The 57,671-nt window shown below is 55.3% G+C and carries 54 protein-coding genes and 1 other annotated feature (1 of these 55 running past the window's edge); of the genes, 42 read left to right on the forward strand and 12 right to left on the reverse strand.

Annotated elements, in window-relative coordinates; translation table 11 throughout:
- Window positions 1-493: 493 nt before the first annotated feature.
- Complete coding sequence (locus tag AAC01S_RS20070; protein WP_281178119.1) at window positions 494-628, reverse strand: hypothetical protein; 135 nt, start codon at window positions 626-628, stop codon at window positions 494-496.
- 151 nt (window positions 629-779) lie between these two features.
- Between AAC01S_RS20070 and menC the strand changes: the two genes are divergently transcribed.
- The 10 genes from menC (at window position 780) to AAC01S_RS07970 (ending at window position 14,301) form a co-directional block, all read left to right on the forward strand.
- Window positions 780-1,922 carry an o-succinylbenzoate synthase gene (gene menC / locus AAC01S_RS07925; protein ID WP_067621159.1) on the forward strand — a complete coding sequence of 381 codons (1,143 nt, stop codon included), beginning with the start codon at window positions 780-782 and terminating at the stop codon, window positions 1,920-1,922.
- Between the two features lie 187 nt (window positions 1,923-2,109).
- Window positions 2,110-2,796, forward strand: a complete 687-nt coding sequence (ftsE, locus tag AAC01S_RS07930) for a cell division ATP-binding protein FtsE (protein WP_067621219.1) — start codon at window positions 2,110-2,112, stop codon at window positions 2,794-2,796.
- The gene (gene ftsX, locus AAC01S_RS07935) at window positions 2,786-3,676 is read left to right on the forward strand and encodes a permease-like cell division protein FtsX (RefSeq protein ID WP_067621160.1); all 891 of its coding nucleotides are present in this window, start codon (window positions 2,786-2,788) and stop codon (window positions 3,674-3,676) included. Before ftsE ends, ftsX begins: the two co-directional genes overlap by 11 nt.
- Window positions 3,677-3,709: 33 nt before the next feature.
- Window positions 3,710-4,987: a hypothetical protein gene (locus AAC01S_RS07940; RefSeq protein WP_067621161.1), complete on the forward strand. Its 1,278-nt coding sequence runs from the start codon at window positions 3,710-3,712 to the stop codon at window positions 4,985-4,987.
- A gap of 62 nt (window positions 4,988-5,049) precedes the next feature.
- Window positions 5,050-5,847, forward strand: coding sequence for a flagellar motor protein (locus AAC01S_RS07945; RefSeq protein ID WP_067621162.1), 798 nt, complete (start codon window positions 5,050-5,052; stop codon window positions 5,845-5,847).
- Entirely contained in the window at window positions 5,825-6,658 is an 834-nt protein-coding gene (locus tag AAC01S_RS07950) for a flagellar motor protein MotB (RefSeq protein ID WP_067621163.1), read from the forward strand. Before AAC01S_RS07945 ends, AAC01S_RS07950 begins: the two co-directional genes overlap by 23 nt.
- A gap of 145 nt (window positions 6,659-6,803) precedes the next feature.
- Entirely contained in the window at window positions 6,804-8,792 is a 1,989-nt protein-coding gene (gene uvrB / locus AAC01S_RS07955) for an excinuclease ABC subunit UvrB (protein ID WP_067621164.1), read from the forward strand.
- 88 nt (window positions 8,793-8,880) lie between these two features.
- Window positions 8,881-11,751 (forward strand): excinuclease ABC subunit UvrA, encoded by a 2,871-nt coding sequence (uvrA, locus tag AAC01S_RS07960; protein ID WP_067621165.1) that lies wholly within the window; start codon window positions 8,881-8,883, stop codon window positions 11,749-11,751.
- 70 nt (window positions 11,752-11,821) lie between these two features.
- Window positions 11,822-12,772 carry an HPr(Ser) kinase/phosphatase gene (gene hprK, locus AAC01S_RS07965; RefSeq protein WP_067621166.1) on the forward strand — a complete coding sequence of 317 codons (951 nt, stop codon included), beginning with the start codon at window positions 11,822-11,824 and terminating at the stop codon, window positions 12,770-12,772.
- A 353-nt stretch (window positions 12,773-13,125) separates the two neighbouring features.
- Window positions 13,126-14,301 carry a M23 family metallopeptidase gene (locus AAC01S_RS07970; protein ID WP_157071095.1) on the forward strand — a complete coding sequence of 392 codons (1,176 nt, stop codon included), beginning with the start codon at window positions 13,126-13,128 and terminating at the stop codon, window positions 14,299-14,301.
- Between the two features lie 139 nt (window positions 14,302-14,440).
- Here the strand turns inward: AAC01S_RS07970 and argS are convergent, their stop codons facing one another.
- The gene (gene argS / locus AAC01S_RS07975) at window positions 14,441-16,135 is read right to left on the reverse strand and encodes an arginine--tRNA ligase (RefSeq protein ID WP_067621168.1); all 1,695 of its coding nucleotides are present in this window, start codon (window positions 16,133-16,135) and stop codon (window positions 14,441-14,443) included.
- Window positions 16,136-16,401: 266 nt separating this feature from the next.
- Here argS and AAC01S_RS07980 point away from each other — a divergent pair, with 266 nt between their 5' ends.
- The 8 genes from AAC01S_RS07980 (at window position 16,402) to AAC01S_RS08015 (ending at window position 23,542) form a co-directional block, all read left to right on the forward strand.
- The gene (locus tag AAC01S_RS07980; RefSeq protein ID WP_067621169.1) at window positions 16,402-18,129 is read left to right on the forward strand and encodes a cyclin family protein; all 1,728 of its coding nucleotides are present in this window, start codon (window positions 16,402-16,404) and stop codon (window positions 18,127-18,129) included.
- Window positions 18,130-18,360: 231 nt separating this feature from the next.
- On the forward strand, window positions 18,361-18,864 hold the full coding sequence (locus AAC01S_RS07985; RefSeq protein WP_245630126.1) for an NUDIX domain-containing protein: 504 nt from the start codon (window positions 18,361-18,363) through the stop codon (window positions 18,862-18,864).
- Window positions 18,865-18,892: 28 nt separating this feature from the next.
- Complete coding sequence (gene rapZ / locus AAC01S_RS07990; RefSeq protein WP_281178120.1) at window positions 18,893-19,768, forward strand: RNase adapter RapZ; 876 nt, start codon at window positions 18,893-18,895, stop codon at window positions 19,766-19,768.
- A 3-nt stretch (window positions 19,769-19,771) separates the two neighbouring features.
- Window positions 19,772-20,932 carry a gluconeogenesis morphogenetic factor MgfK gene (mgfK, locus tag AAC01S_RS07995; protein ID WP_067621171.1) on the forward strand — a complete coding sequence of 387 codons (1,161 nt, stop codon included), beginning with the start codon at window positions 19,772-19,774 and terminating at the stop codon, window positions 20,930-20,932.
- A gap of 11 nt (window positions 20,933-20,943) precedes the next feature.
- Window positions 20,944-21,888: a DNA-binding protein WhiA gene (gene whiA / locus AAC01S_RS08000; RefSeq protein WP_067621172.1), complete on the forward strand. Its 945-nt coding sequence runs from the start codon at window positions 20,944-20,946 to the stop codon at window positions 21,886-21,888.
- A gap of 131 nt (window positions 21,889-22,019) precedes the next feature.
- On the forward strand, window positions 22,020-22,283 hold the full coding sequence (locus AAC01S_RS08005; RefSeq protein WP_067621173.1) for an HPr family phosphocarrier protein: 264 nt from the start codon (window positions 22,020-22,022) through the stop codon (window positions 22,281-22,283).
- Between the two features lie 91 nt (window positions 22,284-22,374).
- Window positions 22,375-22,938, forward strand: coding sequence for a hypothetical protein (locus AAC01S_RS08010; protein ID WP_067621174.1), 564 nt, complete (start codon window positions 22,375-22,377; stop codon window positions 22,936-22,938).
- Between the two features lie 88 nt (window positions 22,939-23,026).
- Window positions 23,027-23,542: a DUF402 domain-containing protein gene (locus AAC01S_RS08015; RefSeq protein ID WP_067621175.1), complete on the forward strand. Its 516-nt coding sequence runs from the start codon at window positions 23,027-23,029 to the stop codon at window positions 23,540-23,542.
- 42 nt (window positions 23,543-23,584) lie between these two features.
- Here the strand turns inward: AAC01S_RS08015 and AAC01S_RS08020 are convergent, their stop codons facing one another.
- A complete protein-coding gene (locus AAC01S_RS08020) occupies window positions 23,585-23,809 on the reverse strand; it encodes a hypothetical protein (protein ID WP_067621176.1) in 225 nt (74 codons plus the stop codon).
- A 119-nt stretch (window positions 23,810-23,928) separates the two neighbouring features.
- Between AAC01S_RS08020 and mutY the strand changes: the two genes are divergently transcribed.
- The 8 genes from mutY (at window position 23,929) to AAC01S_RS08060 (ending at window position 31,952) form a co-directional block, all read left to right on the forward strand.
- A complete protein-coding gene (gene mutY / locus AAC01S_RS08025; protein WP_067621177.1) occupies window positions 23,929-25,107 on the forward strand; it encodes an A/G-specific adenine glycosylase in 1,179 nt (392 codons plus the stop codon).
- A 60-nt stretch (window positions 25,108-25,167) separates the two neighbouring features.
- Window positions 25,168-25,818: a Bax inhibitor-1/YccA family protein gene (locus AAC01S_RS08030; protein WP_245630122.1), complete on the forward strand. Its 651-nt coding sequence runs from the start codon at window positions 25,168-25,170 to the stop codon at window positions 25,816-25,818.
- 56 nt (window positions 25,819-25,874) lie between these two features.
- Window positions 25,875-26,108: a binding site (T-box leader), on the forward strand.
- A 99-nt stretch (window positions 26,109-26,207) separates the two neighbouring features.
- On the forward strand, window positions 26,208-28,616 hold the full coding sequence (gene leuS, locus AAC01S_RS08035) for a leucine--tRNA ligase (RefSeq protein WP_083511621.1): 2,409 nt from the start codon (window positions 26,208-26,210) through the stop codon (window positions 28,614-28,616).
- An 83-nt stretch (window positions 28,617-28,699) separates the two neighbouring features.
- Window positions 28,700-29,398 carry a FadR/GntR family transcriptional regulator gene (locus tag AAC01S_RS08040; protein WP_245630123.1) on the forward strand — a complete coding sequence of 233 codons (699 nt, stop codon included), beginning with the start codon at window positions 28,700-28,702 and terminating at the stop codon, window positions 29,396-29,398.
- 90 nt (window positions 29,399-29,488) lie between these two features.
- Window positions 29,489-29,917 (forward strand): hypothetical protein, encoded by a 429-nt coding sequence (locus AAC01S_RS08045; RefSeq protein WP_067621180.1) that lies wholly within the window; start codon window positions 29,489-29,491, stop codon window positions 29,915-29,917.
- A gap of 205 nt (window positions 29,918-30,122) precedes the next feature.
- Window positions 30,123-30,317 carry a hypothetical protein gene (locus AAC01S_RS08050; RefSeq protein WP_067621181.1) on the forward strand — a complete coding sequence of 65 codons (195 nt, stop codon included), beginning with the start codon at window positions 30,123-30,125 and terminating at the stop codon, window positions 30,315-30,317.
- A gap of 81 nt (window positions 30,318-30,398) precedes the next feature.
- The gene (gene ytvI / locus AAC01S_RS08055; protein WP_174520835.1) at window positions 30,399-31,460 is read left to right on the forward strand and encodes a sporulation integral membrane protein YtvI; all 1,062 of its coding nucleotides are present in this window, start codon (window positions 30,399-30,401) and stop codon (window positions 31,458-31,460) included.
- Entirely contained in the window at window positions 31,461-31,952 is a 492-nt protein-coding gene (locus tag AAC01S_RS08060; RefSeq protein ID WP_067621183.1) for a DUF402 domain-containing protein, read from the forward strand.
- Here AAC01S_RS08060 and AAC01S_RS08065 read toward each other — a convergent pair.
- Complete coding sequence (locus AAC01S_RS08065; protein ID WP_067621184.1) at window positions 31,940-32,512, reverse strand: RsfA family transcriptional regulator; 573 nt, start codon at window positions 32,510-32,512, stop codon at window positions 31,940-31,942. The two genes, AAC01S_RS08060 and AAC01S_RS08065, sit on opposite strands and share 13 nt — an antisense overlap.
- A gap of 274 nt (window positions 32,513-32,786) precedes the next feature.
- Between AAC01S_RS08065 and AAC01S_RS08070 the strand changes: the two genes are divergently transcribed.
- From AAC01S_RS08070 to AAC01S_RS20075, 11 genes are all read left to right on the forward strand, one after another.
- On the forward strand, window positions 32,787-35,072 hold the full coding sequence (locus AAC01S_RS08070) for a DEAD/DEAH box helicase (RefSeq protein ID WP_067621185.1): 2,286 nt from the start codon (window positions 32,787-32,789) through the stop codon (window positions 35,070-35,072).
- A gap of 5 nt (window positions 35,073-35,077) precedes the next feature.
- Window positions 35,078-36,331, forward strand: coding sequence for a ribonuclease H-like domain-containing protein (locus AAC01S_RS08075; RefSeq protein WP_067621186.1), 1,254 nt, complete (start codon window positions 35,078-35,080; stop codon window positions 36,329-36,331).
- A 72-nt stretch (window positions 36,332-36,403) separates the two neighbouring features.
- Complete coding sequence (locus AAC01S_RS08080; RefSeq protein ID WP_067621222.1) at window positions 36,404-37,048, forward strand: DUF1054 domain-containing protein; 645 nt, start codon at window positions 36,404-36,406, stop codon at window positions 37,046-37,048.
- A 69-nt stretch (window positions 37,049-37,117) separates the two neighbouring features.
- Entirely contained in the window at window positions 37,118-38,560 is a 1,443-nt protein-coding gene (locus AAC01S_RS08085; protein ID WP_067621187.1) for a bifunctional metallophosphatase/5'-nucleotidase, read from the forward strand.
- Window positions 38,561-38,602: 42 nt separating this feature from the next.
- The gene (nth, locus tag AAC01S_RS08090) at window positions 38,603-39,301 is read left to right on the forward strand and encodes an endonuclease III (protein ID WP_157071098.1); all 699 of its coding nucleotides are present in this window, start codon (window positions 38,603-38,605) and stop codon (window positions 39,299-39,301) included.
- 21 nt (window positions 39,302-39,322) lie between these two features.
- Window positions 39,323-39,922, forward strand: coding sequence for a DUF2140 family protein (locus tag AAC01S_RS08095; protein WP_067621189.1), 600 nt, complete (start codon window positions 39,323-39,325; stop codon window positions 39,920-39,922).
- Window positions 39,923-40,022: 100 nt separating this feature from the next.
- Window positions 40,023-41,834: a spore germination protein gene (locus AAC01S_RS08100; protein ID WP_067621190.1), complete on the forward strand. Its 1,812-nt coding sequence runs from the start codon at window positions 40,023-40,025 to the stop codon at window positions 41,832-41,834.
- Window positions 41,831-42,982 carry a GerAB/ArcD/ProY family transporter gene (locus AAC01S_RS08105; protein ID WP_067621191.1) on the forward strand — a complete coding sequence of 384 codons (1,152 nt, stop codon included), beginning with the start codon at window positions 41,831-41,833 and terminating at the stop codon, window positions 42,980-42,982. The genes AAC01S_RS08100 and AAC01S_RS08105 overlap by 4 nt, the downstream gene beginning before the upstream one ends.
- Before the next feature lie 178 nt (window positions 42,983-43,160).
- A complete protein-coding gene (gene rnhA, locus AAC01S_RS08110; RefSeq protein WP_067621192.1) occupies window positions 43,161-43,601 on the forward strand; it encodes a ribonuclease HI in 441 nt (146 codons plus the stop codon).
- Window positions 43,598-44,785: a tRNA epoxyqueuosine(34) reductase QueG gene (gene queG / locus AAC01S_RS08115; RefSeq protein ID WP_067621193.1), complete on the forward strand. Its 1,188-nt coding sequence runs from the start codon at window positions 43,598-43,600 to the stop codon at window positions 44,783-44,785. Before rnhA ends, queG begins: the two co-directional genes overlap by 4 nt.
- Entirely contained in the window at window positions 44,769-45,287 is a 519-nt protein-coding gene (locus AAC01S_RS20075) for a methylated-DNA--[protein]-cysteine S-methyltransferase (protein WP_067621223.1), read from the forward strand. The genes queG and AAC01S_RS20075 overlap by 17 nt, the downstream gene beginning before the upstream one ends.
- On the opposite strand, the gene AAC01S_RS08125 is transcribed toward AAC01S_RS20075, so the two are convergent.
- From AAC01S_RS08125 to AAC01S_RS08135, 3 genes are all read right to left on the reverse strand, one after another.
- Window positions 45,277-46,584: a YutH/CotS family kinase-like spore coat protein gene (locus tag AAC01S_RS08125; RefSeq protein WP_067621194.1), complete on the reverse strand. Its 1,308-nt coding sequence runs from the start codon at window positions 46,582-46,584 to the stop codon at window positions 45,277-45,279. The genes AAC01S_RS20075 and AAC01S_RS08125 overlap by 11 nt on opposite strands.
- Window positions 46,585-46,696: 112 nt before the next feature.
- Window positions 46,697-47,785 carry an isocitrate/isopropylmalate family dehydrogenase gene (locus tag AAC01S_RS08130; RefSeq protein WP_067621195.1) on the reverse strand — a complete coding sequence of 363 codons (1,089 nt, stop codon included), beginning with the start codon at window positions 47,783-47,785 and terminating at the stop codon, window positions 46,697-46,699.
- A gap of 60 nt (window positions 47,786-47,845) precedes the next feature.
- The gene (locus tag AAC01S_RS08135) at window positions 47,846-48,610 is read right to left on the reverse strand and encodes an IclR family transcriptional regulator (RefSeq protein WP_245630124.1); all 765 of its coding nucleotides are present in this window, start codon (window positions 48,608-48,610) and stop codon (window positions 47,846-47,848) included.
- 152 nt (window positions 48,611-48,762) lie between these two features.
- On the opposite strand from AAC01S_RS08135, the gene AAC01S_RS08140 reads away from it, so the two are divergent.
- From AAC01S_RS08140 to AAC01S_RS08150, 3 genes are all read left to right on the forward strand, one after another.
- The gene (locus AAC01S_RS08140) at window positions 48,763-49,734 is read left to right on the forward strand and encodes an amidase domain-containing protein (protein ID WP_067621197.1); all 972 of its coding nucleotides are present in this window, start codon (window positions 48,763-48,765) and stop codon (window positions 49,732-49,734) included.
- Window positions 49,735-49,831: 97 nt separating this feature from the next.
- Window positions 49,832-50,296 (forward strand): tRNA (uridine(34)/cytosine(34)/5-carboxymethylaminomethyluridine(34)-2'-O)-methyltransferase TrmL, encoded by a 465-nt coding sequence (trmL, locus tag AAC01S_RS08145; RefSeq protein ID WP_067621198.1) that lies wholly within the window; start codon window positions 49,832-49,834, stop codon window positions 50,294-50,296.
- Between the two features lie 10 nt (window positions 50,297-50,306).
- The gene (locus tag AAC01S_RS08150) at window positions 50,307-51,017 is read left to right on the forward strand and encodes an HAD family hydrolase (protein ID WP_067621199.1); all 711 of its coding nucleotides are present in this window, start codon (window positions 50,307-50,309) and stop codon (window positions 51,015-51,017) included.
- A gap of 80 nt (window positions 51,018-51,097) precedes the next feature.
- On the opposite strand, the gene lpdA is transcribed toward AAC01S_RS08150, so the two are convergent.
- Genes lpdA through pdhA form a run of 4 tightly spaced genes read right to left on the reverse strand, consistent with a single transcriptional unit; the run spans window position 51,098 to window position 55,901 of the window.
- Window positions 51,098-52,510 carry a dihydrolipoyl dehydrogenase gene (gene lpdA, locus AAC01S_RS08155; RefSeq protein ID WP_067621200.1) on the reverse strand — a complete coding sequence of 471 codons (1,413 nt, stop codon included), beginning with the start codon at window positions 52,508-52,510 and terminating at the stop codon, window positions 51,098-51,100.
- Window positions 52,511-52,513: 3 nt separating this feature from the next.
- Complete coding sequence (locus AAC01S_RS08160; protein ID WP_067621201.1) at window positions 52,514-53,821, reverse strand: dihydrolipoamide acetyltransferase family protein; 1,308 nt, start codon at window positions 53,819-53,821, stop codon at window positions 52,514-52,516.
- A 17-nt stretch (window positions 53,822-53,838) separates the two neighbouring features.
- Window positions 53,839-54,819, reverse strand: a complete 981-nt coding sequence (locus AAC01S_RS08165) for an alpha-ketoacid dehydrogenase subunit beta (protein ID WP_067621202.1) — start codon at window positions 54,817-54,819, stop codon at window positions 53,839-53,841.
- A 2-nt stretch (window positions 54,820-54,821) separates the two neighbouring features.
- Entirely contained in the window at window positions 54,822-55,901 is a 1,080-nt protein-coding gene (pdhA, locus tag AAC01S_RS08170) for a pyruvate dehydrogenase (acetyl-transferring) E1 component subunit alpha (RefSeq protein ID WP_067621224.1), read from the reverse strand.
- Between the two features lie 225 nt (window positions 55,902-56,126).
- Between pdhA and AAC01S_RS08175 the strand changes: the two genes are divergently transcribed.
- Window positions 56,127-56,864 carry an alpha/beta hydrolase gene (locus tag AAC01S_RS08175; protein ID WP_067621203.1) on the forward strand — a complete coding sequence of 246 codons (738 nt, stop codon included), beginning with the start codon at window positions 56,127-56,129 and terminating at the stop codon, window positions 56,862-56,864.
- A 3-nt stretch (window positions 56,865-56,867) separates the two neighbouring features.
- On the opposite strand, the gene AAC01S_RS19230 is transcribed toward AAC01S_RS08175, so the two are convergent.
- Window positions 56,868-57,029 carry a hypothetical protein gene (locus tag AAC01S_RS19230; protein WP_157071097.1) on the reverse strand — a complete coding sequence of 54 codons (162 nt, stop codon included), beginning with the start codon at window positions 57,027-57,029 and terminating at the stop codon, window positions 56,868-56,870.
- A gap of 246 nt (window positions 57,030-57,275) precedes the next feature.
- On the opposite strand from AAC01S_RS19230, the gene AAC01S_RS08180 reads away from it, so the two are divergent.
- Window positions 57,276-57,671, forward strand: partial view of a PrkA family serine protein kinase gene (locus AAC01S_RS08180; RefSeq protein WP_067621204.1) — the 5' portion only. It continues 1,503 nt past the right edge of the window; the window shows 396 of its 1,899 coding nt (coding positions 1-396); the start codon lies at window positions 57,276-57,278; its stop codon lies off the right edge, out of view.

Raw genomic sequence — 57,671 nt, forward strand, 5'->3', positions numbered from 1 at the left:
GGCCCGAATCGCGCCATTCCGTGGGAAGGAAGGCAAATAAGCGGCTGAGGGCCGCCTATTTGCCTATTGCCCGGCCCTGTCACCGAAATAAGCGGGTGAGGGCCGTCTATTTGGCCCATCCCTTCGCCCTCGCCTTCGCCCTCGCCTTCGCCCGCCGTCGCGATCGCGCCACATCGCCGTCGCGATCGCGTCATCTCGCGCCACCGCGAAAGGGACTTTCGTCCCTTTTCGCCAAGTCCACGATATCGACAAGGTACTTTTTCACCTTTATGAGGGGCTATGAGCGTGGACAAATGGCTTCGCGGCAACATGGTACACTCGCACATGTAGAAGCTGGATCCGGATATAGAGGGGTATCATGGTAAAAGTGGATCGCGGTCGAGACCTGTCCAATACTACAGATCTCGACTGTGAGATACGGGACCACGCAATGCGCCCTATCTGTATAGTGGAACATATCCTACTTGCGACTGTGTATATTGCCGCATCCGCATTAGGACACCTTGTTCTGTACATTCTTTCGATGGCGAATCCATGCACGACTTACCAAGCGCATAGCCAGTTGCTCATCGTGAACCGTATCGACGATGACTCTCCCAAACACCTTGAAGAATTCTAATTGAGTCATAGCAGGCACCACCCTGATCGAAGTCTGTGAGGCAACTATAACAGAACGTACGTTCGCTTTGCAACTCATACGTGGCCGGTTGCACATTTTCATATGGGAGTGTAACGTCCGTATGTGATGACAGAACGGCTACGGGAACTGGGGGATTCGAATGCGCGTGGACAGTTGCATACTTCGGCGGATCGAGCTGCCTCTGCGGGAGCCTATGCGTACCGCATACGGGATGGTGGATGCGAAGAGCGCAATCATCGTCGAGGTTCGGACAAGCACGGGTGCAGTCGGTGTGGCTGAATGTGTTGCTATGGCCGAGCCGGGGTACACCGAAGAAACCGTTGAGACGGCTTGGGTGGTGATCGTCAGGCATATTCTTCCCCTTCTGAACCAGATACAACGCAGCAAATCCGAGCTTGATCCAAAGGGTTTGATCCGCGAGTTGGACCGGATTCGGGGAAATCGCATGGCCAAAGCTGGGGTGGAAATGGCGGTTTGGGACGCGTGGGCGGCGGAGACGCGGCGGCCGTTGCATGAACTGATCGGTGGCAGCGAGCGAGATGTTGAGGTCGGCATCAGTTTGGGAATGTACGCCGATCCCGGCGCGCTGCGGGAACGGGTAGAGGCGGCGAAGGAACAAGGCTACCGCAGAATCAAACTGAAGATCGCACCGGGTCAGGATCTCGTCCCAATCCGGACCATTCGGGAAATGTTTCCCGAACTGCCGCTGATGGCGGATGCCAATAGTGCGTATCAGATGGCGCAGATCGAGAGAATTCGGCAAATGGACGAATGGAGACTGATGATGATCGAACAGCCGTTAGCGTATGACGATCTTGTCGATCACGCCGCCCTTCAATCGATCATCGACACGCCCATCTGCCTGGACGAGAGTATTCGTTCTGCTGAGGACGTAAGGCGTGTCGCTGATATCGGTGCCTGTCGCATCGTGAACGTGAAGCCAGGACGCCTGGGTGGTTTCTCAGAGACAATCCAGTTGCATGAGACGGCCGTGTCCAACGGGATAGGTCTCTGGTGCGGTGGGATGTACGAAACTGGCGTTGGACGTTTGCACAATCTGGCGGTGTGCAGTTTGCCAGGATTCTTGTTGCCGACCGACAATGGCCCGAGCGATCGCTATTTTGCAAGAGACATTCTCACTGAACCCGTGCGTTTCTCCCGGCCTGGGTATTTGACAGTTGAACCGATGTGCGGCGTTGCGACCAAGGTCGATTGGGAGATGCTCGATTTCATCACGGCGGATCGGCACGTCTATCGATTCGACACATCAAATCGAGCTTAGTCTCCTCTTGGGCATGACAGCCCCCTAAGCCCCTCTCCGAATTATGGTAAATGCATTTGTGAACAGGAATTTTGGCGAATGGGGTCGAATCTATGAATTCAGCCACTCGACGCATGGCACGAAGTGTCTGATTGTGCTGAACAGCCAACCCATCGAGCCATATGGTGTAGAGGAGTCGAATTCAACAGTGATAGAAATGCAGGATGTCTGGAAGGAATACCCTAATGGGACGCAAGCCCTCAACGGCATCTCTGTACATATTCAAAAGGGTGAGTTTGTTTACGTTGTGGGTCCCAGCGGTGCAGGCAAATCCACGTTTATCAAGTTGATGTACAGGGAAGTTCGGCCGACGAAGGGACACATTTTCGTCAACGGTTTCAATATCGAACGGTTAAAGGATCGCAAGATTCCATTGCTGCGTCGGAGCATCGGCGTCGTCTTTCAAGATTTCAAACTGCTTCCAAAACTCACTGCGGCAGAAAATGTCGCCTTCGCTCTTGAAGTGATTGGATTATCCCCCCGGCAAATTCGCAAGCGTGTCGCTGACGTGCTTGCCCAGGTCGGGCTGGAGGACAAAATGAACATGTTGCCTTCGCAATTGTCCGGCGGCGAGCAGCAGCGTGTTGCGGTTGCCCGTTCACTTGCGAACAATCCGGCTGTGATCATCGCGGACGAGCCGACTGGAAACCTCGATCCCGACACTTCGTGGGGCATTATGCGCTTGTTCCAGCGAATCAACGATCGGGGAACGACTATCGTGATGGCCACACACAACCGCGAGATTGTCAATTCGATGCGGCGGCGGGTGATTGCCATCGAACAGGGAACCATTGTTCGGGACGAGCAGAGAGGGAACTACGGATATGATGACTAAATGGGTCAGGCACCTTAGAGAAGGCATCAGGAATGTCATCCGGAATGGCTGGATGTCCTTTGCAGCGTTGAGCGCCGTGATCGTGACCCTGGCAGTGTTGGGATTTTCGCTGATCCTCACGTTCAACGTCCAACAAATGTCCACCAGCGTCGCGAACCAGTTGGAGTTCAGCGCGTTTCTCGATGTGAACGCTTCGAATCAAATCGGGCAGCAGGTGGCGGATCAGATTCGCCAGATGCCCGACGTCTCGTCCGTGCAGGTGATTAGCAAGAACGAAGGCATGGCCGAGATGAAGAAGGAACTCGGGTCGGAGATGAGCGATGTTCTCAATGCGTTCAAGCAAAATCCGTTACCGATTCAGCTTGTCGTCAAGCCGAAGGATCCGCATGAGATCACTGCTGTCGCTGATCAAGTGAAATTGATTCACGGCATCGCGGCCGTGCGAGACCCGCATCAACTCGCGAGCGCCATTTTCCGCACGCTGGATGTGATTCGGGATGTTGGGGTTGTCTTCGTGGTTGCCTTGTTAATCACGTCGATGTTCTTGATTTCCAATACGATTCGCATCACAATCTTTTCACGGCGCAGAGAAATTGAGATTATGAAACTCGTAGGGGCGACCAATTGGTTCATTCGATGGCCGTTTATCGTCGAAGGCATGCTGATTGGATTCTTTGGCTCCATCATCCCGGTTGCACTTTTGGCTGTCGGGTATCGATCACTCTATGCCCACGCCAAAGGCCAATTTTCCGGACTCGCGTTTCCACTCGTTCCGGCGGGCACGCTTACCATCAAGTTGGCGGTCATACTCGTCGCGATTGGATTGGTCATCGGCCTTTGGGGCGGCACCATGTCCGTTCGCAAGTTCTTGCGCGTCTAATTACTGGATTCATGGAGAGAAGGGACACGTCGGATGCATCTCACAACTGCAGGAGATTGGTGGACAATCGCTTGGATCGCCATCTTGACGTTTCTCCTGAACCCGCTTCATTACGTGGTGACAGGTCTCGTCATTTGGGATTTAACGCGTAACGTCAAGCTGGAGCGCGATTGGTTTGGCGTAAGAGTCACGCGAATTGGCAAGACGCTCTTGGTCCGCTATGCCAAATCCTGCTTGGTTGGGCTGCTTGCGTCCGTTGCTCTTTTGGCCATTGGTGTCGAAGTCAGTTGGCAAAGTATGCTCTACGTCACGCTCATGGCATTGGTTCTGGGATTGATTCGATCGCGCTTTGCCGCGACACCGTTTGCCATTTCCGCGTCGCTTATCCTGAGTGAACTGACAAAGGTGCTGCCACTGCCGAAGACGGGCGCGTGGCACGGCGTTGTGCAAGTGATACAGTCGGTTCAAGCAGGTCCGTGGCTCGCCATTGGCGCTGTCTGCAGTCTGGCGGAACTGGTCATGACGATGTGGAACGCCCATGACGCTGTTCTGCCAACCCTGGTGACTTCGAGACGCGGGCGACGCATCGGGGCACTCAAACTGCAACTTGGATTTGTGGTGCCGGTTGTCACGTGGATGACACCTATTCACCATCATGCCGTTGTGATCGATTGGTCCGTACATCCCTGGCTGTTTGCCAATTGGCCGCCCATCTCATTCGGAGCGCTGCCATTGGTGTTTGGTATACACGCGTTGCTGACATCGCTCGATCCCGCGCGCGTGCTTCGCCAGTTGAGTTACCTTCAGTTGATCGTGGTGCTCGTCTTTATTGCGGGATTCACAGCAGGCCATTGGCTGTGGCCTGCGTACCAATGGTACACGGCCGTTGTGGTCATTGTGCTGTTCGAAGTGTTTCGATTTCTTTGGCGACGCACCGACGCTGGCATGGAACCGATGTGTGCCCCCGACACTCGCGGACTGAGGGTGTTGTACACCATCCGTAATTCACTCAGTGCCAAATTAGGTGTCAGGCCCGGGGAAATTGTGACACATGTGAACCAGATTCCGGTTCACACCGAGTATGATCTGCACTTTGCCATGGAACAGAATCCGGCGTACGCCAAATTCCAGGTGATTGATACTCGGGGCGAGCTGCGCCTCGTCAGCAGTCCGGTATTCGAAGGCGAACGCCATCAGTTGGGGCTGTTGCTGGTGGTGCCGAGTGACGAACCTGCAATGCGGCTGAGGCGGCCGTTTGGACTGTTGGAGACGCTCTACCTGCGGCGAGCGAAACGGCACGATAGTGAATGACCGTGAGGAATGCATGACATGATTCACGAAATAGCAGTCGTTCGTGTTTGGGAGGCCCTGATATGGATTTAGCGACGATACTAGGCTTGGTTATCGCATTAGTCGGACTGCTCGGCGGTTTTATCATGGACAAAGGCTCTCTTGCGTCGCTTATCCAGCCATCTGCGGCCCTCATCGTCTTTGGCGGAACCATTGGCGCTACGTTGCTGTCCAATCGGATGAAATCTTTTACGTCCATCGTGCGGTACCTGATGATTGCCTTCTTTGACAAGACGAAACCGCCGCACGGCACCATCGATTTGCTGGTGGAAATGGCGATGATCGCTCGACGGGAAGGCATTCTCGCGCTTGAGGACAAGGTTGACGAATTTGACGATCCCTTTCTGAAGAACGGCGTTCGGCTCATCGTGGACGGAGTCGATCCGGAGTTGGTCAAGCAGATGCTCGAGATTGAGGTGTCATTCATCGAGCAACGGCACGAGATCGGCGTGACGTTGTTTGAATCCGCCGCAGGTTTCGCTCCGACGATGGGAATCATCGGTACGGTCATGGGGCTCGTTCACGTCCTCGGGAGTCTCGACGATGTGAGTACCTTGGGGCCGGAAATCGCTACTGCTTTTATCGCAACCTTGTACGGCGTTGCGAGCGCAAACGTGTTTTGGATGCCTATCGCCAACAAGCTGCGCGTGCGCTCGCAGGACGAACTGCTTGAACGAGAAATGACCATCGAAGGTATCCTGTCGATCCAAGCAGGTGAAAATCCAACCGTGCTTCGTCAGAAGTTGCTGTCGTTCCTGGCTGAATCCAATCGCGAAGGAAAAGGAGTGGGGACTCCGGATGGAGAGACGGCAAAGGCGTAGCCGCAATGGGACGGGACGTCGTCAAAACCACGAGCGCTGGCTGGTCACATATTCTGACCTGATCACGCTGCTCCTTGTCTTTTTCGTCGTGATGTTCGCCATGTCTTCCATCGACAAAGTCCGTTTTGCGACATTGGCTGAATCATTGTACCAAGCGACACACCCTGGGCAGCAAATTCCGCTTCAGGGTCTTGGCACGACATCGTTGCTCGACAGCGGGGATCAGAACTCGGGCGAGGATTTCCCTAGTAATTTAAACAATCCGTCAGGTAAGTCGAATACACTACAACAACAGCAAAATCCAACGTCGGATCAAATTCAATTGGACGACTTGATGAAGGAGATCCAATCTTACATTGCGCTGCACAATTTGAGCAATGAAGTCAAGGTAGCCGACCAAGCGCGCGGTATTCAAATTACAATGAAAGACGTCGCGCTGTTCAATACGGGACAGGCCGTATTACTGCCGCAAGCGAAGCACATTATTTCGGGATTCGTGCCGTTCTTCAAAAAGGTGCCTAACAATATCGTCGTGGAAGGATTTACGGACAATCAACCGATTCATACGGCGATTTACCCGTCGAACTGGGAGTTGTCCGCCGCGCGCGCAATGAGCGTCGTCCATTTTCTGAGCAACGCCGGGGTAACTCCGTCTAGGCTCTCTGGCACGGGGTACGGACAGTACCAAAGCGCCGCTCCGAATACCACTGCGGCAGGACGTCAGGAAAACCGCAGAGTCAACATCGTCGTTCTGCGCCGCAATCTATCGCCGGATACGTCTGCGGCCCAGCCAACCTCTGCCAAACATTGAACGCCTCCCCGATCTTCTCTATAATGCGAGAGGTACGAATTAAATTGTTGGATCCAAAGGGAACAAGTGTTCCCTTTTTGTCGTTTGCATGCTATGTTCTACGTACAGCGATTTTCGGGACTTCCACCAGACGGGAGTGAGCATGATGTCGATGCAAGACGGAAAGTTTGAACTCGTGTCGGATTACAAGCCGCAGGGAGATCAACCCGCGGCTATTGAAGCCCTGGTCGACGGCGTCGATTCCGGACTCCGGCACCAAACGCTGCTCGGCGTTACAGGCTCCGGTAAGACGTTCACCATGGCGAATATCATAGCGGAGTTGAACAGACCCACACTGGTGATTGCTCACAACAAAACACTGGCCGCCCAATTGGCGGCTGAGTTTCGGGCGTTCTTCCCGAACAACGCAGTGGAATACTTCGTGAGTTACTATGACTACTACCAGCCGGAAGCGTACATTCCGTCGACGGATACGTATATCGAGAAAGACGCCAAGATCAACGACGAAATCGACAAGATGAGGCACTCTGCCACCGCGGCAATCCTCGAGCGAAACGACGTGCTTGTCGTGGCGAGTGTATCCGCGATCTACGGTTTAGGCAGCCCAAAAGAATATGCTGAACACGTATTGTCTTTGCGAGTTGGGTCGATCATGGACAGGAACCAGATTCTTCGCCGACTCGTCGACATGCAATACGAGCGAAACGATATCAACTTCGTTCGGGGCACGTTTCGCGTTCGGGGCGACGTGATCGAAATTTTCCCGGCGTCGCGCGACGAGAACGCGATTCGGGTGGAACTATTCGGCGATGAGATCGATCGGATCGCGGAAATTCACGTAGTGACCGGTGAAGTGGTCGCCAAACGGAATCACGTCAGCATCTTTCCAGCATCCCACTTCGTGACTTCGCGCCCGCGTTTGGAGGCTGCCATTGCCAGGATTAAAGACGAACTGCGGGAGCGTCTGCAGGAATTGCGCGCGAACGGGAAGCTGTTGGAGGCGCAGCGTCTCGAACAGCGAACGATGTACGATATTGAAATGATGATGGAGATTGGTTTTTGTTCGGGCATCGAGAACTATTCGAGACACCTGGAAGGAAGAGCGGCTGGAGAACCGCCCAACACGCTCCTTGACTATTTCCCGCCGGGATTTCTGACGTTGATTGACGAGTCGCACGTCACGCTGCCGCAGATCCGAGGGATGTACGGTGGTGACAGGACGCGGAAACTGACCTTGATCGATCACGGTTTCCGGCTGCCCTCCGCAGCCGACAACCGCCCGCTGACGTTTGAGGAATTTGAGCGCACCGTCGGTCAGTGCATCTACGTCAGCGCCACGCCGGGACCATACGAGGAAGAGCATCAGCAGCGGATCGTCGAACAGATCATTCGGCCCACGGGCCTGCTTGATCCGATTATTCACGTTCGCCCAATCAAGGGCCAAATTGATGATTTGGTGAGCGAGATTCGCGAACGGGTTCGCAAGGACGAACGTGTCTTGGTGACGACCTTGACGAAGAAGATGGCTGAAGATTTGACAGATTACATGAAGGAAATTGGGATCAAGGTTCGTTACCTTCATTCGGACATCAAGACGATTGAACGAATGGTGATTCTGCGCGACTTGCGGCGGGGCGTGTTCGACGTGCTTGTGGGCATCAACCTGCTGCGGGAAGGGCTCGACTTGCCAGAAGTCTCGCTCGTTGCGATTCTCGACGCGGACAAGGAAGGATTCCTGCGGGCCCATCGGTCACTGATCCAGACCATCGGGCGCGCAGCGCGGAACGCGAATGGAACGGTCATTATGTATGCGGATAAAATCACGGACTCGATGCGGATCGCTATCGAGGAGACGGAGCGGCGCCGCGCCAAGCAGGAAGCCTACAACAAGGAGCACGGCATTACCCCTGAAACGATTCACAAAGCGGTTCGGGATGTTGTCGAGTCCACGAAGGTAGCGGAGACCGAGGAAGAATACGTCGCAGTCGCAGAGCAGGCACAAAGGTTGGGAAAGAGAGAACGCCAAGATCTCATCAAGAAACTCGAACAAGAGATGCGGGCGGCAGCGAAGGAATTGCAGTTTGAACGCGCCGCGCAGCTTCGCGATATGATTGCGGAACTGGACGCGTCGTAGGGGAGAGGCAACGTCAGTACAGGCAGCGGCTTTCGAAATTCTCTTCGCGATTACCATTGAATGAAATGAAATGAGGGACAAGGTCGAGATGCCTCAGGAGTACATTCACGTTCGGGGCGCACGCGCTCACAATTTAAAAAACGTTGACGTGCGAATTCCTCGGGATAAATTTGTCGTCGTCACTGGGCTGAGCGGGTCAGGCAAGTCGTCGCTCGCGTTCGATACCATCTACGCGGAAGGACAGCGCAGGTATGTCGAATCCCTGTCTGCCTATGCCAGACAATTCCTCGGCCAGATGGACAAGCCGGATGTCGATGGGATCGATGGTCTCTCGCCTGCTATCTCTATTGATCAGAAGACGACCAGCAGAAATCCGCGATCGACCGTAGGAACGGTCACGGAGATCTACGATTACTTGCGGCTGTTGTTCGCACGAGTGGGCCACCCGTTCTGCCCGAACTGTGATATTCCCATCACTTCGCAAACGGTTGAACAAATGGTGGATCGGATTTTACAGCTCCCTGAGCGCACCCGCTTGCAAATTCTGGCTCCGATCGTGCGGGGTCGCAAGGGTGAGCATCAGAAAGTGCTTGAATCGATGCGGAAAGCGGGCTATGTCCGCATGCGCATCGACGGCGAGATTCGCGAATTGGAAGAAGATATTTCGCTCGAGAAGAACAAGAAGCACACGCTCGAAGTGGTCGTCGACAGGCTCGTTGTGAAAGATGACATCGGAAGCCGTTTGGCGGACTCGTTGGAGTCGGCTCTCGGTCTTGGCGGCGGAATCGTGATTGTCGACGTGATCGACGGCGAGGAATTGATGTTCAGCCAGAACGCCGCCTGCCCAAATTGCGGTTTTAGCGTGGAGGAATTGGCGCCGCGCATGTTTTCGTTCAACAGTCCGTTTGGCGCGTGTGAAACGTGTCTCGGACTTGGTGTGAATATGGAAGTCGACGAGATGTTGGTCGTGCCGAATCCTTCGCTGAGCATTTCGGAGGGGGGCATTGTTCCGTGGGCAGGATCGACCTCGACGTATTATCCGCAATTGCTGAAGTCCGCGTGCCGGACGTTTGGTATCGACACGGAAGTGCCTATCTCCGAATTGCCCGCGGAAGCGTTGCAAACCTTGTTCTATGGTTCTGGGCAGCCGATTCAGTTTGAATACGAAAACGACTTCGGTCAGCGTAAAGTCGCGCAAGTGCAGTTTGAGGGTGTGATCCCCAATCTTGAGCGGCGTTATCGCGACACGAGCTCAGACTCGATTCGGGAATTTATCGAAGGTTTTATGAGCGCGAAACCCTGTCCTGCTTGTAAGGGAAAGCGGCTTAAGCCGCAAAGTCTGTCGGTTCGCATAGCGGATCGGAACATCGCCGACGTCACCGCCCTTTCGGTGGGAGACGCCTTGGCTTTCTTCGAATCGTTGACGCTCTCTGAAAAGGAGATGCAGATTGCTCGCCAGATCCTTAAAGAAATCTCCAGCCGACTTGGATTTCTGCGAGACGTGGGTCTGGATTATTTGACTTTGTCCAGATCGGCAGGGACGCTGTCAGGGGGCGAAGCGCAGCGCATTCGATTGGCGACGCAGTTGGGCTCATCGCTCATGGGTGTTCTGTATATCCTGGACGAGCCTAGCATTGGCCTGCATCAACGCGACAACGAGCGACTCATTCGTACGTTGGAGAACATGCGCGATTTAGGCAATACACTCATTGTGGTGGAGCACGACGAAGACACGATGCTCGCGTCAGACTATATCATCGATATGGGCAAGGGCGCAGGGGTGCACGGCGGCGAGGTTATCAGCCAGGGCACGCCGCGTCAAGTCATGGAGGATCCCGAGTCTATCACTGGCCAGTATTTGTCTGGCCGCAAATTCATTCCTGTCCCATCGAAGCGTCGCAAGCCTGATCATCGATGGATTGAAGTTCGTCGGGCTCGGGAAAACAATTTGAAAGGGATCAACGTAAAGATTCCAATCGGGGTATTCACATGCGTTACAGGTGTATCTGGCTCTGGCAAGTCGACGTTGGTCAACGAGATTCTGCACAAGGCCTTGGCCAGGGACTTGAATCGGGCTCGCGTTCGTCCGGGACTTCACGACAGCATCACCGGGATAGAGCATTTGGATAAGGTCGTTGACATCGACCAATCTCCGATTGGCCGCACGCCGAGGTCGAATCCTGCGACGTATACGGGCGTCTTCGACGACATCCGAGATTTGTTTGCGACGACCAACGAGGCGAAGATGCGCGGCTACAAAAAGGGGAGATTCTCATTCAACGTTCGCGGTGGGCGTTGCGAGGCATGTCGGGGAGACGGCATCATCAAGATTGAGATGCACTTTCTACCGGATGTCTACGTACCTTGCGAAGTTTGCAAAGGGAAACGATACAACCGCGAGACGCTTGAGGTCCGATTTAAGGGGAAAAACATCGCCGAGGTATTGGAGATGACTGTCGAGGATGCCTTGGAATTTTTCGAGAACATCCCGCGCATTCACCGGAAACTGCAGACGTTGATGGACGTTGGTCTTGGTTACATGCAGCTTGGGCAGCCTGCGACCACGTTGTCGGGCGGCGAGGCGCAGCGGGTGAAGCTTGCTTCCGAACTGCACCGCCGGAGCACGGGTCGAACACTGTACATCCTGGACGAACCGACGACGGGCCTGCACGTGGCTGATATCGAACGGCTCTTGACCGTCTTGCATCGGCTCGTTGACAATGGAGATACCGTGTTGATTATCGAGCACAATCTGGATGTTATCAAAACTGCCGACTATCTTGTGGACCTGGGGCCAGAAGGCGGAGATAAGGGCGGAGAGTTAGTGGCTCAGGGCACGCCTGAAGAAGTGTGCCAAGTCAAGGCGTCCTATACGGGACGATTCTTGAAACCTATCTTGGAGCGGGACATCGCTCGGGCAAATGGGCTGATGTTGCAGGCGGCACAGAGGTCTGTGTGACGATTGCACAGTTTGACGACTGCATATAGATGTTGACTCGAACGTCGAAATTTCGTCGGGGGCGAGGCAGATGAGTACACCGCGCGGAGTGAGTGTCGGACAATTGGTGAAGGACTTGGACTTGCGAGTGTTTAACGCTTCTTCCGACTTGGACAGGATGATTCACACTCGAGACATCAATCGACCCGGCTTGGCTCTGGCCGGGTATCTTCGGTATCATCCAGCGGAGCGAGTTCAGATCTTGGGGCGAACGGAGCTCTCATTCTTGCGCGGCATGAACGAGAAAGAGAAAGCCTTGCGTGTATTTGCGTTCTGCTCCTATCAGCAGACTCCCTGCATCCTGATCACGCGCGGTGATACTCCGCCACCCGTACTGCTGCAAGAAGCTACCTCAAAACGGATTCCGGTGTTGGGTACCAATATGGTGACGACACGTCTGACCGCCGCCATCTCGAATTATCTCGAAGAACGGCTGGCGCCGGAGACGCTTCAGCACGGAGTCCTCGTCGATGTCTATGGTATCGGTATTCTGATCACTGGCTCGAGCGGAATTGGGAAGAGCGAGACCGGATTGGAACTGATTAAACGCGGCCATCGATTGGTAGCGGACGATGCCGTGGTCATCCGGCAGATTTCTGATGAAAGCCTGATCGGCAGCGCCCCGCCGTTGCTTCAGCATTTATTGGAAATTCGAGGACTTGGGGTATTGAACGCGATGACGTTGTTTGGAGCAGGCGCAGTCCGTACGCACAAGCGAATCTCTCTGGTCATTCACTTGGAAGCGTGGAGGGAGAACCACGCTTATGATCGTCTGGGTATTGATCAGGAGACGATGAAGATTCTCGATTTGGAAGTGCCTATGGTCACGGTCCCGGTCCGCCCCGGTCGAAACCTTGCGGTGATTGTGGAAGTGGCGGCCATGAACTTCCGACTGAAGGGCATGGGATTGGACGCTGCTCGTGCGTTTACGGCGGAACTCGAAAACGTGATCGCGGCCCAAGGAGAAGGAAATACCACGTAACGGCACCCAGTCTACGATACGCCGCCTACGATTGCCTCAACGTTCTTAGAATTGGGACAAGGCCCCTCTGAATACAATCGATAGAGAATGGGGGTGGATGTGAATAAACTGCAAACTCACTAGGATTTCGCAATTCCGTGTCGAATCGAGTCTAAAATAGTTTTACACGGATTGGGGGCTCCATAAGGGTGAATTGGTCTGTACCCCGGTTGATTGTCAAACAGGGGTGGGCAGTACTCAACCATTTGAAGACACTTGTCGTTTCTCGTGACGCTCTTCATATTCGTGCTTCTCATAAGCAGGTTCAGACACGACGATTTCGAACTTCGAGCGCGGTTGGCGGAAGCCTTCTCGTGCTAGTGCTCGGTGGCTATCCCATCTATCAGCAGATCTCTCAGTCCGAACAATGGTTGCAGGTTTACCGACACGGCAGGTTGATTGGTGTCGTACCTGACCGCTCCGACATTGAAAACAGCATGGAGAGATTGGCGGAAGGCTTTCACGTTTCGCTTCAAATGTCTCCAGTTCACACAGTAGTCCCGAAGACGTACAATTGGCGACCTGTCCAACAACTGCCGACGAAAGCTTCGGCTATTTTGGTCAATGGAAAGCCGATTGTTTACACCCCAAGTTCCAAAACATCCAACAGTGTGTTGAAGAGAATAATGCAATCGCTTACATTGGGCCTTCCTCACGCGATCGCGCAGAACAGCCACTTTATGGGGCGCGTTCAAGTCGTGGAAACGACCGTTCCAGTTGCAAGTATTCTTCAACCCACTGCCGCAGAGCGGTATCTGCTCGACGTGTCGGATGGCACGAACATCTCGTCGAGAGGCTCTTTGCCATCCATGGGCCGAACAATGGCCGCGTTTAAGGTGAACTGGCACCCGCGCATCTCGGTCGAGTCCGATATTCAAGAAAAGCGGGTCGTATCGGTTCCATATCCGGTTGTTTACAAAAAGAACCCCGATATGCCAGTTGGTCAAACAAAGGTGCTGACGAGCGGACAGGACGGAACGATCCGGGAGAATGTTCGTATCACCTATGTCAACGGCTCGCAACAAGATGAGCACGTCTTGCGCAAGTCTATCCTGACCAAGCCGAAAACCGAGGTGGTAGAGGAAGGGACCAATTCAGGTGTTGCGACTGGGCAGTGGATATGGCCCACTGTTGGGGATGTCATTACGTCGCCGTTCGGTTGGCGAGATCTCGATGGGAAACACGAATTTCACCCTGGAATCGACATTGGGGTGCCGATCGGAACGCCGATTTACGCCACCAACAACGGCACGGTGCTGTCCGCTGGATGGAACGACGGCGGGTACGGAAATTGGGTTGAGATTGACAATGGAGGGGGGATTACGACCGTTTTCGGCCATATGTCAAAGGTCGTGGCGACAACTGGAGAGATTGTGTACAAGGGCGAACTGATTGGCTATTCCGGGGACACGGGCGACGCCACTGGACCGCATCTGCACTATGAGGTGCGCGTCAACGGAACGCCGGTTCCACCGTTGAAGTACACGTAACCTTACGGGCCGTGATGGGAAACGGCGGCGTTCGCAGAAAAGTGGGGTTGCCCTTTGTATCTGTGCAAAGGGCAACCCCACTTTTGATGACCGATGATCTATAGCCGATGATCTACCACCGATGATCCTGTTGCGGGCGTTACATCTCTTCCGGCGCGTCGAGGCCGATCAGATAGAGCGCCTTGGCGAGCACCTTGCGTGTTGCGTCCGTCAGGGCCAATCGAGCGCTGCGAGTCGGTTCATCGGATTGCAGTATGGGATTGTTGTGATAAAAACGATTGAACGCGTGGCACACTTGCAGGATAAAGCGAGCCATGACGGACGGATCGTATTCGTCAACCGCGCGTTCAAGTGTCTCGTCCGCTTGGCTGAGTTGAACAATCAATCCCCATTCGATCTCGTTCGGTACATATCCAGCTGGCCAGGCTGTCTCACGCGTTTCGGCCTTGCGCAGTACGCTGCATGCGCGTGCGTGCGTGTACTGCACGTATGGCCCCGTCTCACCGTCAAAGTTGAGGACGTCCTCGTAGCGGAAATCGACTTCATGAATCCTGTACGTCTTCAGGTCGTTGAAGATGACTGCGCCGACGCCGACTGAGCGTGCTACTTCCTGTTTGTTGGCGAGATTGGGATTCTTGTCCTCGATAATTTTGGCGGCTTCTTCGATCGCTTTGGTCAGAACATCCTCGAGATACACAACGTGACCGCGACGGGTCGAGAGTCGCTCACCGTTGAACTTCATCAGACCGAACGCAACATGCGTGCAATTTTTTGCATAGTCGCGACCCATCAGTTCAAGCACTTTAAATACCTGCTGAAAATGCAGCTTCTGCTCGGCGCCTACGACGTACACAAGTGTGTCCGCTCCCAGCACGCGATGGCGATATTCCGCCGAGGCCAAGTCGCGAGTGGGGTAGATGGATGTTCCGTCCGATTTTAAGATGAGGCACGGCGGCATGCCGTACTCGGACAAATCGACGACTTCCGCACCGTCGTCTTCAACGAGCAGTCCTTTTTCGCGGAGTTCGTTGACCACGGCGTCCATCTTGTCCGTGTAGAAGCTCTCGCCTAAATAGTGGTCAAATTCCACGCCAAGGAGTTGATACGTCTCCTTGAATGCCTTGAGGCTCTCCTCAATAAACCACTTCCAAAGGCGGATTGCCTCTTCGTTTCCTTCTTCGAGCTGCTTGAACCAATACCGTCCTTCGTCTTCCAACGCGGGATCTTTTTCGGCCTCCTCGTGGAATCGAACATACAGTTTGAACAACTCGCGGATGGGGTTGGCACGAACTTTCTCTTCGTCGCCCCAGCGCATGTACGCGGCGATATTTTTGCCAAACTGTGTGCCCCAGTCTCCGAGGTGGTTCAGGCCCTCGACGTGAAAACCATCCTCGCGCATCATTCGGACGATGGATTGTCCAATGATGGTGGAACGCAAGTGGCCCACGCCAAACGGCTTCGCGATGTTCGGCGCCGAGTAGTCGACCACCGCGGTTCGGCCCTTCCCGCGTTCCGAAGAAAACAGCCCGTGCACATCGTTGATGCTCTTGGTCACCACATGTTCCGCAAATGCGCCTTTGGCCAAACGGATATTCAAAAAGCCGCCGGAAGGCGCCGCTTCTTCAATTTCGTTCAATTTTGCCAATGAGGCGGCTAGTTCTTCGGCAATTTGCGCAGGGCTCTTGCGCAGCGACTTGGCCAATTTGAAGCAGGGCAACGCGAGATCGCCCATGTCCGCATTGGGTGGGTATTCCAACATGCCGATCACGACGGATTCGTCGAGACCGCTCACTTTTGCCACTTCTGCGGCGATAACGCCTTTGATTTCCTTCACGTATGATCCTCCCGCACTGAATCCCCGGACGGACGTTGTCTCGGAGTCGCTCTTGTCCGCTCATTTGGGGTGACTTTTTCTAAATTACTATGATTGTCGCACAAATTCCATGGATGCCAAACCTGTCTTACAATATATCACGACAGAATCCGCGCAGACACTTCGCCTGGATTCGGGGATGTGGTATACTTTTTTCACCAGTTCACATAACGTCTTCATTTAAGATATGTCCACCGCATGCGAACCGGGGTTGTAGGAGGTGCCTGATGGACAATCGTCGTCATCGCTCAAAGTCGACTGGCAACCGTGGAAACGTGATCGCAATCAACCTGGACGCTTCTTACTTTTTTGAACGAGGCGTTCGCTTCTTGCAGCGAAATGAATTGACGAAAGCTCTGAAGGCATTTCGCAAGACTGTCGAGTACGAGCCGAACAATCCGGTCAACTATTGTAATCTTGCTGGCGTTCTGTCTGAGATGGGGGACTTTGAGGCATCGAACGAACTGTTGGAACACGTTCTTAGCAATTTGGATCCCAACATGACGGAATGTCAGTTCTATCTTGCGAACAATTACGCCAACATGGGCGAGTACGATACGGCCGAAGAGTATGTGCTTCGGTATCTGGACGCGGATCCGAATGGCGAATACGCCGACGACGCCGAAGAGATGCTCGACATCTTGCTCGACGAGTTTGGCGGCGGTCGGGCCTTGCAGAAGTGGGAAGAGGAAAAGCGCAAAATCGAAACCGTTGCGGCCACCAAGGACGGGCGGTACTTCCTTGAAAATGGACAGTTTGAGGCTGCTGTGGAATGGCTTGAGCAAGTCATCCGCGACGAGCCCGACAACTACGCGGCCTGCAACAATCTCTGTCTCGCGTACTACTACACGGGGCAGCACGACAAGGCGCTTGCCCTGGCTGACGAGGTTTTGTACAGGCAGCCGGACAACATTCATGCGCTTTGCAATCGGGCGATTCTGCTGAATCATTTTGGCTGGCGCGACATGTTGGAAGCCGCAGTGGAACCGTTGACCAAGGTCTTTCCACTGCACTATGACCTCGCGATGAAAGTCGGTACGACCTTGGGTCTCATCGGCTATCACCACGAGGCCTTGTTGACCTTCCGTCGCTTGATGAAGGTGCTGTTGCCGGTTGAACCCGTTCTGTTGCACGCGGCGGCCGCGGCGGCCGCGAACAGCGGCGAATGGCAGCTTGCCGAACGGTACTGGCAGTCGTTGCGCCGAGATCCCGACTATAAGCACGTGGCCGAGTATTACTTGCAGCGGCTTGAGGCCGCAAGGCGAGATCGCACGGCTATGAAAGTCAGTTATCAGTTGGATTTGCCGGTCGAAGCTCAGCTTGCCGAAGTGAAGGATAAACTGAAGCAGCATGGGCTGGACGAATGGCGGAGAGATCCGCTGTTGCGCGCGTCTTTGTACTGGGGACTGCGGCATGGCAACCATGAAACGCGCCGCCGCGTCATTCGGGCTCTCGCCGTCGTTGCGGATGACGATGCGGAGAAGGCGCTTAGGCTCTTTTTGGCGCGCAAGGACATCGACGAAACTTTGCGGTTGTTCGCCATCGTGGCGTTGAAGCGAATTTCCGCCAAAGGGAATGTGCGCGTGTGGATCGGGAATGAGTTCCAAGACCTCAATTTGGATGAAGTCGATCACGACATTATTTTCGAGCTCAATCCGAATTGGCGGCGAGTTTGGGAATCTGCCGAGCAGTGGTTGCAGAGGAATCGCCTGACCCGCCTCGTCCCGGAAGCGAAACGCCTTTGGATAACTTATCTTTACGATATGTTTCTGCATGTTCATCGCAGGATTGGCAAGACCGACATTTGGGTGGCTGGTTTGCTGTATATTTCTCTGCGGTATTTCGGCGTCAACATCGTACAAAAAGAACTTGCGGATGAGTTCCACGTGTCGCCGTCGTCTATCCGGAAGTGCTCGTCGAGGTTGGAGGAGATCCTGCTCACAGCGGGGGTTTAACCTCTTGCCGACTGATTCAGCAGATTTTTTAATGAAATGTAACACGATTGAAACATGGGGTGGTTAGGATAAGGTTGTAGCACATTTGACCCCCTTTTATATAATCCATTTTGGCGTCCGATGAGGGCGCCGCTTTTTTTCGTCTTTTTATTGGATGAAACAAATCTCAGCTTCAGGTTGTCCCTAACTGGTCTAGAGACAATCGAAAATGCTATGCTCTAGATGAGTGAGGTGGACACCTTGCAGATCATTGTCAATTGTTTCGTCGCTTGGGAAGATGGCTTTGTCATGCTGCAAAAACCGCGTCGCGGGTGGTGGTATCTTCCTGGCGGCAAAGTGGAGGATGACGAATTGTGGCGCCAGGCGGCGATTCGTGAATTTCATGAAGAGTCCGGTCTGACCATCCAGGATGCTGAATTGCGAGGCGTGTACCGAGTTCACATCGACGCGAGCGAGGACAGTCCGGCGAAAGAGAGAATGATTGCTCAATTTGTCGGTCGAAATCCGAGCGGCACGTTGCTTGCGGAACACCGCGAAGGTCGACTTGCCGTCATCCGTGAGAGGGAACTTGAGCAATTGCCCATGGACGAGGGTGATCGTATGATGCTGAAACAGACCCTCGCCGCAGAGGCTAAAGGGATTTCATGTGTTTCGTTCGGGAGATTCCGATACGATGCCGAGCATCGGCTGCTGGCTTGGGAGATGGATTCCGCAGTTGGATTCGAGTCGATTTGATGCAGAATCGAAGGAGGGGTGATGGGCGGTGACGACTACTTCTCTCCAGACGCTTGTGCTTACCGGAATGTCGGGCGCGGGAAAATCAGTCGCTATGCAGGCGCTTGAAGACTTGGGCTTCTTTTGTGTGGACAACATGCCACCCGCGTTGATTCCTCGTTTGTTGGATATGGCGGATCGGACCTCGGGAAAATTGGCGAAAATGGCTTTTGCATGCGACTTGCGCGGTGGTGAACTGTTCGAACCGTTGCTCTTGACATTGAAGGAACTGCGGGATCGCTTGGACGGGGAAGTCACGCTCATCTTTCTCGACGCGGACGACGCCGCGCTTGTTCGCCGCTACAAAGAATCTCGCCGCCGTCATCCACTCGCTGCGGAACACGGCGCCCGCCTGTTGGAGAGCATCCAACAGGAGCGGCAGGTGCTGTCGGCGATTCGGGCGGCGGCAGACGTCGTGATCGATACGAGCAACACGTCGGTGAGCCAGTTGAAGCAGGAACTGAGCCGGCGTTTTCTGCACAACGCGGTTGGCATGCCTGTTCACATCGTTTCATTTGGATTCAAGTACGGCGTTCCGCTTGACGCGGACATGGTGTTTGACGTGCGTTTTCTGCCGAATCCGCATTACATCGACGATCTGCGGCCGTTTACAGGCGAAGAGAAGCCTGTGTTTGACTACGTGATGCAGTGGCCCGCCACCCAAACGTTTTTGAAAAAGACGGAAGACATTTTGGATTTTTTGATTCCGGAATATCAGCGGGAGGGGAAGAGCCAGTTGGTTGTGGCGATTGGCTGCACGGGGGGAAGACACCGTTCCGTCGCCGTGGCTCGGGAGATCGCCAGACACTTAAAGTCAACCACGGATGTCGAGTTGACGCACCGCGATTATAGGCGGGAGGGCTGATTTATGCGTCAATGGTGGTTGTTGGCTTGGACCATCGCTTGCTTTGGCATCGGTATCTTGGCGGGTGTCGTGCGTCTGTCAAAGTGGCCGCACGCCACATTCCTTGGGCTTGCTGTTCTGCTTGCGGCCGTCGTCCTGCTGGCATTCGGCTGGTGGTCAGACATGCGGCAGATCAGACGTCGGGCCAAGTGGCAGGAGCGGCGATTGAAGATTGTCGCAATGGGCGGAGGTACCGGCCTTTCGACGATACTTCGCGGATTGAAAGAGTTTCAAGTCGACTTGACGGCCGTGGTCACGGTTGCCGACGACGGAGGAAGTTCTGGACGGCTTCGCAACGACTTCGCCATGCCGCCGCCGGGCGACATTCGGAACTGTCTCGTGGCGTTGGCGGATACGGAACCGCTCCTGGAACGGCTCCTCCAATATCGATTCCACGCTGGCGAAGGATTGGAAGGACACAGTTTCGGCAACCTTTTCCTAGCAGCCATGACACATATCATGGGCGACTTTGAGTCTGCCGTACGCGAAACCAGCCGTGTTCTCGCGGTTCGGGGCAAAGTGCTTCCGGCAGTGAAGGAGGATGTCAGGCTGCGGGCCCACTTGACCGATGGCAAGGTCGTCGAAGGCGAATCCAACATCCCGCTCGCGGGCGGGCAGATTGAAAAGTTGGAATTGGTGCCGCAAAATCTCGAGCCGCTGCCGGATGTACTGAAGGCGATTGAACATGCGGACGCAATCGTCGTCGGTCCGGGCAGTTTGTACACGAGTGTCCTCCCCAATCTTCTTGTGCCGGGGATGGTCGACGCCATCGAGAAGAGCAAGGCGCGCAAGATCTACGTGTGCAACGTCATGACACAGCCTGGCGAGACGGACAACTTGTCCGCTTCCAGTCACGTCAAGGCCATTCAACGCCATATTGGCAAAAAGCTGTTCGACTACGTGTTGGTCAATGCTGCGCCGTTGCCCGACGAGGCTTTGGCGAAATATCAGTCGCAGCAAAGTTATCCGGTGCGCGTCGATATCGAGGAATTGAATCGCCTTGGCCTGAAGGTAATTGCGAGGGATTTTGTTCACTATGCCACGTATGCGCATCACGACAGTCGGAAAGTGGCGGAACAAATCGTCAGCTTGTTGGGGTATGAGCGGGAAAAGAGCCGGAGTTAGGGGGGAAGTCGATGTCGTTCGCCGCAGAGACCAAAAAAGAACTGACACAGTTGTCATCCGATCCGGCGGAGTCCAGACACGAGCTCATGGCTATCGTCGCGCTCGCTTCCACCGTCACGACGATCGACGGCCGACAGCAACTGGCGATCGAGACAGAGAATGTTGCGACCGCGCGACGAATATATACATTACTGAAAACGTTTTTTCAAGTTCAACCCGAGGTCGTTGTTCGCAAGAAGATGCGGTTGAAGAAGAATCATGTGTACGCAGTTCGTTTGACTGGCTCGCAGGCGGAAACCGTTCTCGAGGATCTGGGTTACAAGGGAGCGTGGGCTGACGGCCCGTTGGCGCCGAACTGGGTCGTTTCCGCCGAGGATGCTTTGCAGCGGGCTTTTCTACGAGGTTCCTTTCTTGCCAGCGGATCCGTGAATTCCCCAGGAAGTCCGTCCTATCATCTCGAGATTTACTCACCCAATCAGGAACTGGGACGTATTTTGGTTGATTTGATGAATTCTTACGATCTCCACGCGAGAATGACGCCTCGCAAGAAAGGTTTTATCGTTTATCTCAAAGAAGGCGAGAAAATCGTCGATTTTTTGAACCTGATTGGTGCTGTCCGAGCTTTGCTGAAATTTGAAGACACTCGCATCATCAAAGGAATGAGAAATCAGGTCAATCGGTTGGTCAACTGTGAAACGGCCAATATGAACAAGACCATTTCAGCGGCGGTTCGTCAAATGGAACACATTCGGGTGATTCAAAATCGCGGCGGCCTCGAAAGCTTGCCGGAGCATCTGAGAGAAGTTGCGGAGGCGAGAATCCGCCATCCGGAGGCGAACCTGCAAGAGCTGAGCAAACGGCTCGGCGGCAGGGTGTCCAAATCGGGGTTGAATCATCGATTCAAACGGATTGAGGACATCGCCAACGGACTTCGAATGAATCCGCCCAAGCACTAAAAGGCTTCGAACGCGCAAGACTGTCAGGGATTCGTCAAATTCTTGCGGCAGATTAGCTTACAATGGCCTATGGGTGAGGGATCCCGGCGTGATATACTTGTGACAATACATTCAGGAATTTGGTGATGCGTATGGTGCAGAAGGAAGCGACCGTCCGTTTGCAAGGTGGTTTATTTGCACGCGCGGCTGCCAAGTTTGTGCAAGCGGCGACGCACTTTAAGTCGGAAATATTCATTGAGAAGGACGGCCGATCCGTCAACGCCAAGAGCATCATGGGCGTCATGTCGCTGGCGATTGCATCGGGACAGCGCGTGACCATCCAAGCCTCCGGGCCGGACGAAAGTCATGCGGTCGACGAACTCGTCACGTTCATTGAGTCGGATCAACTTCCGTAAATCCTCCTCGGTCTAACGCTGCCATCCTTTGTTCTGTCCTATGGGACTGGGTCATAAACTGGTCACAGGGGCTTACAAAGGAGGTGCGTTCATGCGTTCCTCAAGAATGCGCCTTGGTCGTCGTCATCGGTTCCCAACTTGGGTGCTGATCATCCTGGGCGTTTGTGTAGTTCTTTTCATGTTCGAGGCATATCGGCTGGTTATGCCGTTTGTTGCTCGTAATCCTCTGTACCACGAAGTGAATTTTGGTCAAAAAATCATTGATGATTGGGAATACGAAGGAGAGGATCCGGAAGGATACCTCCAATTTTACAACGAGAAGACTGGTGAACCTGCCATTCTCCCGCCCAATTCCAAACTCTTCGGTGCAGATGGCAAATGGGTCGTGATTGAACGAGCGGACGCGGCATCTCTGACGTATGCGGAACCTCTGGAAAGCGCGCCGCCGTACTGGTATCTGGTGATGCTCGGCATTGTCGGCGGGTTTCTCTGGTTCATGATTCATCGCCGCAAAGTGGCGAAACGGGGCAGAATGAATTTGGCCAAGTCGGCCAACCGTTCCCTCAACGCCATGTTTGGTGGCGGGGATCCCGTTCACGTGAAGACGAAGCGTTTTCGACCCGCCAGGACGCAAAAGCGCCGCCGTTACCCATAGGTGAAGACGCTGGTTTGACTTTGTGTTTTCCGCAACTCATGGTAGTCTATAGGGAAAAGCGGATTTCGCGGAGTCAGGAGGGGCGTGTGTGGCGCTTCGAACAGGCCGCGTTCAGCAAATCCACAAGCGGGAAGAGCGCGGAATCGACCGATCGAATGAGCCGTTCACCATCGACAAGTTTTTTCGGCGACCTGGACTGGTCGTCGTGGAACGCCCCGCCTTTGAGCATGGCTATAGCAATCACATGCGTGAAATTTACCCACAATGGGGCATTGCGGTTAGTACTTGCATGAACCAAGGGGTGCCTGTGAAGCATCCGAGGCTCCGTTTTGACCATTACGTCGATTTGGTGAAGGTTTGGGAAGATCAAGAATACATCTACGTCGAAGATATGTATGTGGACGTGCTGCTCTATGAGCGGTCATACTATCACGTGATTGATCTCGAGGAATTCGGGGAAGCTTTATTTACGCGGCAGGTGAGTATGGCTGAAGCTCGGCGAGTTTTGGATAACACGCAGCGCTTCGTCGACAGTATGAAGCGCAGTAAGCTGTCGTATCAGGTTTGGAAACACAAGTATGGCATACATCGGAAGTATCCATAATGCGCCCCAGAAGCGGTTCGCCTCTGGGGACGCCACACCAGCTTATTCCTGAATTTCACTCATCACGTCCTGTGCGATTTTCATGGCGTCTGTGCCCTCGCCTATTGCTTTAGACGCTTTCCCTTGCATCTGCCGAACGGCTTCCCACGCGGCAATCCCTACACTTGCCCCAATAAACAACGCGGTCATCGTTCCCATCCCACTGCGACGCTGTGGCATCATTCGATGGCGTGCGGCACCTGCGACCGTGTTCAACATATTCCACATGGACAGCACCTCCCGGATCGTATTGTGCCCTGCTTTACGTCAGGTATGTCGGACTGGCTGCCGTTGCGCCATCGATATATGATGGAGCCAGAGCGTGACGCCAGGAGGTTTTACATTTATTGAACTCAGAAGAAAGCTTGGACCTTTTATCTCATACATTAGTAACGTGGTATCGGAATCACGCGAGGGACTTGCCGTGGCGGCGCACATCGTCGCCGTACGCGATTCTCGTAAGTGAAACGATGTTGCAGCAGACTCGGGTCGAGACGGTCATTCCATATTATCATCGATTCTTGGACGCGTTTCCCACGCCGAAGGCCTTGGCCGACGCCGACGAGCAGCACGTGCTCAAGCTCTGGGAGGGGCTCGGATATTACCGGCGGGCTCGCAATCTGCAACGCGCGATGCAGATCATACGCGATCACCATGCCGGCTCGATTCCAGAGGATATCGAGGCGATCCGAAGTTTACCTGGCGTCGGGGCATACACCGCGGGCGCTGTGATGAGCATCGCGTTCAACCGGCCTTACGCCGCTGTCGACGGCAATGTCCTGCGGGTCATGGCGCGCTACCTCGGCATCGTCGATCCGGTGGATCAAACGCCTACCAAGCGGGCTATCGAAGCGAGTGTTCAGTCCGCCATCGAACATTCAGAGCCGCGACTGTTCACGCAAGCGTTGATGGAACTCGGAGCCATGATCTGTGTGCCGCGCAAGCCGCAATGTCTCGTGTGTCCTGTCGCCAGTGGATGCGCGGCGTTTGCTTCGGGCCAAGCCGCCGAACTGCCGGTCAAGACACCGAAGAAGGCAAGACGGGTGGTCACTGTGGTGGCGCTGTGGATCGAGCGAAATGGTGAGCTTCTCGTGGAACAGCGAGCTGCTGACGGGCTGCTGGCGAACATGTGGCAGCTGCCAGCTATCGAATCGACGGCGCCGATCGCGATGGAGCAAACAAGCGAGGTGTTACGGCTCGCGCGCGCGCGATTGAATCAGTACCGAACCGTGGACGGAGGGGTGGATGCAGGCCTTCCTATGTCGGACGAATGGGCTGGCGAGGGTGGCACGATGATCCATGAATCGCCCACGGATTTTGTGTTGATGACCTCCGAGCGGCACGTCTTCACGCATTTGGAGTGGAACGTGATTGTCGTTCGGCCAGTCGGCTATCACAATCTCCCCATCGAGGACCTGCCTCCGAACGCCAGGATGGTGCCAGTCGAAGATCTGCGTTCATTGGTTTGGCCGAAGGTGTATTCGACAATACTGCAAAGGTTGGCCCGGTTTGAAACGGGCAACTAAATTTGACATTATCATTGCGTGATCACGCATTTTGGCTGTGCAAACCGAAGGAGGATGCTCATGCAAAGTTACAGCTTGTCGCAAAACAAGGTGCTTAGCCGCGTCTTTTTGGGACTGTGCGGAACATTGCTTGCTTCCATGTGCGGGGTGATTTTTGCGACGCAGTTGCCGTATAGCTTGATCCGGTGGCTCGTGGTGCTTGAAATTTGCATGTTCTTTGTCGCTATGTTTATGCAGACCAGGCGATCCATTGGTTTCGGGTTCGTCTACGCGTTCACGTTTGTGTCAGGTATGACGCTCTGGCCCGTGATCAGCTACTATGCGACCACGCTCGGCGCGGGGCTCGTCATTCAGGCCATCGCGGTCACGGCGGGTTCCTTCCTGGCTACCGCCGTCATTGCATCGAGATCGTCGATGGATTTTTCGTTTTTGCGGGGTTTTTTGTTGGTAGGATCGATCGCGTTGCTCTTGATGATGATCGTTTCGTTGTTCACGGGCTTTTCATCGACGATGGAACTGACGTATTCGCTGCTTGGTATCGCCATTTTCGTCGGGTATATCCTGTTCGACGTCAACCGCATCGCCCGTTATGGAGTCTCAGAACAGTATGTGCCGTGGATCGTGCTGTCGCTCTATCTCGACTTCGTCAACCTGTTCCTCTTCATCCTGCGGTTGATGGGCGTGCTGGGCGGATCGTCCAACCGCCGATGAAGGCAAAGTGCTGATTGCAAATGGGCGGACTTTGCGTATACTTTGAATAAACGCATAGATGTCCGTTGATGCGCAACACGGCCTGTAAAGCACTTTCAGAGACCCGGTGGCTGGTGCAAATCGGGAGTGCCTAGGCTTCGCTCGGCGCGGAGGATCTCGTCTGAAACGGCGGCGGGCCGTCTAGGTGCCGTCATCGAAGTAGGGTGGGACGCGACCTGGCGTTACAGGTGAGTGGGAGCTGTAATCGGGCTTCAAGATAGGTGGTACCACGGGGAACTCTCGTCCTATAATACGGGCGGGAGTTTTTCTTTTGACGGCGTCGCATGGTGCAAGGTGGGACCAGCCAATCATCCGAAGGAGATAGAGATTAGGGGGAACGGAAGATGGACTTGGAATATCGTCCACAGGAGATTGAACGAAAATGGAAGGAAGTATGGCGAACAACCGGGGTTCACAAGGCGCACGGCCATACGAACAAACCGAAGTACTACTGTCTGGACATGTTCCCGTACCCTTCCGGCAATGGATTGCATGTCGGCCACTGGCGAGGGTACACGATCTCGGACGTGTGGAGCCGTTACAAACGTCTGCTGGGCTATGAGATTTTGCATCCGATGGGTTGGGACGCGTTCGGGCTGCCGGCTGAAAACTACGCGATTCAAAACGGCATCCATCCGCGAGTCGCCACAGAGAAAAATATCGCGAACTTCAAACGCCAGTTGGAAGAGATCGGGGCGATGTACGATTGGGATCGCGAAGTGAACACCACCGATCCCGACTACTACCGCTGGACTCAATACTTCTTCGTCAAGATGTTTGAGCGGGGACTGGCGTATCGCAAGAAGATGCCGATTAACTGGTGTCCGAGCTGCAAAACGGGGCTCGCCAACGAGGAAGTTGTCGACGGGCGTTGTGATCGATGCGGCGCCGAGGTCACCAAGCGCGAGATGTACCAGTGGATGCTTAAGATCACAGCGTATGCGGATCGTCTGCTGGACGATCTCGACAAACTGGACTGGCCCGAGCATGTCAAACGGATGCAGCGAGCCTGGATTGGCCGCAGTGAAGGCGCGCGCATTCGCTTCAAAGTCGACGGCTCCACGGACGAGATCGAAGTGTTTTCGACGCGTCCGGATACGATTTACGGAGCTACATATATGGTGTTGGCTCCTGAACACCCGTTGGTTCAGTCGATCACGACGGAAGATCGGCAGGCCGACGTCGAACGATACGTCGAGGAGTCGCTTCGCAAGTCGAATATCGAACGCCAGGTCGTCGACAAGACGAAAACTGGGGTATTCACGGGGGCGTATGTGAAGCATCCGCTCGTCGACAGAAAGCTTCCAGTGTGGGTCGCCGACTACGTGCTGATGGATTACGGCACCGGCGCGATTATGGCGGTGCCTGCCCACGACGAACGAGATTTTGAATTCGCCAAGCAGTTTGGTCTCGACATCATTCCAGTGGTTCAGCCAGAGGATGGCGAAGCTGAAGAACTGTATACGGGCGATGGCCGAATGATCAATTCCGAGTCGCTCAACGGTCTTGGCGTCGAAGAAGCGAAACGCGAGGCCGTCAAGTTGCTGAGCGCGACGGGGCAGGCGGAAGCGACCGTAAACTACCGTTTGCGCGACTGGGTATTCGCAAGGCAGCGCTATTGGGGCGAACCGATTCCTATCGTTCACTGCGACATGTGCGGCCCAGTCGCTGTGCCGGAGGACCAGTTGCCCGTCACATTGCCGGAAGTCGAGCGATATGAGCCGACAGGCACAGGGGAGTCGCCGCTCGCCGCGATCGAATCGTTCGTCAACACGACTTGCCCGAAGTGCGGGGGCCCGGCGAAGCGGGAAACCGACACGATGCCGCAATGGGCGGGATCCTGCTGGTACTTCCTTCGCTACGCGGATCCGCACAACCACGAAGCGCCGTTCTCGCAAGAGGCGATCCACTACTGGCTGCCGGTCGACATGTATATTGGCGGCGTCGAACACGCGGTGCTGCACTTGCTCTACTCGCGCTTTTACGTGAAGTTCATCCACGATCTGGGGCTGATCCAGTTCGACGAACCGTTCCAACGGCTGTTCACGCAAGGAATGATCACGTTGAATGGCGCGAAGATGAGCAAATCCAAAGGCAACGTCGTCAACCCGGATGATATTATCGCGACTTATGGGGTCGACGCGCTGCGGATGTACGAAATGTTTGTGGGACCGCCGGAAGACGAAGCCGAGTGGAATACAAACGGACTCGAAGGCGTGGCGAGATTCTTGGGGAGGACCTTCCGGCTCGTCGCGGGGCACGCGGCACATCCAGTTCCGGGACGCGATTCCTTGCACAAGCTGCGGCATCGCTTTGTGGCAACGCTGACCGAGCGGATGGAGAGTTTTCGCTTCAACACGTCCGTGAGTGCGTTTATGGAATACGTCAACGCGTTGTCGAACGAAGCCAAACAAGGTCTCGATCCGGACACCTTGGAGACGCTGACCATCGCCATCAGCCCGTTTGCGCCGCACCTCGGCGAAGAGTTGTGGTCGCTGCTCGGGCACAAGGAGTCCGTCTTTGAAGCTGCGTGGCCGACGTACGACGAAACATGGCTCAAGGACGACGAAGTGGAAATTGCCATTCAGATTAACGGCCGCGTCAGGGGAAAGTTGGTCGTCGCCGCCGATATTTCCGAAGCCGACGCGATCGCGCTGGCCAAACGCGCACCTGACATCCAGGAATGGGTGCAAGGCAAGGAGATTGTCAAAGAGCTCTACGTGAAAGGACGACTGGTCAACATCGTCGTCAAGGGCTGAGCAGGGAAACGGATTGCGATTTGCGAATGATCTGGAGGACGGCAGAATTCGGTAAAAGCTATCGGGATCGAGAGGAGCTGAGCATGATGGATGGGTATTCCGTCGATGGGCGAAAGTTGTACATGCGAATTGCCGACGAAATACGGAACCTGATTGAACTTGGCAAATTTCGTCCCGGGGAGAAACTGCCGACCCTCCAATCGCTCGCGGATCAATTTTCCTGCAGTCGGGCCACGATTCGCGAAGCTTTGGGCGCTTTGCGCGGCCAGGGTTTGGTGGAAATTCGCCATGGCGACGGCACCTACGTGAGGACGGCGTCGGTCGAAATGTGGATGCAGCCGTTGGACGCCGCCATTTTGCTGGGGACGAACCAGGTTGTCCAACTGATTGAACTGCAGACGGCCATTCTCGCCGGCATCGCCCACGCTGCTGCGAAGCGGCGAGCGACACAGGATTATTCGGCCTTGTCGCGGGCGTTGTTCGAATTGGAGGCTTCAGGTCGGCACAGTGAACACCGCATTGCGAGCGAATTGCACTTTTACGCGGTGCTGGCCGAATGCGCCCAAAATCAGGTTTTGGAAAATACCTTTCGCGTCTTGCAGGAAGCCTTGCGGAGCAGCCTTCGCCTGTTAAACCCAAAGCGGGATCTTGGTTTGCACACTTGTCGTGCGCTGTACGATGCAGTCCAGATGGAGCGGGCGGACGTCGCCCGTGAGGTTGTCTACGCGTATGGGGAAGAACTGATCCGGGCTGTACGGCCCCAAAAATTTCGCATGGACTGATGCGATAGCCGTTCTCTAAATCAGGAATTCGTGATATACTGATTCATGAAAGCGCTATCAAAACATTGTGCCTGCGAAAGGTTGATTTACATGGTGCAGAAGGTGCTTGTCGCTGCTTGTTCTGAAGAGGATCGGCAGTTGGTTGAACAAGCGATGCGCGAAGGTCTCTACGTGAAGGTATTAGATTGCTTCGAGGAACTCCATAATAAAGTGAAGACGTGGTATCCACAATCGACGATACAGGTGCCAGCACATAAAACTTCTGTACGGACTGCTGTAGAAGCAGAAGGTTTTGACGTTGCTATCGTACGTGAGACGGCTCACGACTTTATTCGTTCGGCATTGTTGGTTCAGGCGCTCCGTGAATCTGGTGTTGGTCAGGTCATTCTGTTCTGCAGGGACGCTGCTCGTACTCAACTCTATCGCCGCTGCGGCGCGCATCGGGTATTGGTCATCAGTCCTGGGGAAGATGTTTGGAATCGGTTGACCCCGTTTCTGTCCACACATATCACCGCCTAACTGCAGCCAGCTCCTCGCCGGGCGCCTTCGGCGAGGAGCTGGACTCGCATCAAAAGGCTCCACAAGCTCGTCTGTCCAATCCACGTATCCAACTTGCATGTTCGGTGTGCTATCATAAGTGTGCATCGATGTAGTGCGTCGATATGGTTCAACATGGTTCAAGATCTCGAACGATGGCCAGTTCGACTACCTGGAGGCGAGGGCAGTGTCGGCTTCAATTCGTTTTATGTTCTTTTGTGTCGCGTTGTTTACGATGGCATTTCTAGCGGCAGGATCCATGTTGATGGCGGTTGGCCATCATGATCTGCTTGTAACCCTAAGCTTTGTGTTAGGCATAGCGCTTGCTGGGCTGGGTTTTGCGATGCGCAGGCGTTTTGTCAAGCCACCAACTGCTGATTGAGAAGGGGCGCTTTGTTTGCGAGCGGGCGAACGTGAAGTTCGAATTCGCAGGTATTTGTGGCGAGTCCTCGAGGTCACTATCATGCTGGCGTTCATTGCGCTGGTGGTTGTAACTCTCACCTATCTCATGAAGTACATTATGCCGTTCGTCATTGGTTGGGTTTTCGCAATTCTACTGATCCCGATTGAGCGATGGGTCGAACGGCGGGGCATTCGACGAATGCCTGCGGTATTAATCGTGATGATTTTTGCGGTCTTGTTGGCTTTGGCGATCTCGATAGGTTTGATCATCGGCACGCTTCGCGAAGCCTCTTCGTTCGTGACGCACAGCGAGTCGTTTTTCCGCGATGAAATGCGAGATTTTCGCAGGAGCCTTGCGAGCGGGCAGGCCTTGTTTGGACAGTTGCCGCCGCAGATTGCCAATTCCGTGCAATCGGCCGCCGTACAGTTCTCTCACAGTGTCGAAGCTAGTATCCACAAAGTCGTTACTTCCATCGTATCGATTGTGGCCCATCTCCCTGACACGTTGTTCATTTTCGTGATTTCCGTGATCACGGCCTTCTTCATTCTACTCCGCCGCGAACAAATGCTGGCATTCGTGTATCGGCTTATGCCGCCGGGTTGGGCGCCCAAGCTGGATATCGTATTTGCCGACATGGAACGGGCGTTCCTCGGCACCATTCGGGTTCAGTTTATCCTGATGTGCATGTCAGCCGTACTTGGCGTGACAGGGATGCTCATCTTGCATTTTCCGTACGCGGTGCTGCTTGGCATTTTGTTTGCGCTGACAGGGCTCGTTCCGATTCTCGGGTCGGCGTTGTTGACTGTGCCATGGGCCATCGGCGCCTTATTGGTCGGGGATACTTCAACCGCCGTCAAGGTGCTGGCGCTTCAAGTCGTGATTTCTTTGATCCGACACGCGATCGAACCGAAGATCCTTGCGGACAGTGTGGGTTTGAATACATTGACCACGCTTTTTGGCCTCTACGTCGGGTTGAAGGCGCTCGGCATTCTCGGACTGTTTCTGGGGCCGATTATGCTGATTGGGGCCAGAGGATTATTGAGTACCCGGCTGTTCGTGGATTTCCTGCCGCAGGAGAAGATCATCATCGCGCGGGACGGCGATGATCCAGGAGGGGAGTAAATGCGTCTCGTGAGCATTCATGCGGACGGGACCGCCCACCGAATCTGGTCCGAAGCGATTTCCACGCACACATTTGGGGCGTACTGGATTCGCCCGAACACGTCCGTGTATGACGCGAACGGAAGGGTGTGGAGCAGTGATTTCCCTGTCGTTGGCCTGTTTTGGCCGAATCAGTTCTATCAGGTGTTCCTCCTGCTCAAATCCGACAGAACGGACTATTACGCCAATGTGATCGCCCCGCCGCTGTTCGGCGAACAGGTGACCTTTATCGATCTCGATCTCGACGTGATCGTCGAAAATGGCCTGGTCCAACTGGCGGATATCGAAGAATTTGAGGCTCGCAAGGACAGGTATCCAGTTGCATGGATTCAACAGGCGGAACAGGCAGCGCGGACGTTGCAGACGTTGGCGGAGGCGTCTGCGGGGCCGTTTCGGCCCGCCTTGGCGGAATCTTGGCGGGCCTATGTGAATCGGCACGGTCAACTGCTTTGACGGGCGGGATCGCCAAGTAGTTTCCGGGCGCGTTCCATAATGGCAAAGAGCGTGCGAGAGTCCTCTTCCAACTGTTCGGGGCTGAACGGCTGCTCAGCCGGTTGCTGCACCGAGTTGAGCTGCTCTTCCAAAGCCTCGACTCGCTGACTGAGGAGGGCCTTCTCGTTTTCGATTTGTTGCACATATGCCCGAAGTTTTTGATACTGCGCATCGTACGTTTGAAGGAACTCGATGACGTCGCTCATCGACTCGCTTACTGGTTCTCGGGACGAGTTCGGCTGAGACGTGGTTGAAGATACCGCATTCACCGAGGGCTGGGTGGTTTGTTTGCGGGCTCGTTTCGCGTCTTCGATCTCGCTCCGATAATGTTTTCTGACGACGCCATTCCAGCGATAGCCACACGCGGCCGGGGTTCGACCCAAGAGACTCGCCGCTTCTTCGAACGCTTTGAGTTGCGTACTTCCCGTCCGAATGTGAGTAAGCACGAGTTCGGCCAAACGTGTATCATCGTCTGGTGTCCACGCATCGGAACGTGTCGCCCATTTCTCAACCGTTTGCAAGGCAATTCCTCCCTCTAGTCGGTACTATAGCTTTATTGCCATGGTGTACAAGATTTATACCCTTCCTACTGGGCTGTTTACTTACATGCTATGTTTGGTTTTTGAATTCGTGACAGAGTTCCAGTCAAAATTTCGTAGAAGCCTGAAATGGACTCTTTTAGTTCGGGTTGACGTAGGGTGAAACAGAACAGGAGTTCGCATCGTCGGCGTCGAATGTTGTCAGGATAGTGATACGTCGTCGCACTGTCGAAGGACACTTGGGGGACGGTTTTTTATGAATTTGGATCAGCTGTTGCACGAATGGAAGCGAGACGAACAATTCGTCGAGCAGGTCGCCGCGTGGCGCGTAACGCCGGCTCGTTTGGGCCAATATCGGGAGATCCCAGGCTCGGTGCACCAAGAGGTGCGGTTCGCGCTCGAACAGCGCGGCATTCAGTCCTTGTACAGCCATCAGGCAGAGGCCTGGGAAGTTGCCGCACGCGGACAGGATCTCGTGGTGGTCACGCCCACGGCAAGCGGCAAGACCCTCTGTTACAACCTTCCGATATTAGATCAAATTTGCAAAAATCCTGCCACAAGGGCGCTCTATATTTTTCCAACCAAAGCGCTCGCGCAGGATCAAGTCGCCGAATTACACGGACTGCTAGGCCACGTCAAGACGCAGATTCAGTCCTTTACATACGATGGCGACACGCCTGTCAACGCCAGGCAAAAGATTCGCGAGGCGGGGCAAATTGTCGTGACCAATCCCGACATGCTGCACTCGGCCATTTTGCCGCATCACACCAAATGGCTGAAGCTGTTCGAGAATCTGCGCTACATCGTGATCGACGAAACCCACATGTATCGGGGGGTATTCGGGAGCCACTTCGCGAACGTCATCCGCCGCTTGCTGCGAATATGCGAGTTCTACGGCGCGCGTCCGCAGTTCATCATGAGTTCGGCAACCATCGCCAATCCAGGAGAGCTGGCGCACTGGTTGACGGGCCGGGAGATTCACGTGATTGGCGAGTCAGGGGCGCCGCAGGGGGAAAGGCACACCATCTTGTACAATCCGCCCATCGTGCAGCCTCAACTGGGGCTTCGCGCTTCGTCGCTGCAGACAGCCAGACGGCTTGGCGGGCGCTTGTTGCGCGAGGGCATCGCGACAATTGCTTTCGTAAAGACCAGAACCCAGGTCGAAGTGCTTGCGTCTTACCTGAAGAGCGACGCGCGCGAGCGTCAACGCGGCGAAATTGTGGGGTATCGCGGCGGGTATCTGCCGCATGAACGCAGGCGGATTGAGCGAGGATTGCGCGCCGGCGAGATCACAGGTGTCGTCAGTACAAACGCCCTGGAGTTAGGCGTCGACATCGGATCGCTCGACGCGGCCATCACCGTCGGTTACCCCGGCTCCATCGCTTCGATTCTGCAGCAGAGCGGTCGTGCGGGTCGAAGGAAAGGCGTGTCGCTCTCGTTGGTGATTGCCAATGCCTCCGCCTTGGATCAATACCTGATGGCGCATCCAGAGGCGCTCTTGGAATCGTCCCCGGAATCGGCCAGAATTTACCCCGACAATTTGCTGATCTTGATGGATCACTTGAAATGCGCGGCGTACGAACTGCCGTTTGCCGCAGACGAGCAGTTTGCGGTGGAGACCACCGCGGAACTCTTGGAGTATTTGGCGGATGCGCGCGTACTTCATCGCGGTCGGGACGCGAAATTCTACTGGATGTCCGACGCCTTGCCTTCCCAAGGCGTCTCGCTGCGCAGCGCGTCGCAGGAAAATGTCGTGATCATCGATCAGACAGATACTGCACATCCCGTGGTCATCGGCGAAACGGACCGTTTCGGCGCCCTGACCACACTGCACGAGGAGGCCATTTACCTCCATCAGTCGAAATCGTATCAGGTGGAACGACTCGATCTCGACAACGGCAAGGCGTTCGTTCGCCGCGTCGACTGCGACTACTACACCGATGCGGAGTTGGCGGTACGGCTGCAGGTCTTGGACGAGCTCGAAGTCGTAGAGCAGGATACCGCGGTTCATCGTTTCGGAGAAGTGGCTGTAAACGCCACGCCGACGCTGTTCAAGAAGATCAAGTTCGATACGCACGAGAACCTCGGTTGGGGAAGGATCTATTTGCCGGAAGCGGAATTGCACACGACCGCGTATTGGTGTTCGTTCGCCGAGTCGTCGTTCGATTTTAGCCAAGACGATTGGGAATCGGCTTTGAAAGGCTTTGGCCATGTGCTGAAACACGCTGGCGCTCTGCACTGCATGTGTGCGCCGAGCGATCTGCATGCGACGGTACAGGTCAAAGATCCGTTGCACGGCCGCCCCAGCGCGTACGTGTACGACGCGTACCCCGGGGGGATTGGTCTCGCCGAACGAATGTTCCGAGACAGAGATCTGATCCTACGTTCTTCTTTCGACATGATTCGAGCTTGCGCCTGTGAGAGTGGCTGCCCCAGTTGCGTAGGACCAGGACAGGTGGATGAAGGGCTGAAGGATCGCGTTCTGCAGTTACTCCACTCGCTTGTGGTCGACGGTTTGTCTCTTGCAGAGCGAGGAGTGTGAGCAACGTGGCGCGAAGCCTATTGGACAAGGTCCGGGCGCTCCAGGAGAGCGTCTCTGGCAGAGAGACAAGCCCATTGCCGACAGATGATCGGGATCTGCTTGGCGAGCGCTTGGATGGGCATGTGCACGATCCATCCACAGAGCTGCTGGCGGCGGGATTTTCCCGGATCGAGACGCCGTTTGGCCATTGTTGGTGCCGTACGACCCCGTTCGATGTCTGCACGCGCCACGGTGACGCGCTGTTTCGCGACTTTCTGGAACTCGAGGCGGGGGGACTGTCGCGGCTCTTAGGGAGCAGACTGGACATCGGTTCCGTTCGGTTTTACGACACCGAGACAAATGGTCTCGGAACAGGCGCGGGAACACTTCCGTTTTTGCACAGTGTAGGGTATTTCGCCGAGGACGAATTTTGCGTGGCGCAGTATTTCGTCGACGATTACGACGCCGAAGCGGCCGTCCTGTACGCCATGGAGAGCAATCATTTCACGGACGGAGACGCGATTTTGGTAAGTTACAACGGCAAGTCGTTCGACTGGCCGTTGCTGCAAAGCCGCCGAGTGATGAGGCAGTTGGCGAAACTATCGGTCAAACATCTGGATCTCCTGCATCCGAGTCGGCGCCTGTGGAAACATGAATTGCCGTCGGTGAAACTGGCGGAGATCGAGCGGCATGTACTGAACGTCGAGCGCGAACACGACTTGCCTGGCAGTGAGGCTCCGGCCCGCTATTTCGAGTACTTGGAAAGCCGTTCGTTTGACGTAATGGAAGATGTCTTTCGGCACAATCTGCTCGACGTGTGTTCGCTTGTCGCCCTGTGCGTCAAGATCAGCCACTTGATTGACGGTGTCGCGGAAGCCAGCGGGGGGCGGACACATCTTGCTTTGGCGACTTGGTTTGACGCGTGGCACGATATCCAAGCGGCCGGAATCGCGTATCGCAACGCCGTCAACGCGCGGGACGCGGACTGGCGGAGTTTCTGGCTCTACAGCTTGTTTCTCAAAAGGCAAGGGGCTTTGGAAGAAGCTGCTTCCATCTGGACCACACTGGCTGACCAGGCTCCCGGGCAGCCTGAGCCGGCCATCGAACTGGCCAAGTACTATGAACATCACGTGCGAGATTTTGCCGCAGCCTTGGCGATTGTAGAGAAGACGCTGAACCAGCATGGCGTGTCGCCGCCGTTGGCTGCGGCCCTGGAATATCGGTTGGCGCGTATTCAGAGGAAACTTGCGCAACAGTGCAAGGGCGCAGGCTGGAGTTGACGAACCTTGCGCTGGAACAGCGCGTTGTCTAGATTAAGTTTAAGATGTTGTCTGATGTTTTATCAGGGAGGTATGTCCGTGTTTTCAGGGTTTGACGAAGCGGATTTCGAAGTGTTTTCCATACCTGGTCTTGATTCGAGAATGAACGCCTTGAAAGCGCGGACCCGTCCTAAGTTGGAAGAGTTGGGACGCCACTTCTCGGCTTTTCTGTCTCCCCGCGTCCAGGAGCAGATGTACGCGCACGTGGCAAAGCACGCCCGCAGAACGGTGAATCCTCCGGATGACACGTGGGTCGCGTTCAGCGCCAACGCGCGGGGATATAAGCAGCATCCGCATTTTCAGATTGGACTTTGGAGTACACACGTCTTCATCACGTTCGGCTATATTTACGAAGCGACGGGAAAGGCCGCGTACGGCGCGTATCTCGAGCGTTTGGCCGAGGACATCGTCAAGTGGATGCCAGACGATTTCGTCTACATTCCAGATCACACCAGTCGTGAATGTGTGCCGTCGAGTGAAGTGTCCGCAGGCGAACTTAGAACGTTCGGCCAGCGTTTGCAGACGTATAAAGGTGCGGAGTTGCTCGTTGGGCGGAGGATCGAGCGGGACGACGCCGTTCGGATGTCTGGTCAGGCGTTGATCGACACGGCTGAGCAAACGTTCGAGGCGTTGATTCCGCTCTACCGCGAGGCGACTGTCTCCGGCCAGGTTCGGTAAGCTCGGCCTACCGTCGCGAGGAAACGCATACTATACACTGTCGTCTCGCCAACCTGAAGAGGTGACCGCGTGCGCATACATTTCTTACACATGAACGACGTTCATAGTCAGATAGAGAGTTACATGAGGCTCGGCCACGAGCTTCGTCGGCTGCGATCACGACTCCTGAACGACAGTGACGCCGTCTTTACGTTTGACATCGGCGACGTGCTGGATCGGGTGCGGCCAGAAACGGAAGCCACGATGGGGCTGCTCAACGCGGAGATGATGGCCGCGATTGAGGTGGACGGTTGGGTCTTCGGCAACAACGAAGGCCTGACCATTCCTGTGGCAGACTGGAGCGTTCTGGCGGAACGGTCGAAAGCGAATGTGTTTGGGACCAATTTGAGGGACGACAGCGGCCAGCCGTTCCCCTGCTTCGTGGATTATAAGACGTACGCCGTCGGCGGTATCGCGATTGGGATATTCGGTCTGACACCGGCTTACACGCTGCCCTATCGGATGTTGGGCGTTCAGCCAGCCGATCCGTTCCAGCGCGCGCAAGAAGCCGCCCGTCAGTTGCGGGCTGCAGGTGTCGATGTCGTCGTGTGTCTCTCGCACCTGGGCCTTCATGATGATCGGAAGTTGGCTTCGCAAGTTCCCGGCATCGACGTGATCCTCGGCGGTCATACGCACCAATTCATGCCGGAGGCCGAACGGGTCGGCAGCACGTACATCTTTCAACCAGGCAAGCACGCGAGGGCATTCGGCCATACCATCGTCGAGATCGATCCGGTGTCCCGCGACATCCAGGTCGTCAGTCGTCCGATGCTCGTCCATCACGACACGCCGTTCGATCCGGCAATGGAGCAGGTGTATCGTCGATATCGCCGCCACATCGAGGAAGTCCTGCATCGGCGCGTCGCCTCTCTGCCGAGTCGCCTGCCCGTGCTGTACGACGACGAGTCGAGCTTTGCGAATCTGCTCGCCGACGTGCTGTACGACGAATTCCATGGCGATCTCGCCGTGATGATGACCGGCGCCTTGAACGCGAGTCTGCTGCCAGGCGACGTGTCGCTCGACGCGTTGCTCGGAGCTTGTCCGACGCCGACCAGGCCCATTGTGGTCAGTCTGACGGGCCAGGAGATCTGGGACGCAATCGAACAAGCGATTCAGCCAGAGACATTCGACAAGCACGGTCTGGGGTTTGGTTTTCGGGGTGGCAAAATTGGCTATTTGGTCGTGTCCGGGGCGGTGATCGAATATGCGGAATCGATCGACGGCCGTCACCACGTGAGCCGAATTGTCATTGGCGACGAGACGCTCCACCCCGACAGTATGTATCGAGTGATTACATGCGAATACTTATGGCTCTCCCCGGTGTTCGCCAGCTTTCACAACGCCAGGGCAATCGATTACCAAGAGCCGTTGGTCCGCGAGGTTTTGTTGGCACGTTTAGGCGACGAGGGGCGGATCGCTCGAGCCATGACCCGTCGGTATGTACCTGCGGCGTCGGTTGCGAACACGCTGTGATCCATCGCTCATGTCGCGGAAGGAGATCATCAAGTGGCTTTGTTGACCAAACGTGAAACGGCGGTCGTGATCGAGCGGCTGGCTGAAATCTACCCTGACGCCAAATGCGCGTTGAACTTCACGACGCCGTTCGAACTGTTGATTGCGACGATGCTTTCCGCGCAATGCACCGATGTGCGCGTCAATATGGTGACGGAAAAGCTGTTCAAGAAATATCGCGGCCCGGAAGCGTACGCTGGGTTGGCGCCTGCCGAACTGGAGGAGGACATTCGGGAGGTCGGGTTGTTTCGGACCAAGGCGCAAAATATTGTGGCAACGTCCAATCTCCTGCTTGAGCGCTACGGCGGGGAGGTTCCGGCGGATCGGGAGGCCCTGGTCGAATTGCCAGGCGTGGGCAGGAAGACGGCGAATGTCGTACTGTCCAACGCGTTTGGACTGCCGGCTTTTGCCGTGGATACCCATGTGCTGCGAGTGACCAATCGCATTGGAATTGCGGACAGTTCTGATCCACTCAAGACCGAAGAGCAAGCTTGCTGGCGCATTCCAAGGGAAGATTGGTCGCGCGCGCATCATCTGTTCATCCACCACGGTCGAAACATCTGCGTGGCGAGAACGCCCAAGTGTCAGGTGTGCCCGATTACAGATGTTTGTCAATACTACGCGAAGTCCCTGCGGGAGGCGGCTCGCGCGGAGAAGGCGAAACCAAAGCGGACCGCCGCACTGCGGTCAAGCGGCAATTAGATTGAACCAGGAGGTCGTGTCATGTGGTGGAAACGGGCATTCATCATCCTTTTCGGCATCAATTTGCTGATCTGCGCAGCTGGTTTGATCGCTTGGAACGCCCTTCCTAATCATGCCCCAAGCCAAACGGTTTCGCCTGCGAAAACACCGGCGGGTGCGCCTTCCGTCGATGTCGTGATCGGGCAAGACGCAGTGAACGCTTACCTGGCGTACGCGATCCAGCAAGAAGCCGATCTACGGCAGATCGTCGAGGGAGCTCACGTTCAATTTGCGACAAACTGGGATTGCGATTTCTACATCGACGTCCTCGGCAAAGCGATGCCGTTCCATCTGACGATCACGCCGCTGATCGAAAATGGAAACATGCTCCTGCACGTCGAGAAGGCGTCCATGGCATCGATTCCGATTCCGAATCCAATCTTGTTCTCCCTTCTCGGACGCGCGCGTTGGCCGAACTGGATTCAAACGGATGCCGGTCACGACAATCTCGATATCAACTTCACGTCCCGACCCCAACAGCCATTCGGCGTGCGAGCCGTACAATATTCACCTGAGACTCAACAATTGACGATGCAAATCACGATCTCACCCAATACGCTCATGAAATCGACGAATTCCTGACCTCTTTGCCTCAAACGGCCTTCTCATTGGATAACTTGGGCACTCCTTTCACACTCTACAGGGTGACGACATGCTATTGAAAGTGTGGAGGGTGGCACTTGTGAATCGAATATTCGGAGGTGCCGTGAAGCGGCTGCTGACCGTCGACGACAGCGTATTGGACGAACAATTCTCGCTGGAGAACGACAATCTGGACTCGAGCTATCAATTCGGCCCGAGTGAAGCGCCGCCTGAGGAAGTCAACTTTACCACAGCGGAAAACATGAATTACCGCACCAACAAACGGGTGTCCATGAAGAAATTCTTACAGCGCGGCGAGCAGGAATACCACGCTGCCGTCGACAAGGCGAGGATTGGACACGACGTCGAAATACCAACACACTTGGAGGACATGCGCGCCAAGTTGGAGCGGGCGTTTCACATGCCCCAGAACAAGGACATTGTGGTTCGGGAATTCCAAGTGGGCGTGGAAGGCAATTCAAAATGGTCCGGCATGGTCGTGTTTGTCGACGGGCTGGCGGATAAGAACGTCATCAATCTGTCCATTCTCGAACCCCTGATGATTCTCACGCACCTGACCGATGCGCAACCGGAGCGCACCATGAAGTACGTCGCCGACAAAATGGTGCCAGGAAACCAGTCGGTGTTCGTCGACTCGTGGGCTGATTTGGTCAACAACGTATTGACAGGTTCCACAATCCTGTGGCTCGAGCACTGTTCCTCGGCTCTCGTCATTGAGACGAAAGGTTGGGAGCACCGAAGCGTATCATCCCCGCAAACGGAGGCGGTTGTGCGAGGTTCGCACGACGCGTTTACGGAGAGTTTCCGAACCAACACAGGCCTCGTTCGATCCCGGTTACGCACCGAGCACCTGGTCACGGAGATCATCAGTGTCGGCAACCTGGCTCGGACAGACATCGGCATCATGTATGTCCATGGATTGACCAATCCCAGTCTCGTGCGCGAAGTTCGAAAGCGAATTTCTGAGATCGACGTCGATTTCTTGATGGACAGCGGCATGTTGGAGCAGTTCATCGAGGACAAACCGAGCATGTTGATCCCGCAGGTGATGGCTACAGAACGGCCGGATCGGGTTGCCGCCTCGCTCGCAGAGGGGTACGTCGCGATTTTCGTTGGCAACACGCCGTTTTGCCTCATCGTTCCCGTCGTTCTATGGTCGCTGATTCATACGTCGGAAGACACGAATATTCGTTACCTGCCTGGCACGTTTATGCGCGTGCTGCGGATGATTGCTCTGTTCACGGCTCTATTGCTGCCATCGCTGTACGTCGCCGTCACGAATTATCATTCCGAGATGCTGCCGACCGACCTGATGTTGGCCATTGCCGGAAGCCGCGAGCAGGTACCGTTTCCTGTGGTGGTCGAAGTGTTGCTGATGGAATTCGCCATCGAGCTGATCCGCGAAGCTGGGATACGCATTCCCAGCGTGATCGGTCCGACCATCGGCATTGTCGGCGCGTTGATTATCGGGCAGGCGGCCGTGCAAGCAGGGATCGTGAGTCCGCTGCTCGTCATCGTGATCGCCACAACCGCGCTCGCTTCGTTTGCACTTCCGAACTACGAGCTGAGTATGGGCGTGCGCGTATTGCGTTTCGCATTTTTGGTGGCTGGTGCCATCCTGGGGTTTTATGGGATTTGCATCCTGCTTTGTGTGTACGTGGTTCGGCTCTCAATGCAAAAGTCGTTTGGCGTGCCCATCCTGTCGCCTGTCGCTCCCAACAGTGGATCGGCTCGCGACGTGATCGTGCGAGGACCGCTGTGGGGAATGAACAAGCGTCCGACATTCCTGCATCCGTTGCGCAGTTGGAGGCAGAATCCCATCACGAGACCGTGGAGCCAAACCACGGAGAAGCGAGCTGGCATCGGTTTTGGAAGGAGGAGATCGGATTGACGCAGAGTGCGCGGAGAAACGCCAAAGTTCCTTCGAATGAGATGACGGCGATGCTGATTATCTTCGTCGCCACCAACGCGTTCCTGACGTATCCACGGTACATCAGCCGGAACGCGTATGAAGCCGCCTGGATGGAACCCGTGCTGTCCGGTGCGCTCACGTTGATCCTGTTCCTGATTGTTGAATTCTTGCTTCGAAAGTATTTTCGCAACCTGGACATCGTCGAAGTGTCCAAAGAGGTGTTCGGACGTTTTGGGGCAGGCTGCGTCGCATTGCTGTTCTCTCTGTATTTCCTCTGCTCCACTGCAGCGGTCATGCGCGAGTTCACCGAGAATGTCGTGAGTACCGTCCTACCCGCGACGCCGCTCATCTTCGTCGGAGCGGTCTTTATGTTTGCTGTTGGCTACATCGCTTACGCTGGCATTGAAGGCATCTGTCGCGCTTCGTTTATCTTTCTTCCGCTTCTGCTCGTCGGCTTGGTGGCTGTTTGCCTGATGACGATGAATTGGTGGCACCCCTATTTTCTGCTTCCGCTTTGGGGAACTGGCGTTGACCGGGTGTTTGTCGGTTCGTTCCAGTACGCGTCGATCTTTGCCAACGTCCTCCTTCTGACCATCATCTATCCCCATGTCCACGACACGCGGGCGACGCGCCGCATGGGGGTTGTCAGCATCTCTGTGTCAACCTGTCTCTTAGTGGCGCTCATGCTCACGTATCACATGGTGTTTCCTCCGGAGGAGACTGGCAAAACGACATTCGCTCTGTATCGATTGGCGCGGATCATCCATATGGGACCATTCTTTCAGCGTTTGGAGAGCATTTTCGTCTTCCTTTGGGTGACCGCAGCGACCATCCGCATGTCGGTCACGTTGTGGGGTGCTGCCTACCTCTTGAGCAAGGCTTTCAACTGGTCGTCCTATCGGCCGGCAATTCCGTCGTTGGTGCTGATTTCGTTTTCGATGGGCATGTGGGCAGACAGTTGGGTCCAAGTGATCGATCTCGACGGCAAGTACCTGTTGCGCTGGGGATGGACGGTCGTCTTCGCGCTGCCGCTCGTCATCCTCTTGCTGGGATCGACGGTGCGTGCGATCCGGCGCGATCGCGCGGACGAACACGATGACAACGGAGGGCGGATGAGACGTGCTTAAATTCTGTTCGTTGATGGTCATACCTGTCCTTGTGTTTTTTTATACGATGTCGTTTTCGCGCTGGCTCGCGAAACGGGCCGGCACAGGCGCATATGTCTCAGCCGCCATGCTAGGTGTGATATCCTTAGGTGTAAGTGCAGTCACCATCTGGCGTTTGGTGATGTAAGGGGGATAGCCCATGGAAGAGCTGCAAGAAGTGACCATCTATACGGATGGCGCCTGTTCGCGCAACCCGGGACCGGGCGGATGGGCGGCCGTCCTTAAGTATAACGAACATGTTCGAGAGATATCGGGCGGCGAAAAGCATACAACGAATCAGCGCATGGAAATTCAGGCGGTCGTCGCGGCGCTCGAGTCGTTAAAGAAGCCATGCCGGGTCACCATTCATTCGGATTCCGCCTACGTTGTCAATTGTTTAACGCAAAAGTGGTACGTGAAGTGGCAGAAGAACGGTTGGACCAACAGCAAAGGCGAACCCGTTCAGAATCGGGACCTGTGGGAAGCTTTGCTCGCGGCGATCCAACCTCATCAGGTGTCGTTCAAAAAGGTTAAAGGTCACGCCGGTGTCGCGTGGAACGAGCGCTGTGACCAGTTGGCGAGGGCGGCCGTGCCGCGATGACGGATCGGACGCATGCCATCGCGTATGAAACCATCGTGCAACTGGCTGAGGAAGCAGGTCTCCCTGAAATCGGCGTCACCGACGCCTCCGCGTTTGCCGAACTCGTACCAGTGCTGCAAGCATACGAAGCTCGGGGCAGGACAGGCTTCGAGTCCGGGACCATTGAAGAGCGTGTGTCTCCACATCTTCTCCTGGACGGGGCAAGGTCGATCATCGTCGCGACGCTGCCGTATTTGACACCGGAATCGCGGTCTGCGATGCGCCAACATCCCGTGGGCAGGACATATGGAAGCGTCTCGGTCTACGCCTATGGCGTCGACTATCACACCGTTCTTCATGAACGCCTGGATGCCTTGCGCAAGCGTATCGAGGAGACAACGGGTCGGCGACTTCGTGTGAAGTTCGCCATTGACACCTCGCCGCTGGTGGATCGGCGCGTCGCAGAGCGGGCGGGCATTGGCTGGATCGGCAAGAACGGACTGTTGTACAGCCGCCGCTATGGTTCATACGTGTTCATCGGATCGATGATCACGGACCTCGAGATTTCCGGCGCGGCATCGAAACCGATGGATGTAGGCGCACACTGTGATTCGTGCCAACGGTGTATCCTGGCATGTCCTACTGGAGCAATTCTCGCACCGGGCGTCATTGATGCCACGCGCTGTTTGTCGTATGTTACACAAATGAAGGGCATGATTCCGCTCGAGTTTCGGAAGTTGATGGGACGGCGCATTTGGGGCTGCGACGTCTGTCAGACGTCCTGTCCGGAGAACAGACGTGCGGAACTGTCCATGGTTGACTTGTTTCGTCCCGAAGACGAACTCGCGTACCCGGAGCTGATTGGAATTTTGGCGTTGTCAGGTCGCCAATTTGAGCGAACATATGGTCATACCGCCTTAGCCTGGCGAGGGCTGCGGACACTGCAGCGGAACGCGCTGATCATTCTCGGCAATATCGGCAAAGCTGAATCGCTTCCGCACATCGCGCCCTTTTTGGGACATGCTCGCCCGGAATTACGTGCGAGCGCCGCGTGGGCCTGTGGTGAAATCGGTGGCAATGAAGCACGGACGCTGTTGCGGAACAGCTTGGAGACGGAGCAGGAGCAGTGGGTCCGCGACGAAATGGAACGGGGGCTGATGCGTTGTGAGGAACGTCGTGATCGACAGAATGGCTCGGATTGCTGAGGACGATTTGGCATCGGGAGAATTGAGCACGCCCTTTGGTCCATTCTATGTAGTGGCCAGTCGCGATGGCGTCATTCATGCGGATTGGAATGGCTTTCTGGCCAAGGGGGCTGGGGAGCTGTCCACTCGACAAACGAATGGTGGACAAGCGCGGGCCATGATCGAATGGGCCTTCGCTGAGCTGGAGGAGTATTTCGTTGGCAAACGAGTTTCCTTTACTGTACCAGTCCGTGTCTCGGGAACGCCGTTTCAAGAGGCGGTGTGGGCGGCTTTGATGGAAATTCCGTATGGTGAAACGAGATCGTACCGCGACATCGCGCTCGCCGTTGGATCGCCCAAGGCGGTGCGCGCGGTCGGACAGGCGAACCGCGCGAATCGGGTCGCTGTGATTATCCCTTGTCACAGAGTGATTGGGCAAAGCGGCAAACTGGTTGGTTACGCCGGCTCAGCGGTTCACCTGAAGGCAGGCCTGCTCGAAATTGAGCGAACGGTCAAGATTTAGCTTCCACGCTTAAATCGCGGATTTGTTCTGCGAGCGACGAGAGAAACGCCTTTCGCCGATCCGCTTGCAGCGCGTATTGTTGCAAATCGTCGAGCTGCTCCTGGCTCGCGTAGTAGTTGTAGCGCGTATGCGCAAGCCGCCACGGGAGATAGGGAAACCGCAGCAACGCTTCCACCAGTTTGTACTCCGCTTTTGGTATGGAACGGACAGAGTCAAAGTGCAGGAAGCATGCGTAGGCAAAATGTCCGTCCCAATCGGTCGTCTGGAAGCTTCGCCGCAGTAAATGGGCGATATCCAGGGCTCTTGGCGCGAACGTCGACAAGTCGAAGTCGATCAGAGCGACATGGTGATCAGGTGTGTAGAGACAGTTGCCTGGCGTCACGTCCAAATGACAAAGTCCTGCGTTTCGCCTGTCGCTCTCCAGGAATTCCACGCACTCGCGCGATTGCAAAATCTGCAGGCACTCTGCACTGTCGTCCAGCAACGCCGGCTTGAGCGTGACCAACAGCCTGTCAAACTCGTCGGGATCGCGCTTCGCATCCGCCCGTATGATCATTCGCCGCAAGTCCCGGTTTCTTTGCTGCATGAGGCCGAACAGATCGTACACGTCGTCTGGTGTGAACTTCTCCGACGAAAAGCCTTTGGTCGCCTCGTGGAATTGCGCGAGCGTGTAAGCGGTTTGCGCCACGTGTTCCGCTGACGCAAAATTCGCGTTCTGCCCATCGATCCACGACGTGGCATAATACGTCTTTCCCTCGTACACGAAGACCGGTGATTTTGCCTTGGTGAAATAAAATGGGGCAAAGCGGGAAAAGCCTTGTTTCTTGGCCCAGTTCAATGCCCGGTGGATAAACCAAACGCGTTTCGCAGGAATGTCCGTTTCTTTGACGGCAAAATGCCGACCGTCCTGAAGGGTCACCTTTAAGGCCCCGGGAACGCGTTCCGTGTGCGCTATCTTCCACTCATACTGATCCAGAACGCGCTCGGGAATGTCGGAATTCCGGTGTGATCGCGTCGCGTTCGCAGGTTGGCGGCGTACAGTGTCCAAGTTGTCAGTCGCTGACGTGTGCCGATCTCGCTCCCTCTCACGTTGTGCACGCGGCTTTGCCGCCGATGCAGTCGCAGATTTGGATGTGTGCGCAGAGTTCCCGCTTGCCGTGGTATTTGGCGCATATGCTTGCGATACCGGAGATTCGGCCTCCTGGTTCATGAAGTAGGGGGGCTTGGTTAATTCAGCGACAACAAATTGCAGCCAGTCGGGCATATTGGTTCGTTTTGGCTTAGGCAATGTACTCACCCCTGAGTGTGGGATGATGATAGCCTATGCATGCGCGAATCGTTTTGCCGGGACAATCGCCCAAATCAAAAAGGCTGTTCCTCGACGGTACGAGGAACAGCCCGCGAACACATCACATGTTGTCGCCAATTGTGCTCCACACTTCGCGCTTGGTGCGCACCCGGCGGATCACTTCGTCCGTAAATTCGGTGGTGCTGGAGCTGCCTCCGAGGTCCGAGGTCCGATGTCCGTCGATGATTGCTTCGAGCGTCGATTCGTAAATGGCTCTGGATACGACATGAGCTTGCTTGTCGTTGTGATATCCCAGCAATGCGGCAGCTGCCAAAATCATGGCCATCGGATTGGCGATGTTCTTGCCAAACAGGCTGGGAGCCGTGCCGTGAGGCGCTTCCGCCATCACAACGCTCGGTTTGAAGTCGTCGTCCAATGCCAGGAGCATGGATTCGGAGCCAGCAATCGAGCCAAACATTTGCAAGACGAGATCCGACAAGCAATCGCCGTCGCGATTGAGCGCTGGTATCACCAAGGGCTCACCCGCCTTGACGAGAAGCAGGGCGTACGTCGCGTCGATCAACTGCGGCTCGTACTGAACATCTGGAAACTGGGCCGCGGCGGCGTCCATTTCCTCTTTGAGCATGCCTTCATAGATGGGGCTCACGGTGTACTTTGGACCGCCAAACACTTTCGCGTTGAGACGCTTCGCGTGTTGAAACGCGTATTTCGCGACACCACGGCAGATGGATCGCGAGATCTTCTCCGTCCGGTACGCGTACTCGTCGCCGTTCTCAGTCTGTTCACGCCATTCTTTGGCACCGTACGCATCGTCCACCGCCATCCGCACGACGGAGATCGGCGAATACACGCCAACCGGCGGCGCAATGCCCGGGATCCGTCGGCCCGTTCTGACGATGACGGTCCCGTTGATTTCCTTGCGGAGGATGGCGTTCGGACTGCCGACGTCGCCCTTGGTCTCCGGGGTGATGGTTGCTGCTTTCAGTCCGAGTCCGGACTTCCGCATTGCTGCGGCCGCGTCAAAGACGACTTCGTTTTTGGTCTTTCTCCGGTTTTCCAAGCTCAAGTCGAACCGTTCAAATGCGACATCGTAACCAGTCACATCTGGCGACAGTACGCGCAAGGCCTGCTCGAGCAGTTCCTGACCGGTTTGGTCTCCTTCCATCACGACGATGGTTGGTTTCGTCATTCTCTTCACCTCTATATCTGTTCTCATCTGCTGGCACTACTCGGCTTGATCCGATACAAATTAGTGCGAAAGCATCTTGGTCAGCCATTCGGCGGACGTGATCAAGGCATCTACGTGCTGCTGCATTTTTTCCAGCGTCAACCTGGAGACTGGACCTGAAACCGCGAGGGCGGCAACGCATTCGTGGTTTCTGCCAAACACAGGAGCAGCCATGGCAGCAGCGCCGGCATCGCGCTCCTGGATACTGACGGCGTAACCATCCAAGCGTATTTTGTCCAACTGTGCCCGCAATTCGCTTCGATCAAAATCAGAAGGGAGTTGCTCGCGATTCAACACCTCTTCGACGACAGCGTCGTCCGCGAATGCCAGCAAAACTTTGCCGCCCGCCCCCACATAAAGCGGATACGTCTTGCCAATGGCAACGACATTGCGAATGGGTTCGGTGCTTTCGACTGCCTGGATTCGAATTCGTTCGATCCCGCTGCGGATGTACAAACTGATGGTCTCACCCGTGAGATCGCGCAGCTTCGTCATCTCCGACAGGGCAAGTGTCGTAAGCTCGTCAGACAAATATACGTTCCCCAATAGTTCAAGAATGCTCCAACCGAGTATGTACTTGTCTGAACCGTGCTGGCGGCGGACGAATCCTTTTGCCTGCAGCGAAAGCAACAGCCGATGCGCCGTACTCTTGTGCAAATTCACTTCCCGGGCGATTTCACTCAAGCTCAATTCGCGAGGCGATTTAGCGAAATAGAGCAAGATATCGAGGGCCCGTTCCACCGCACGCACCGTTGCAGCCGGTGTCTCGGAGGAGAAATCGGACAAGCAGGGTCGCCCCCTCTGTTTCGTCATGCAAAACGAATTCCGGTCGTTAGTATACCATACTTGACCGAGGCGAATCACGTTTGCCTATTGGAAATGCACGTGTCACGGCGAATGTCATAGTATAGTCGTGTGACATAACGAGGTGATGCTGCGTGAAATCCCCTATAGAAGCGGTTCAGAGGTATTTTGACGCTCGTACGGATGTGTGGCTGTCGTGTGATTCGACAGCTTTCTTCGACTTGAGTCGGCCTTCGAAGCAGGAAAAGTGGATAGCCCGTCTGGTTCGTCAGGCGGAACGCAAGCGCAAAGCGTACCAACTTCAAGGCAAACGGCTGCTTCGCGCTCATTCGAAGGTGAACATCATGCAGTTGAACATGTCGGACGACGAGACCTCGGCGAACGTGGTCGCGGAGGAACAGATCTTTTGGACGTATACCGACGCAAGGGAGATTGGCGTCGAATGCCGTACGATTCACCATCGACAAGATTGGGTCTGGGTGGAAGACGATTGGCGATTGCGACACGCGGAGGAATCCAGCGATGGCCGGGCCCTGGCCGAGGAGGTTCGCGACGCCTCGGTTCATACGCCTCTGCGGCTGCCCGCGCATCACTATCGAGCGGGGGGGACGTACGATCGCCTTCGTGCCACCCGATACGCGGACGTCTGGTGGGATTCGGCCAATCCAAGATATCCGAAGTTCAGTGATGATTGTACGAATTTCATTTCACAATGTCTGCACGCCGGCGGCATTCCGATGCAGGGCGAGGGGGACAGGATTAACGGATGGTGGATTCGTTCCACGAACCCTGTCTCCAACCAGTGGAGCTATTCATGGACGATGTCAAACGCGCTCTACCGTTTTGTCCGGAAATCGCTTGGCGGCGAGCTCGTGGGGCGGGCCAGTGAACTCAAAATGGGCGATTTGATCTTCTATGATTGGGATGGTTCCGGAACGTATCATCATTCGACCATCGTCACCGAGTTCGATCACAACGGCGAGCCATTGGTCAACGCACATACCGACGACAGTTTTCACCGTCCGTATTTGTACTACGACAGCCGCGCGTGGACGCCATCCACGAAGTACGCGTTCGTGCACTTGCCTGATCAACTGTCGAATTGATCCGGAACGCCGGAGTTGGATTTTTGTCGCCGGCTGGTTCCGCCAAACCATCCAGTGATACACTGAGCAGGGAACCAGAGTTGGAGGTACATGTCACATGCATATTGTTCTTGTCGAACCAGAGATTCCGGCCAATACGGGAAACATTTCACGAACCTGCGCTGTCACAGGCAGTTCCCTGCACCTAATCCGTCCGCTCGGGTTTTCGACCGACGACAAACAACTGAAGCGGGCGGGTTTGGATTACTGGGATCTCTTGGACATCCACTATCACGACTCCATTGAGGAGTTGTGGCAGCTTTATCCGAATGGAACGTATCACTATGCGTCGACCAAAGGAGGCAAATGGTACTCGGACGTTTCTTATGGTTTGGACGACTTTCTTGTCTTTGGCAAGGAGACAAAGGGGCTGCCGCGGGAATTGATTGAGGCGCAGTACGACAAAGTCATTCGCATTCCGATGCGGAATGACGCGAAGGCGAGATCGTTGAACCTGTCCAACGCCGTGGCGATTGTCGCGTTCGAGGCGTATCGGCAACACGGATTTCCGGGCATGGTGTAGGAGGACAAGCATGGAGGCTATACTGTTCGATTTGGATGGAACACTGTTGCCGTTTGAGTTGGACGCGTTTATGAGCGCCTATTTTCGACACCTTGTTCCGCACCTGGCCGAGGTGAGGCCCGCTGACGAGATCGCGCATTGGATGCTCGGCGCGATGCAGCAAGTTGTGGAGAACGAGAGTCCGTTGTTGACCAACGAAGAGAAGTTTCGCAAGGCCTTGTTTGGGAGCGACACTTCGCTGGCGGAACAGATTTGGCCTTTATTCGTGCATTTCTATGAAACATCGTTTGAGGAACTGCGGCATTTGACAAGACCGACAAAAATTGCGCGGGAAATATGTCGAACCGTCCAAGACAAAGGCTACAGGATCGCCTTGGCGACCAATCCGATTTTCCCAGGTATCGCGACTGCCGCGAGAATGCGTTGGGCCGGCATCGACGATATCCGTTTTGATTTTGTGACGACGATGGAAAATACCCACTTCTGCAAACCGAACCCGAAGTACTTTTTGGAGGTTGCTGAGGCACTTGGCACACCGCCTGAATCATGCATCATGGTTGGAAACGATGTGCAGGAGGATGGGGCTGCTACATATGTGGGCATGGAGTGTTACTTGGTCAACGATTGTCGGATCGATCGCGGCCTGGGCACATTTCGCTGGGCAGGCGAAGGTTCACTGGAGGACACGCTTGCTTTCGTACGTGAACTTCCGAGCATCTGACGCGGGGAAAAAACATCACGCAAAAACGGCCAGTGTATGCGCGGTATTGCGATACACTGGCCGTTCGTGTGTACGAGATATTATCGGGTGATGATGTGGATAGGCTCTCCAAGACCAACCTCTGCGGCTTCTTCAACCATTTCGCCGAGTGTCGGGTGTGCGTGAATCGTGAGCGCGATATCTTCCAGCGTCGCGCTCATCTCGATAGCTAGGCCGAGTTCCGCGATCAGGTTTGACGCCTCGACGCCAACGACTTGCGCGCCTACCAGTACGCCGTTTTCCTTGTTGGCGATCAACTTCACAAAACCTGCGTCGGCATTGAGCGCCGTTGCACGACCGTTGGCCGCATACGGGAAGCGTCCGACAGAAATGTTGCCGTACTCCTTCTTGGCTTCGTCTTCCGACAGCCCGACGGATGCCATTTCCGGATCGGAGAACACGACCGACGGAATGCAACGGTAGTCGACGATGCTCGGCTTGCCAGCGATGGCTTCCGCCGCAACCTTGCCCTCGTACGATGCTTTGTGGGCCAGTGCCGCACCCGGAACGATGTCGCCGATCGCGTAGACGTTCGGATTGGTGGTCCGGCATTGCGCGTCGACTTTGATCAGGCCTTTTTCGCCAAGCTCAATGCCCGCGTCCTGAAGGCCAAGTTCATCAGTATTCGGGCGACGGCCGACGGTGACCAGGATATAGTCCGCCTCGATGGTCTTTTCTTCGCCAGCCTTGTTGGTGTAGGTCAGCTTCACAGACTCATCGGTTTCTTCGACAGACTTGGCCAACGCGTTGGTCTCGATCTCGACGTTGTATTTCTTGAGATTGCGCTCGACGAGGCGAACCATCTGCTTGTCGAAGAGTGCGAGAATGCCGTCCAGTCCTTCGATGATGGTGACCTGCGAACCGAATTTCGCAAACGTTTGGCCCAGTTCGACACCGATGTACCCACCGCCGACGACAATCAAGCGGCCTGGGACGTGATCGAGCGAAAGCGCGCCGGTCGAGTCGAGGACTCGCTTCGACAAGGGCAGGTTTTTCAGCTCAATCGGCCGGGAGCCTGTGGCGAGGATGCACTGCTGAAAGTGAATGCGCTGTGCGCCGTTTTCGTGCATGACGCGCACTTCGTCCGGTTTCGTAAAGAACGCTTCACCGTTGATGACAGTGATCTTGTTACCTTTCAAAAGCGACTCGACGCCGCCGGTCATTTTGTTGACGACCGACTGCTTCCACTCTTGAACCTTGGCGAAATCCAGCGTCGCCGACGTTTCCACACCAGGGAACGGCGATTCTTTCGACGCCTCGTAGTGATGCGCCGCGGAGATCAGCGCCTTCGACGGAATGCAGCCGCGATTCAGGCAAACGCCGCCGAGTTCCGCCTTGTCGACAATCGTGACCGATTTGCCCAATTGTGCGGCGCGAATTGCCGCCACGTAACCGCCAGGACCTGCACCAATGACAAGAACCTCAACTTCTTCGAGCATTTCACCTACGACCATGCCTCACACCTCCAAAAGTAACAGACGCGGATTTTCCAACAGACGCTTGATGTCATTCACGAATTGCTGACCGAGCGCACCGTCGATCACGCGATGATCGAAGCTCAACGACAATGCCATCATTTGACCGACTGCAAACTCGCCGTCCCGGATAATTGGCTTTTCCGTGATGCGCCCGACGCCGAGGATGGCCACTTCCGGATAGTTGATAATCGGCGTGAAGAACATGCCGCCGGCTGAGCCGATGTTCGTGATCGATATCGTGCTGCCGCGCATTTCGTTCGGCGCAAGTTTGCCTGCGCGTCCGCGAGCGGCGAGATCGTTGATCTCCTGCGCGATATCCCACATGTTTTTCTTGTCCGCGTGCTTGACGACGGGAACCAGCAATCCCCGGTCCGTATCGGTCGCGATGCCGATATGGTAATAGTGCTTCAGCACGAGTTCCTGCTTTTCTTCGTCATACGAGGAGTTCAACTGCGGACGACTGCGCAGCGCCGCAATCAAAGCCTTGACGATGAAGGGCAGGTAGGTGATCTTGACGCCGCGCTGTTCTGCGACGGGCTTGATCTCCTTGCGAAGCTTCACGAGTTCCGTCACATCGACTTCGTCCATCAGCGTCACGTGCGGCGCCGTGTACTTGCTCTTGACCATCGCGCGAGCGATAGCTTGGCGAATCATCGGTAGCGGCACACGTTCTTCGATCTCGTCGCCCGCGACTTGCACGACCGTCGATCCGGTTGCTCCAGTACTGGTCTCTTCCTTGACTGCGGACTGACTTGGCGAAGCCGCGACCGCAGAGCCGCCGTTCAGGAAGCCGTCGACGTCATCTTTCGTCACTTTGCCGTTGTTGCCCGTACCTTGCACGGAGCGAATGTCGACCCCGTGTTCACGCGCGTAGCGGCGTACCCCAGGTGTAGCCAGAACCTGCTTGGCCGCGCTCGTGCCAGCGCCATCGTTTGCTGCTGCGGCCTGCGCAACAGGCTGAGCGGCAGGCTCGGAAGCCGCTTGCTTGGCAGGCTCTGCGGCTGGCTGTTCGTTACCGTGAGCGCTGTGCGAAGCCGGAACGTCGCCTGCCACTTCGATGGTGAGGATGACGTCGCCAACGACGCATGTGCTGCCTTCCGCGACTTTGATTTCGACAACCTTGCCGCTGACCGGTGAAGGCAGCTCAACGAGCGATTTGTCGTTCTCGATCTCAGCGACGGCATCGTCTTCCTGGATGGTATCCCCGGGTTTTACCAACCATTTGCTGATTCTGCCTTCGTGGAGACCTTCTCCCAATTCCGGCAGCCCAAATTCAAATAATGCCATGTGGCTTCACCCCCGTATTAGAGACTCGTTACCTTGTTGAGCGTATCGACGATATATTGCGGCGTCGGGAGCCAGTCGTCTTCAATCATGCCGAACGGGTACACTGTGTCAGGCGGCGTAGCCCGAAGTACGGGCGCTTCCAGATGGTAGATGGCCTGTTCGTTGATTTGCGCGACAATCTCCGCGGCGGCACCTGCCGAGCGTTGCGCCTCTTGCACGACAATGGCGCGATTGGTCTTTTGAATCGACTTCACGATGGTCTCGATATCGATAGGAGAGATGGTGCGCAAGTCGATCACTTCGGCTTCCAAACCTTTCTCCTTCGACCACTGTTCGGCCGCTTTCACGGACGTCGCTACCATGGCCCCGTACGTGACGATGGTGGCGTCTTTGCCTTCGCGAACGACGTTCGCGACGCCCAGTGGAATCGTGTACTCTTCCTCGGGAACCTCCTGGCGGAATGAACGGTAGAGCTTCATGTGCTCGAGGAAGATCACTGGATCCGGATCGCGAATCGCAGACAACAGCAAACCTTTTGCGTCGTACGGCGAACTCGGGATGACCACCTTGACGCCGGGTGTCTGCAAGAAGAGTCCTTCCAAGCTGTCAGAGTGCAGTTCTGGCGTATGAACACCGCCGCCAAACGGAGACCGGATGGTCACCGGCGCACTGAAACGGCCTGCCGAGCGGTACCGCAGACGCGAGATCTGCCCTGCGATTTGGTCAAATGCCTCGAACACGAAACCGAAGAACTGAATCTCTGGAACTGGTCGAAATCCTTGGACCGCCAGACCGTTTGCCAAGCCGATGATGCCACTCTCGGCGAGCGGCGTGTCGAACACGCGGTCCTCTCCGTATTTCTTCTGAAGTCCCTCGGTTGCCCGGAAGACGCCGCCGTTGTGGCCGACGTCCTCGCCGAATACGAGAACGCGTTCGTCGCGTGCAAGTTCTAAGTCAAGCGCGTGCGTGATTGCTTGAATCATCGTCATTTGTGCCATTCTCAGTTCGCCCCCTCGCCCGTGATCTCGGCCCGTTGACGCAGCAATTCCTGAGTTGGTTCCGCAAACATCGAGTCGATCAGCTGCGGGACAGTCATCTTCTCTGTTTCATCGGCTTGCTTCAGCGCTGCGTTGATGGTCTCCTTGGCCTCCTCGATGTAGGCCTGTTCCTCTTGCTCGGACCACAGCCCTTTCGACACCAAGTAGTTGCGGAAGCGGATGAGCGGATCGCGCTTCTCCCATGCTTCTTGCGTCTCTTGGGTTCTGTAACGCGTTGGGTCGTCGCCGGACATCGTGTGCGGTCCATAGCGGAACGTGATAGCTTCAATCATCGTCGGTCCCTCTCCGGCACGGGCGCGATCCACCGCTTCCCGCATGACCGAATAGACGGCGAGGATATCCATGCCGTCGACTTGAACGCCTGGGATGCCGGCGGCGACAGCCTTCTGCGCAAGTGTTTGAGCGGCTGTCTGCAGTTCACGAGGCACGGAGATTGCGTATTGGTTGTTTTGGACAAAGAAGACAGCCGGCAGTTTCATGGCTCCGGCAAAGTTCATACCTTCATAGAAATCGCCTTGGGAAGTGCCGCCGTCGCCCGTGTATGTAACAGCGACGCGCTTTTCGCCGCGCAACTTGAAGGCAAGCGCCACACCGGGGGTTTGGACAATTTGAGCGCCAATGATGATCTGCGGGATCATGCAATGGACATCGTCAGGGACTTTGCCGCCGAGCTGATGGCCGCGAGAGTACAGGAACAGTTGATGCAGCGGATAGCCATGGAAGTAGCACTGAGGGATATCGCGATAACCTGGAAGCAGGAAATCGTCTTTGTTGGTCGCGAACTCGCTGCCAATCATCGATGCTTCCTGGCCCGCAACGGGGGCATAGAAGCCGAGCCTGCCTTGGCGGGCAAGCTTGATGGCGCGCTGGTCCCAAATTCTCGTGAAGACCATGCGCTTCATGAGATCTCTCAATTGCTCGTCATTGAGTGACGGCACTCTATCTGGATTAGTCACGTTTCCGTTTTCGTCCAATACCTGGACGTACGGAACTTCGAATTGAGCGGCTGATGTGCTCAAAATTGTCACCTCATATCTGCAGTAGTGATACAGGTCCGTAAATATTATAATACACAACAGGTCCACGTGCGAAGTTGATTACGTATCCGCGAAATGTTCTGTTATAGAATAGATGGTCGTTATTTGTATAACAGTTTGGTGTAGCGCTTTCTTTCGCTTGTTCGACGCACTTTCTACGAACCTTCTGTACTATTTGTCGCACGATTGCCCGAACGGAGGAGATTTCCCATGACGAACCAACCTTCACGCAAAATTGAATCCCATGTGATTCATTCCATCCATTTGGGTGAAGACCGAACTGTCAAAGTGTTTGTTCCACCAATGCAGGACGCGAGTCAGAGACTGCCGATTGTCTACTGCCACGACGGAATCGAATTCTTCACGCACGGGCGCATCGCGACCATTGCCAGTACGATGATAGCCGCCGGAGAAATACCGCCGTTTTTGATTGCCGGGATCGCTGTCAATATGGAGCATCGCAACGCGGACTACGCAATGGACGGTGTCCGGCATCGATCTTATCTGCAATTCGTGGCTGACGAGTGCATGCCATTCATGGAGGAGCGCTACGCCATCTCGCAAGGCAACCGCATGATGGCCGGAATTTCGCTTGGCGCCGTGGCCACCCTGAGCTTCGCGCTCAATTTCCCAGATGTGTTCGATCGACTGGTGCTCTTCTCCGGAGCGTACTTTCCGAGCGTGCAGGAACGTCTGCGCAAGGAGCGGGATTTGAGCCGGATATCGGCCTATATGTTCATCGGCGACGAGGAACACGAGTCACAGACGCCGTCGGGTATCTTCGATTTCCTCACATACAACGAGACAATGCGTGATATCCTCGTCGATCGCGGTGCCGCGGTGGAATACGAAGTGGGGCCCGGAAACCATTTTTGGGGCGTCTGGCAGCGGCAAATTCCGACAGCCTTGCGCTGGATTGGACAACACATCCGCCCCAGCGCAGATTGACAGTTACCCTTGCGTCTTCTGCTGCCGGGCGGAGTTTCTCGTCATCGCCGTCAACGTCTCGTCCGTGTTCTGATCGAATCGCTTGTCCTTTTGCGTGATGTCAGGGCCCGTCAACGCGATCGTCAGATCTTGCTTTTTGTCGTTGCGGCGCTTGTCTTGTGACATCGAAGAGCACCCTCCTTTTTGATACGTCCTCCATTAATGTGCGCGTCCTCATTCGCCGCCATGCTTGTTCGAACCTGCCAAGCCATGCTCGATCCGGCCAATATGGGCCGATCTTGCGCGGCATATAGGCAGGCATGGGCATGTGGTCAAGCACCACGCGAATAGGATGAACAAAGGCGTCCAGTCTGTTGCAGGTCGCATCTTGGCGCTTCAGACATGCAACCGTATCTGGAGGAGGATGGAAATATGAGCTTTCTAGACAGATTGAATTCCTACCGTGCAGAAGAAGAAGGGCTCGTTTGGGAAGGAACTTTCGCGGATTACATGGAGATCGTTCGAGCGAATCCTGGTGTCGCGAAGACGGCGCATGCACGCATTTACGACATGATCGCATCGCAGGGAATCGAGACAGACGCGGACGGGAATCGCCATTATCCGTTCTTTGAACGTGAAATGTATGGGCTGTCCGGGACGCTGGAACGCCTGGTCGAGGAGTACTTCCACGCGGCCGCGCGCCGCCTCGATGTGCGCAAGCGGATCCTGCTCCTGATGGGACCCGTGAGCGGCGGCAAATCGACGATTGTCACGATGCTGAAGAGAGGGCTTGAACGATATTCCAGAACGCCAGAAGGGGCGTTGTAC

It is taken from the genome of Alicyclobacillus acidiphilus NBRC 100859 (assembly GCF_001544355.1).
In the GTDB taxonomy this organism is placed as follows: domain Bacteria; phylum Bacillota; class Bacilli; order Alicyclobacillales; family Alicyclobacillaceae; genus Alicyclobacillus; species Alicyclobacillus acidiphilus.

Excerpts from the sequence above, each read along its gene's own strand:
- AAC01S_RS20070 (WP_281178119.1), bottom strand. The coding sequence starts at position 628 with ATGACTCAATTAGAATTCTTCAAGGTGTTTGGGAGAGTCATCGTCGAT.
- menC (WP_067621159.1), top strand. The coding sequence starts at position 780 with ATGCGCGTGGACAGTTGCATACTTCGGCGGATCGAGCTGCCTCTGCGG.
- ftsX (WP_067621160.1), top strand. The coding sequence starts at position 2,786 with ATGATGACTAAATGGGTCAGGCACCTTAGAGAAGGCATCAGGAATGTC.
- AAC01S_RS07940 (WP_067621161.1), top strand. The coding sequence starts at position 3,710 with ATGCATCTCACAACTGCAGGAGATTGGTGGACAATCGCTTGGATCGCC.
- AAC01S_RS07945 (WP_067621162.1), top strand. The coding sequence starts at position 5,050 with ATGGATTTAGCGACGATACTAGGCTTGGTTATCGCATTAGTCGGACTG.
- AAC01S_RS07950 (WP_067621163.1), top strand. The coding sequence starts at position 5,825 with ATGGAGAGACGGCAAAGGCGTAGCCGCAATGGGACGGGACGTCGTCAA.
- uvrB (WP_067621164.1), top strand. The coding sequence starts at position 6,804 with ATGTCGATGCAAGACGGAAAGTTTGAACTCGTGTCGGATTACAAGCCG.
- uvrA (WP_067621165.1), top strand. The coding sequence starts at position 8,881 with ATGCCTCAGGAGTACATTCACGTTCGGGGCGCACGCGCTCACAATTTA.
- hprK (WP_067621166.1), top strand. The coding sequence starts at position 11,822 with ATGAGTACACCGCGCGGAGTGAGTGTCGGACAATTGGTGAAGGACTTG.
- AAC01S_RS07980 (WP_067621169.1), top strand. The coding sequence starts at position 16,402 with ATGGACAATCGTCGTCATCGCTCAAAGTCGACTGGCAACCGTGGAAAC.
- mgfK (WP_067621171.1), top strand. The coding sequence starts at position 19,772 with ATGCGTCAATGGTGGTTGTTGGCTTGGACCATCGCTTGCTTTGGCATC.
- whiA (WP_067621172.1), top strand. The coding sequence starts at position 20,944 with ATGTCGTTCGCCGCAGAGACCAAAAAAGAACTGACACAGTTGTCATCC.
- AAC01S_RS08005 (WP_067621173.1), top strand. The coding sequence starts at position 22,020 with ATGGTGCAGAAGGAAGCGACCGTCCGTTTGCAAGGTGGTTTATTTGCA.
- AAC01S_RS08010 (WP_067621174.1), top strand. The coding sequence starts at position 22,375 with ATGCGTTCCTCAAGAATGCGCCTTGGTCGTCGTCATCGGTTCCCAACT.
- AAC01S_RS08020 (WP_067621176.1), bottom strand. The coding sequence starts at position 23,809 with ATGTGGAATATGTTGAACACGGTCGCAGGTGCCGCACGCCATCGAATG.
- AAC01S_RS08030 (WP_245630122.1), top strand. The coding sequence starts at position 25,168 with ATGCAAAGTTACAGCTTGTCGCAAAACAAGGTGCTTAGCCGCGTCTTT.
- AAC01S_RS08040 (WP_245630123.1), top strand. The coding sequence starts at position 28,700 with ATGATGGATGGGTATTCCGTCGATGGGCGAAAGTTGTACATGCGAATT.
- AAC01S_RS08045 (WP_067621180.1), top strand. The coding sequence starts at position 29,489 with ATGGTGCAGAAGGTGCTTGTCGCTGCTTGTTCTGAAGAGGATCGGCAG.
- ytvI (WP_174520835.1), top strand. The coding sequence starts at position 30,399 with ATGCTGGCGTTCATTGCGCTGGTGGTTGTAACTCTCACCTATCTCATG.
- AAC01S_RS08060 (WP_067621183.1), top strand. The coding sequence starts at position 31,461 with ATGCGTCTCGTGAGCATTCATGCGGACGGGACCGCCCACCGAATCTGG.
- AAC01S_RS08070 (WP_067621185.1), top strand. The coding sequence starts at position 32,787 with ATGAATTTGGATCAGCTGTTGCACGAATGGAAGCGAGACGAACAATTC.
- AAC01S_RS08080 (WP_067621222.1), top strand. The coding sequence starts at position 36,404 with ATGTCCGTGTTTTCAGGGTTTGACGAAGCGGATTTCGAAGTGTTTTCC.
- AAC01S_RS08095 (WP_067621189.1), top strand. The coding sequence starts at position 39,323 with ATGTGGTGGAAACGGGCATTCATCATCCTTTTCGGCATCAATTTGCTG.
- rnhA (WP_067621192.1), top strand. The coding sequence starts at position 43,161 with ATGGAAGAGCTGCAAGAAGTGACCATCTATACGGATGGCGCCTGTTCG.
- queG (WP_067621193.1), top strand. The coding sequence starts at position 43,598 with ATGACGGATCGGACGCATGCCATCGCGTATGAAACCATCGTGCAACTG.
- AAC01S_RS20075 (WP_067621223.1), top strand. The coding sequence starts at position 44,769 with ATGGCTCGGATTGCTGAGGACGATTTGGCATCGGGAGAATTGAGCACG.
- AAC01S_RS08130 (WP_067621195.1), bottom strand. The coding sequence starts at position 47,785 with ATGACGAAACCAACCATCGTCGTGATGGAAGGAGACCAAACCGGTCAG.
- trmL (WP_067621198.1), top strand. The coding sequence starts at position 49,832 with ATGCATATTGTTCTTGTCGAACCAGAGATTCCGGCCAATACGGGAAAC.
- AAC01S_RS08150 (WP_067621199.1), top strand. The coding sequence starts at position 50,307 with ATGGAGGCTATACTGTTCGATTTGGATGGAACACTGTTGCCGTTTGAG.
- lpdA (WP_067621200.1), bottom strand. The coding sequence starts at position 52,510 with ATGGTCGTAGGTGAAATGCTCGAAGAAGTTGAGGTTCTTGTCATTGGT.
- AAC01S_RS08160 (WP_067621201.1), bottom strand. The coding sequence starts at position 53,821 with ATGGCATTATTTGAATTTGGGCTGCCGGAATTGGGAGAAGGTCTCCAC.
- AAC01S_RS08165 (WP_067621202.1), bottom strand. The coding sequence starts at position 54,819 with ATGGCACAAATGACGATGATTCAAGCAATCACGCACGCGCTTGACTTA.
- AAC01S_RS08175 (WP_067621203.1), top strand. The coding sequence starts at position 56,127 with ATGACGAACCAACCTTCACGCAAAATTGAATCCCATGTGATTCATTCC.
- AAC01S_RS19230 (WP_157071097.1), bottom strand. The coding sequence starts at position 57,029 with ATGTCACAAGACAAGCGCCGCAACGACAAAAAGCAAGATCTGACGATC.